We start from the raw sequence: 57,199 nt of genomic DNA on the forward strand, positions 1-57,199 counted from the left end.
AGGGCGTCCACCACATCGCCTTCGGCACCGCCGACGTCGACGCGGACTCCGAGGCCATCCGCGGCAAGGGCGTCCGCGTCCTCTACGACGAGCCCCGCATCGGCTCCATGGGGTCCCGGATCACCTTCCTGCACCCCAAGGACTGCCACGGCGTCCTCACCGAACTGGTCACCTCGAACCCCGACCACTGAATGGCCCCTTTCCCCGGCCGGTACAGTGGCCATGGCTCGGCCGGGGTTCGGTGCGGAGACGGGGTCGGGGCCTGTGACCCCTGCCCCGGTATCTGACACCATTCCCCGGGGGCGTCGTTCAGCGGGCGAGCGATGCTCAATTGGGAGTGAGCTTGCGACCAGGGGACGGATGGGACCGCGCTGTGCGGGGCTACGAAAGCCAGGAGAGCCATCAGGCCGAGGCCGACCATCTCTCGCGCTTCGAGGCCGAGATGGAGCGGCTGAAGAAGGAGCGCGGGAAGGCCGTCCAGCACGCCGAAGACCTGGGGTACCAGGTCGAGGTGCTGCGCGCCAAGCTCCATGAGGTACGCCGCAATCTCGCGTCCCGCCCCGCCTACGACGGTGCGGACATGGGCTACCAGGCGGAGCAACTGCTCCGCAATGCCCAGATCCAGGCCGACCAGATGCGCTCCGACGCCGAGCGCGAGCTGCGCGATGCCCGGGCGCAGACCCAGCGCATCCTCCAGGAGCACGCCGAGCACCAGGCGCGCCTCCAGGCGGAGCTGCACGCCGAGGCCGTCAACCGGCGCCAACGGCTGGACCAGGAACTCAACGAGCGCCGCCAGACGGTCGAGGCGCACGTCAACGAGAACGTCGCCTGGGCGGAACAGCTGCGGGCCCGCACCGAGTCCCAGGCCCGCCGGCTCATGGACGAGTCCCGCGCCGAGGCCGAACAGACCCTGAACGCCGCGCGCGCCGAGGCCGCCCGGCACGCCGCCGAGGCCACCCGCCGGCTCGCCGCCGAGGCCGAGGCCACCCGCGCCGAGGCCGAGGCGACGCTGCTGCGCGCCCGCAAGGAGGCCGAGCGGCTGCTGGCCGCCGCCTCCGCGCAGGCCCAGGAGGCCACCGAGCACGCTGAGCGGCTGCGTACGAGCACCAGCGCCGAGGCCGAGCAGACCCGGCAGCAGACCCTCGACCTGGGTCGGGTCGCCGAGTCCCGGGTCCAGGAGGCCGACAACGCGCTGCGCACCGCGCGCGCCGAGGCCGAGAAGGTGCTGGCGGAGGCCAAGGAGAGCGCCGCCCGGCAGCTCGCATCGGCGGAGTCCGTCAACGAGCAGCGCACCCGCACCGCCAAGGAGCAGGTCGCCCGGTTGGTCGGCGAGGCGTCCAAGGAGGCCGAGGTCCTCAAGGCGGAGGCCGAGCAGGCCCTCGCCGATGCCCGCGCGGAGGCGGAGCGGCTGCGTACCGAGGCCGGCGCGCAGGCCCGTACGGCCGCCGCCGAGGAGATGGCGGCGCAGCTCGCGAAGGCGGCCCGCACCGCCGAGGAGGTGCTGGACAGGGCCTCACAGGACGCGCAGGCCACCACCCGCGCCGCGTCCGAGGAGGCCGAGCGCATCCGCCGCGAGGCCGAGGCGGAGGCCGAGCGGCTGCGTGCCCAGGCCGCGGCCACGGCCGACGAGCTCAAGGGCGCCGCGAAGGACGACACCGAGGAGTACCGGGCCCGTACGGTCGAACTCCAGGAGGAGGCCCGGCGGCTGCGCGGCGAGGCCGAGCAGTTGCGCGCGGAGGCCGTCGCCGAGGGCGAGCGCATCCGCGGCGAGGCCCGCCGCGAGGCGGTCCAGCAGATCGAGGAGGCGGCCCGCACCGCCGAGGCGCTGCTGGGCAAGGCCAAGGCGGACGCGGACGAACTGCGCGGCGGGGCCGCCGCCGAGAGCGAGCGGGTCCGCGCGGAGGCCGTGGAGCGGGCCGGCACGCTGCGCAAGCAGGCCGAGGAGACCCTGGAGCGGACCCGCGCGGAGGCCGAACGGCTGCGCGCGGAGGCCGAGGAGCGGGCCGAGGCCGTACGCGCCGAGGCGGAGGCCGCGGCCCTGGCCCGGCGCGAGGAGACCGATCAGGCGCTCGCCGCGAAGCGTGCGGAGGCCGACGAGGAACTGGTCCGCCTGCACTCGGACGCGGAGAACCGGCTGACCACGGCCGAATCGACGCTGCGCGACGCCCGGGCGGCGGCGGAGAACATCCGCCGGGAGACGACGGAGGAGACCGAGCGGCTACGCGCCGAGTCGGCGGAGCGCATCCGCACCCTGCAGACGCAGTCGGAGGCGGAGGCCGAGCGGCTGCGCACCGAGGCGGCGCAGGACGCGGGCCGGGTCCGGGCGGAGGCCGAGCAGGTCGCGGTGCGGCTGCGCGGCGAGGCCGAGGCCGAGGCGGAACGGGTGCGCACCGAGGCGCAGGAGACCGCCGACCGGCTGCGCGCGGAGGCGAAGGCCGCCGCCGAGCGGGTCTCCGAGGAGGCCGCGGAAGCGCTGTCGGCCGCCGCGGAGGAAGCGGCCCGGCGTCGCCGGGAGGCGGAGGAGACCCTCACGTCGGCCCGTACGGACGCCGAGAACGAGCGGGCCCAGGCCCGCGAGCAGAGCGAGGAGTTGCTGGCGCAGGCCCGCAAGCGCTCGGAGGAGGCGCAGGCCGAGGCGGCCCGGCTCACCGAGGAGGCGGAGCGGCGCGCGTCGGAGCTGGTGGCGGCGGCGGAGGCCACCGCGCAGCAGGTCCGGGACGCCGTGGCCGGGCTGCACGAGCAGGCCGAGGAAGAGATCGCCGGGCTGCGCAGCGCGGCCGAGCACGCGGCGGAACGCACGAAGACGGAGTCGGAGGCCGAGGCCGACCGGATTCGCGCCGACGCGCACGCGGAGCGGGAGCGGGCCGCGGAGGACGCCGCCCGCGTCCGCAGCGAGGCCCGGGTGGAGACGGACGCGGCGAAGGCGCTGGCGGAACGCACGGTGGGCGAGGCGATCGCCGAGGCCGAGCAGTTGCGCGCCGACACCGCCGAGTACGCGCAGCGGGTGCGTACGGAAGCGACGGACGCGCTGGCCGCCTCCGAGCGGGACGCGGCCCGGACCCGGGCGGACGCCAGGGACGACGCGAACCGGATCCGCGGCGAGGCGGCGGAGTCCCTGGAGGCGTCCCGCGCCGAGGGCACCCGGATTCTCGCGGAGGCGACGGCCGAGGCCGAGCGGCTCACCGAGGAGACGCTCGCGGCCAACACGGCGACGGTGGCCGAGGCGACCGCCGAGGCGGAGCGGCTGCGCGCCGACGCGGAGGAGGCGGCCGAGCGGATCCGCGCCGAGGCGGCGGGCACGCTGGACGAGGCGCGGGTGGAGGCCGGCCGGCTGCGTACCGAGGCGGCGGAACAGGCGGACCGGCTGGTTACGGAGGCGATCTCCGAGGCGGAACGGCTCACGGAGGAGACCCGGGCGGCCAACGAGGCCGCGCTGGCCCAGGCGACGGCGAAGGCCGAGCGGCTCACCACGCAGGCGGCCGACACCCTGGCCGCCGCCGAACGGGACGCGGCGCGCGTCCTGGTGGACGCCCGCACCGAAGGCGACCGGCTGGTCGAGGAGACCCGCGCCGCCAACGAGGCCACGGTCGGCGAGGCCGCGGCCGAGGCCGAGCGGCTGCGTACGGACGCCGCGCGGACGTTGGAGGAGGCGCGCGCGGAGGGCGGCCGGGTCATCGGCGAAGCCACCGCGGAGGCCGAGCGGGTCACCGCCGCGGCGGCGGAGACGCTGGCGAGCGCCGAGCGCGAATCCGAACGGCTGTTGGACGAGGCCCGCGAGGAGGCGGGCAGGCGTCGCACCGAGGCCGCGGAGCAGGTGGACCGGCTCATCACCGAGGCGGCGGCGGAAGCCGACAAGCTCACCGAGCAGACCCGCAAGGACAACGAGCGCACGGTCGGCGAGGCCGCGGCCGAGGCCGAGCGGCTGCGTGCCGAGGCCACCGAGGCGCTGTCCTCGGCGCAGGAGCACGCGGCCCGTACCCGGTCGGAGGCCGAGCGCGTCAAGGCGCGGGCGGCGACCGAGGCGGAGCGGGTGCGCACCGAGGCCCGCGCGGAGTCGGAGCGGCTGCTCGACGAGGCCCGCGAGGAGGCGAACAAGCGTCGCACCGAGGCCGCGGAGCAGGTGGACCGGCTCATCACCGAGGCGGCGGCGGAAGCCGACAAGCTCACCGCCGACGCGGCGCAGCAGGCGTTGGCGGCGACGACGGCCGCCGAGGAGCAGGCCGACGCGATGGTCGACGCGGCCCGCAAGGAGGCGGCCCGTATCGCCTCCGAGGCGACCGTCGAGGGCAACTCGCTGGTGGAGAAGGCCCGTACGGACGCGGACGAGTTGCTCGTCGGTGCGCGTACGGATGCCGCCGCCATAAGGGAACGGGCGGAGGAGCTGCGTAGCCGCGTCGAGTCCGAGGTGGAGGAGCTGCACGAGCGGGCGCGCCGGGAGTCGGCCGAGCAGATGAAGTCGGCCGGTGAGCGCGTGGACAAGCTGGTGCGCGCGGCGACGGAGCAGAGCGTGGAGGCCGAGGCGAAGGCCAAGGCGATGCTGTCCGACGCGAGCAGCGAGGCGAGCAAGGTCCGTATCGCCGCCGTCCGCAAGGCGGAGGCGCTGCTCAAGGAGGCCGAGCAGAAGAAGGCCGACCTGGCGCGTCAGGCGGAGCAGGCGCTCGCGGAGGCGAAGGCCGAGGCGGAGCGGCTCGTCGACGAGGGCCGTCGTGAGCTGGAAGTCCTCGTGCGCAGGCGGGAGGACATTCAAGCGGAGATCTCCCGTGTCCAGGACGTTCTTGAGGCGTTGGAATCATTCGAGGCGCCTTCGGGCGGCGGAAAGCCGGCGGTCGGCGGTCAGGGCGCGGGGGGCGTGAAGGCCGGAGCGGCAGCGGGTGCCACTCGTTCGGGTGGTAAGTCGTCAGAGGGCTAGTCGGCGTGAAGGAATGTGTGCTCCTGATGAAGGTTCACCCGAAGGAGTGACAAGCATTCTGCCGCCTTGCCACTCAAAAGGGGTGTCATTGTCCAGATCAAACGTGGATTGACTCGATGACACGCCGCTTGGGCGCCTAGGATTCCCCTAACACCTCACGTAGCACCTCATCGGTCTCATTCGACAGGAACCCCATGAGCGACACTTCCTCCCCCTTCGGCTTCGAGCTCGTGCGGCGTGGTTACGACCGTGGTCAGGTGGACGACCGCATCACCAAGCTGGTCTCCGACCGCGACAGCGCCCTTGGACGTATCAACTCTCTGGAAAAGCGGATCGAGGAGCTGCACCTCGAAACGCAGAACGCCCAGGCCCAGGTGAGCGACGCCGAGCCGTCGTACGCGGGTCTCGGCGCCCGGGTCGAGAAGATCCTGCGCTTGGCCGAGGAGGAGGCGAAGGACCTGCGCGAGGAGGCCCGTCGCGCGGCCGAGCAGCACCGTGAGCTGGCCGAGTCGGCCGCCCAGCAGGTGCGCAACGACGCCGAGTCGTTCGCCGCGGACCGCAAGGCGAAGGCGGAGGACGAGGGCGTCCGCATCGTCGAGAAGGCCAAGGGCGACGCCTCGACCCTGCGTGCCGAGGCCCAGAAGGACGCGGCCTCCAAGCGCGAGGAGGCGGACGCGCTCTTCGAGGAGACCCGCGCCAAGGCCGCCCAGGCCGCCGCCGACTTCGAGACCAACCTGGCCAAGCGCCGCGAGCAGTCCGAGCGCGACCTGGCCTCCCGTCAGGCCAAGGCGGAGAAGCGGCTCGCGGAGATCGAGCACCGCGCGGAGCAGCTGCGCCTGGAGGCCGAGAAGCTGCGCACGGACGCCGAGCGCCGCGCCCGCCAGACGGTGGAGACCGCGCAGCGCCAGGCCGAGGACATCGTGGCCGACGCCAACGCCAAGGCCGACCGTATCCGCAGCGAGTCCGAGCGCGAGCTGGCGGCGCTCACCAACCGCCGTGACTCCATCAACGCCCAGCTGACCAACGTCCGCGAGATGCTGGCGACGCTGACCGGTGCCGCCGTCGCCGCCGCCGGTTCCCCGATCGACGACGAGCCGGTCACCCGCGGCGTCCCGGCGCAGCAGACCCGCTGAACCCCGGTCACGGCGTCCGGCGCGTACACCCCCGATATTCGCCGGCAGGACCGAGGCGCGGCACGTGCTCGACGAGGGCCCTGGGCCACCTTCCGAGGTGGCGTAGGGCCCTCGGGCGTTCTAGCGTGGCCGCATGATCGAGCTTGAGGGCCTCACCAAACGATTCGGCGCCAAGACCGCCGTGGACAACCTCAGCTTCCAGGTGAGACCGGGAGTGGTGACCGGCTTCCTCGGCCCCAACGGGGCCGGCAAGTCCACGACCATGCGCATGGTGCTCGACCTCGACAATCCGACCAGCGGCACGGTGAGGATCGACGGAAAGCGCTACCGGGACCTGCCGGAACCGCTGAAACACATCGGGGCGCTGCTGGACGCGAAGTCCATGCACGGTGGACGCAGCGCCTACAACAACCTCCTCTGCCTTGCGCAGTCGAACCGCATCCCCGAGCGCCGGGTGTCGGAGGTGCTCGATCTCGTCGGGCTGACGCCGGTGGCGAAGAAGAAGTCGAAAGGATTTTCGCTCGGCATGGGGCAGCGGCTGGGAATCGCCTCCGCCCTGCTCGGCGATCCGGAGATCTTGATGTTCGACGAGCCCGTCAATGGTCTGGACCCAGAGGGAATTCACTGGATCCGCAATCTGATGAAGAGGCTGGCGTCGGAAGGTCGGACGATCTTCGTTTCCTCGCACTTGATGAGTGAAATGGCCCTGACGGCAGACCATTTGATCGTGATCGGGCAGGGCAGACTGCTCGCCGACCTGTCGATGGCCGATTTCATCCACCAGAACTCGCGCAGCTACGTGCGCCTGCGCTCGCCGCAGCAGGAACGACTCAAAGACGTCCTGCACGAGGCCGGCATCAACGCCGCCAGCGTTCCCGCCACCGGCACGCTGGAGATCGACGGCGTGGGGCCGGAGCGGCTCGGCGAACTGGCCGCCCAGCACCAGATCGTGCTGCACGAACTCAGCCCGCAGCGGGCGTCATTGGAAGAGGCGTTCATGCGCATGACGGCGGAATCCGTTGAATACCACGCCCACGCCCCGGACTCCCCCGGCGCGGCGCCCGCTCCCGACATGGCGAGCGACAACCCCGCGCGACCGGCCGAGGTCCCCGCGTGGGGTGCCGGTTTCGACGCGACCAGCAAAGGCGGTGAGTGACCGTGGCCCTCACCGCAGTCCTCTCGTCCGAGTGGACGAAGATCCGTACGGTCGCCTCCACCACCTGGAGCCTCGCGACCGCCCTGGTGGTCACCGTCGGCATCAGCGCCGGGCTGTGCGCGGTCATCAACGCCACCTTCGACAACATGCCGCCCGAAGAGCGGCTGACCTTCGACCCGACGCTCGCCAGCTTCTCCGGGATGCAGCTCGGACAACTGGCCATGATCGTCTTCGGTGTCCTGGTGATCGGCACGGAGTACAGCTCGGGCATGATCCGCACCTCGCTGGCCGCCGTGCCGCGCCGGGCCGACTTCCTCCTCGGCAAGCTCGTGGTCGCGACCGGGCTGGCCCTGGTCGTGGGGCTGGCCACCAGCTTCCTGTCCTTCTTCCTCGGACAGGCGATCCTGGGCGGGCGGAGCATCGGCATCGGCGAGCCGAACGTGCTGCGTGCCGTGATCGGGGCCGGGCTCTACCTGGCCGTGCTCGCGCTGTGCTCGATGGGCGTGGCCACGATGCTCCGCAGCTCGGCGCTCTCGATCTGCCTCTTGATCGCGTTCTTCCTGATCTTCTCGAACATCCTCGGATTCGTCGACGCGACCCGGAAGGTGGCCCAGTACCTCCCGGACCGGGCCGGCTCGGTGGTCATGCGGGTCGTTCCCGACGCGATGGGCCGCGATCCGGCGCCCTACGGCCCCTGGGGCGGCTTCGGGATCATGGTGCTGTGGGCGCTGGCCGCCGTACTCGGTGGCTACCTGGTGCTGAAGAAGAGGGACGCCTGACGGAGAGCGGACCCGTTCCTCCGGTGTACGGGAAAAGCCGGGGTCGGGATCAGGGGGAGATCAGGGATCCGGGACGGGACGGAACCGTAGGCCACTCGATATCCTCTTAACCCTTACAGGGGCGAAAGCCGCCCCGGGCCCGCCGGCCTGTCGAGGGGCAGAACCATGATCGAGGCAGTCGGCCTGACCAAGCGCTTCGGCGCCAAGACCGCCGTCGACCAGCTGTCCTTCCAGGTCAGGCCAGGTCACGTCACCGGATTCCTCGGACCCAACGGGTCGGGGAAGTCCACCACCATGCGCATGATCCTCGGGCTGGACCGGCCCACCGCCGGTCATGTGACGATCAACGGGCACCCCTTCCGGGAGCTCCCGAACGCGCAGCGGCACGTCGGCGCCCTGCTCGACGCGAAGGCCATGCACGGCGGCCGTCGGGCGCGCACCCACCTGCTGTCCATCGCCCAGCTCTCCGGCATCCCGGAGAAGCGGGTGGACGAGGTCCTGGCGGTCGTCGGCCTCCAGGACGCCGCCCGCCAACGCACGAAGGGCTTCTCCCTCGGCATGGGCCAGCGGCTCGGCATCGCCACCGCCCTGCTCGGCGACCCCCGGGTGCTGCTGTTCGACGAACCCGTCAACGGTCTCGACCCCGAGGGCATCCTCTGGGTCCGCAACCTGATGCGGCAGCTCGCCGCCGAGGGCCGCACCGTCTTCGTCTCCTCGCACCTCATGAGCGAGATGGCCCTGACCGCCGACCACCTGATCGTGATCGGACGGGGCCGGTTGCTCGCCGACATGAGCACCCAGGAGTTCATCACGCACAATTCGGCCGGATTCGCTCGGGTACGCGTGGCCGACAACGACCCCGATGGCCGGGACGCGTTCGCCGAGACCCTCCGCGGGGACGGCGCCCGCGTCCTCCAAGAGCCGGACGGCGCGCTGCGGGTGACGGGCCTGGAGCTGCCCCGGATCTCCGACCTGGCGCACGCGGGCGGCCTGCGCCTGTGGGAGCTGTCCCCGCACCGGGCCTCGCTGGAGGAGGCGTACATGCGGATGACCCGGTCCTCCGTCGAGTACACCTCCACCGAGGACCCGCGGGCGCAGCTGTGGGAGCCGGACCCGCTGGCCCTCCCGGACTGGGAGGAGGGCCCGGAGGCCCCCGAAGTCCCCCGTACGGGCTTCTTCGCACCCCCGCCGCCCGGCGAGGGCGGCGGGGCGTTCCTGATGCCCGGCGAGCCCGGCGAGCTCGCCGCCTCCGCCCGGAACAACCCGGAGGCCACCCGATGACCGGCGCGCACACCGACCGCCGTACCGAGCCCCCGGCCGAGCCCCGGACCGGCCCGCCGAGCCCGCCCTACAGCTCTCCCCTGGAGAGCCGGCGCCCCCACCTGGGACACGCGCTGGCCTCCGAGTGGACCAAACTCGTCTCGGTCCGCTCCACCCTGTGGACGCTCGGCTCGCTCGTGGTGGTGGTCGTCGGCATCGGCATGGTCTTCATCGCGCAGACCTCCTCGGGCGACTACGCGAACATCCCCTTCACCACGCCGGCCCTGATCGGCATGTTCGTCGGGCAGCTCGCGGTGATGGTGCTCGGGGTGCTCACGATCACCTCCGAGCACGGCACGGGCCTGGTCCGCACCACCTTCACCGCCGCGCCCGACCGGCACCGCGTCCTCACCGCCAAGTACCTGGTCTTCGGCCTGACCGCCTTCCTCGCCACCGCCGGTTCCGTCTTCGTGGTCGGCACGGCGGCGGCCATCGCCCACAACGGCCCCGCCGCGGGCAGCCACACGGCGGGCGAATGGGCGGGCGCGCTCGCGGGGAGTTTCTACGTCACCCTCCTCGGGGTGCTCGCGCTGGCCGTCGGCGCCCTGGTGCGGCACTCTGCGGGGGCGATCGCCGTCATGATCGGCGTCGTGACGCTGCCGCCGGTGGCGGGGGCGATGCTCAGCATCTGGGAGGCGTCGGCGCCGCTGGGGCGGGTGGTGCTCCGGCACAACGCGCCGGTCGCCCTGATGCAGTTGTTCGGGATGCCGTCGGGCACCACGAGCCCGTCCGGTTCCCCCGAGGCGATGCCGGCCGATCTGACGCAGATGGCGCTGATGCTGCTGGTGACGGGCGCCGCGATGGCGGCCTCCTACGTGGTGGTCGGCCGCCGCGACGTATGACGCGACACGGGCCCCCGACGCGGCCGGCAGACCTTCCCGGTCACAGCACTAGTACTTCGGCGCGTTCCTGGACCGCTGCACCCGTGAGGTGCGGCGGTCCTTCGCGTTCCAGCACGCCTTGTGCCAGTGCCGGCGGTCGTCCACGCCGCCGTACTCTGGCCAGGCCACCAGGTGCGGTGTGCCGGAGGGGATCTCCTGGTCGCAGCCGGGGCAGCGGTAGCGCTTGCCCGCCGCGCTCGCGCCCGCCACGTGGCGGACCTTCCACTCCTCGCCGAGGTACTCCTCGGTCTGTTCGAGGCCGAACCGGTCCAACCCGCCGGAACCGGACCCGGACCACGACCCGGACCCCGTACCCGAACGGTCGGCTGGATTCCCGCCGCCCCTGGGGCGGTTGTGGCGCGGTGACACGTATACCTCACGGATGGGCGGACGGCAGTGACTTTCTCCCAGACTACGCGCAGCGAGCCCGGGTACCCGCAGGGTGTTCGGAGAGCGGGCTCGCTCATGAATGCCGGCCTGACAATCCCAATAACTTTGCCGTCGGGCCGTGCCCTTGGCACGTGTCGGGCGTTGTTGCCATCAGACGTTGATGTCATGAACGTCGGAGAGCCGGTCCACCTGGGGAGGCCGCGTCAGCCGCGAGGAGGCCAAGCGCGATGCGCGTAGGAGCGTTTGTAGTGGGGGCCCAGTTCCCGGGCCAGGGGCCGGGGGAGGCACTGCACCGGGCGGTGCGGACCGCCGAGGTCGCCGAGGAGTCCGGGCTGGACGCGGTCTGGCTCGCCGAGCACCACTTCGTGCCGTACGGGGTCTGCCCCTCCGCGGTCACCCTGGCGGCCCTGCTGCTGGGGCGGACCGAGCGGCTGCGCGTGGGCACGGCGGTGAGCGTACTGCCGAACACGCACCCGGTGGCGCTGGGGGAACAGGCGGCCCTGCTGCACCTGACCTCGGGCGGCCGTTTCATGCTCGGGGTGGGCCGGGGCGGCCCATGGGTCGACCTGGAGGTGTTCGGCGGGGGCCTGGACGGGTACGAGACCGGTTTCCCGGAAGCCCTGGACCTGCTGCGGCGCTGGCTGACCGAGGCCCGGGTGGGCGCGGCCGGCGACCGGTACGGCTTCCGCGAGGTGGCCGTCGTACCGCGTCCCGCGGAGGCGCTGGACGGTGACGGGAAGGGGCCGGAAGTGATCGTCGCCTGTACCTCTCCGGCGTCCGTACGGCTGGCCGCGGAGCGCGGTCTGCCGATGCTGCTCGGCATGCACTGCGGGGACGAGGACAAGGCGGACATGGTCGCGCTGTGGCGGCGCACCGCCCTGGCCGCGGGGCACGCGCCGGACGCGGCGCACGTGTCGGCGGGGGTCTGCCAACTCGCGGACCGCACGGCGGACGCCCGGGAAACCCTGGTGAAGGCGATGCCGGGCTGGCTGCGCCAAGGCCTGGACGCCCATGTGACGGTGGACGGCCGACAGCGCGCGATGCGGGACCCGGTGGCGTACACGGAGCTGCTCTGTGAGCTCCACCCCGTGGGAACCCCGCGGTTCGCGGCGGACCGCATCGCGGCCACCGCCGAACGCACGGGGATCACGCGCTTCGCCCTGCTGACGGAGGGCTCCGGCGACCTCGCCGCGACGGAGGAGAACGTACGGCGCATCGGCGCCGAGGTCCTGCCCCGCCTCGGCTGAGAGCCGGACTGCCGCTCCGGTACCGGTCGTACCTCCCGCGACACGGAGCGGCAGCGGGCGGCTCTTCGAGCAGGACCTGCTCGGGAGCTAACAGTCCCGCAGCTCCGGCGACTGGTTGAGCAGCTGGCCTCGTATCGAGGTGAACTTGGCAAGCCGGTCGTCCACCACGGGGTCCAGCGGGAACACCGCTACACGGTGGCAGTTCTGGAACGCCAGGCGCACCCCGAAGTGCCGCTGCAGGGCACCACGTATCGCGTCACTCGCGAGCGCGCGCAGCAGTTGCCCGCGCGCCTGCTCGTCCGGCGGCGGCGTCTGGTTGTCGGCGAATTCTCCGCCTTCAACCTCCAGCTGGGCCACCAGCGAGCTGACCATCTCCCATGCGTAAGGCAGGGAGGTCCGGACGCAGTCGACGAAAGCGGCTTCGTCGACCTCGCCTCGCTCGGCCTGTTCGAGTAGGGCCGGTGAGACGTCGAGCGACATGGGTTCTCCTCTCGTGACCCCGGCGGTTTGGGTGTCCGGAGTCCTACGGGCAGGGAAGGCGGCCGCGACGCAGCGTGCACGTTCGACAACCACCCGCTCACCACGGTAGGCGCCCCCGGGTTGGCGCACCAGGAGAATGCGCATACAACGCGCCATCGACGAAGGGGGCTTTCACGGGCGAATCGCGTGGAGGCCCATCGGTCGAGTAGCGTTGCCGACCATGCGTCTCGTCATTGCCCGCTGCTCCGTCGACTACGCGGGCCGGCTCACCGCCCATCTGCCCTCCGCACCCCGTCTGATCCTCGTGAAGGCCGACGGCAGTGTCTCCATCCACGCGGACGACCGGGCGTACAAACCGCTCAACTGGATGTCTCCTCCGTGCACCCTCAAGGAGGGGACCGGCGCCGAGGAGGGCGTCTGGACCGTCGTCAACAAGGCGGGCGAGAAGCTCATCATCACCATGGAGGAAGTGCTGCACGACTCCTCCCACGAGCTGGGCGTCGACCCGGGCCTGATCAAGGACGGCGTGGAAGCACACCTCCAGGAGCTGCTCGCCGACCGCATCGACACGCTGGGCGACGGCTACACGCTGATCCGCCGCGAGTACATGACGGCGATCGGCCCGGTCGACATCCTGTGCCGTGACGGCTCGGGTGCGACCGTGGCCGTGGAGATCAAGCGGCGCGGTGAGATCGACGGCGTCGAGCAGCTCACCCGGTACCTGGAGCTCCTCAACCGCGACCCGCACCTGGCGCCGGTCCGGGGGGTCTTCGCCGCCCAGGAGATCAAGCCGCAGGCCCGTGTCCTGGCGACGGACCGCGGCATGGACTGCGTGGTGCTGGACTACAACGCCATGCGCGGCATCGAGGACGACAAGCTCCGCCTGTTCTGAGCAGAGGGCCGGCGCCGGCGCCGCGACGTCACTGCGCGGCCGACGGGGCCGCCTCGGAGGCGGACTGGGAGGTGCCCGATCCGGGCGGGGGGTCCGGCGACGGGCTCACCGGCGGCAGGGACGAGCCGGTCGGACTCGGCGGGTCGGTGTGGACGGGGGGCGTCGACGTCGGCGCCTTGGTGCCCGGCTGCGCCGGCGGCGTGGGCTTGTGCGAGGGGGTCCGGCCGTCCGGCCTGGAGCCGGGGGCCCGGGTGGTCCCGGGGACGGGTTGCGCCGCCGGTTCGCCCGGCCCGGGCGTCGCCGCGTCCGACGGGGTCGCCGACGGGGCGGTGGTGCCCGGCTCCGGCGCGACGGCCGGGTCACCCGCGCCGGAATCGGTGCCCAGGTCGGTGTCCGGCGACGACGACACCGCCGGGTCCTTCGGCGGTGTCGTGTCCGAGCCGGAGACCGTCAGGCCCACCACGGTCCCGATCACGGCCACCGCCAGGGCGCCGGCCGCGGCGAGGAACGCCGTCCTGCGCCGCGAGTCCGGATCCCCCGCCGGGGCGCGCCCCGACGCGAGGGGCGCACCGGGCACCGGCTCCTGCTTGGGTGCGGGCGGGAAGGCGTCCTCGAACACCTGGGAGAGGGTCGACGGAGTCGTCGGCGCCTCGGGCCGCCGGACCGCCGGCACCATTTGGGTCACGGCCTCGGAGGCGACGGGGGCCGCGGAGGGCGGCGTCACCGGCCGGGCCAGGGGCGGGGTCACCGGGGAAACCACCGGGCGGGCGAGCGGGCGGGTCACGGCCGAAGCCGACGCCGGTCCGGCCGGCGCGGACGCGGCCGAAGCCGAAGCGCGCAGGGCAGACGCGGGCGGGCCGGCCGCGGCCGACGCCGACGTGGAGGACGCGGCCGAGGCGGGCGTGGCCGGGGCCTCCAGCCGCAGGGGCGGCGACACCTGGGCCGCCGCCGCCTCCCGGTCGGTGACCAGCGCCAGCGCCCGCCGTCCCGCGACGGTCCCCCGCTTGTCCGCGAGCGCGCCCCGCAGCCCGATCGACGCCTCCAGCTCGGCCCGCGCCCGCTCCAACCGCCCCTCGCACAGCGCGAGCACGCCGAGCTCGTGGTGGAAGTACGCCTGCTCCGCGACCTCCCCGGCCTTGCGGGCGGCCTCCGCGCCCGAACGCAGCGCCCGCTCCCACGCCTCCCAGTGCAGGGAGGCCGCCAGGGCCGGGGCCGCCGTGCGGGCGAGCATGACGGCGGCCACCACGTCGGCGCCCGCCAGCGCCGCCAACACCGCGTCCGCCTCGGTCGCGACCCGCTCGGGGGTCACCGAGGCGTGCCCGGTCCACCAGGCGTAGTGCCGGGCGGCGGTACGGGCCTCCTCGGCCTCGGTGTCCCCGTACCCGGCCTCCTCCAACTGCCGGGCGACCCCGTGGGCCAGCCGGTAGCGCGGGCCGACGGGGGTGAGCAGGCCGCAGTCCAGCAGCTCCGCGACCGCCGCGTCGGCGTGGGTGTCCCCCACCAGTGCCGGCAGGTGCGCGTGGTGCGGCATCTCCCCGCCGAGCGCGCAGGCGATCCGCAGGGCGGCCCGCGCCGACTCGCTCACCCGGGAGGCCAGCAGCTCCGCCGGCGCCGCGCCCTCGGCGAGCGTCGGCAGCGGTACGTGCGCGGCCTCGCGCGGCCGGCCCTCGAAGACGCCGGGCTCGTCCTCGTCGTCCGGCTCGTCACGGTGGTTCAACTCGTCGCGCCGGCGCAGCAGCGCGGCCGCCTGTACGAAGCGCAGGGGCAGCCCCTCGGAGGCGAACCGCAGGTCTGCCGCCCAGGCCGTCTCCTCCTCCGTCAGGGGACGCCCGGTGAGAGCCTCCAAGAGCGCGACGCACTCGGCCCGGCCGAGGCCCCCGAGGAAGATCTCCTCCAAGTGGGAGTGGTCGGAAGGGGCTTTGACGTCGGGGGTGGCGGCGAGCAGGTAGGCGCACTCGGGTGTGGCCCGCAGGAGTTCGTCGAGGGCGGCTCCGCCGAGCTCCAGGTCGTCGATGAGGACGATCGCGCCGATGTCCCGTACCCGGGCGAGGAGTTCGGTCCGGTCGGGCCGTTCGACGGCGCTCTCGTACACGGCGGTGTGCAGCGCGTGCAGCAGTTCCAGCGGCTGCTGTTGGCCGTATCCGCTCAGTCGGACGACTCCGTCGGGGGCGAGGTCGGAGCACGCGGCGGCAACCGAGTCGAGCAGCGCGGAACGGCCCGATCCGGCCGGTCCGGTCAGTCGTACCGAGCGGCCGCGGCCCAGCAGCCGTTGGAGGCGCTCCCGTTCCTCCTCGCGCTGGAGCAGCGGGCGGGAGGGGATGGTGGAGCCGGGCAGTGCGGGGGGCCGGCCGGCGGCCTCCCGGGAGGCGCGGGCGGCCGGGCCCCGCTTGGCGGGCCGGGGCGTCCCGGTGCCGGGACGCAGGGGTTCTATCTCGCTGCCGTCGACGGGGTTGACGGTGAGGGTGAAGTCGCCCGCGGTCAGTGTGACGACGCGTGCGACACCTCCGGTGGACGCGGCGCCGGCGGCGGGCCCCGCCGATGTGGTGGTTCCGGTTCCGGAATCGCCCGCGCCGCGTCCCGCGTCCGCTCCGGGCTGCCCCTGAGTACGGTCCATGACCAAGTCCCCCGATCGCGCCGCGTGCCGCGCCGCTGCCGCCGTCGTACCGCCCGGCCTTCGCACGCACACACCGCTGTCGCTACTGGTCCGGTTTCCGCCCGGAGCCTAAACCGTGGCCGGGCGCGCGGGAACCGTCAGAGGGCCTTCACCACCGGAACGTTACGTTTCCGCAGGAAAGAAGCGCCCCTCGTATCACACCCGCGGGAGGGATTCCGCTTCCAGTCCGCCCTCGATGGCGAGGATCCGGTGCAGCCGGGTCGCGACGAGCAGCCGCTGCATCTGCGCGGGCACTCCGCGCAGGACGAGGCGGCGCCCGGTGCGGCCCGCGCGCCGGTGCGCTCCCATGATCACACCGAGGCCGGTCGCGTCCCATGAGTCGAGCCCGGTGAGGTCCAGCACGAGGTCGCCGTGGCCACGATCGAGGGCGGTGTGCAGGGCCGTACGGGCGTCCGCCGCGCTGCGCACGTCGAGGCGGCCCCCGACAACGAGTTCGGCGTGGTCGCCCCTGATGTGCATGTGTGCTCCCGCAGTCCCGCGTACGTGCCGCGTACGTATGGTCCGACTGGTCCGTGGTCGGCCACTCTCACTGGAACTGACTGCCCCGGGGGCGGGGAAGTTGCCGACTGTGAGCGAACCGATACTCTCATTCACACCAACGGGTGAAGGCGTTCGAACGATGGCCGTCAGTGCTTGTAGAAACCCTGTCCGCTCTTGCGGCCGAAGTCGCCCGCGTCCACCATGCGGCGCATCAGCTCCGGCGGCGCGAACTTCTCGTCCTGCGACTCGGTGTAGATGTTGCTGGTCGCGTGCAGCAGGATGTCGACCCCCGTGAGGTCTGCGGTGGCCAGCGGCCCCATCGCGTGCCCGAAGCCCAGCTTGCAGGCGATGTCGATGTCCTCGGCGGTGGCGACGCCCGATTCGTAGAGCTTGGCGGCCTCGACGACCAGTGCGGAGATCAGACGGGTCGTCACGAAGCCGGCCACGTCGCGGTTGACGACGATGCAGGTCTTGCCCACGGACTCGGCGAACGCCCGGGTCGTGGCGAGGGTCTCGTCGCTGGTCTTGTAGCCGCGTACCAGTTCGCACAGCTGCATCATCGGGACGGGCGAGAAGAAGTGCGCGCCGACGACCCGCTCCGGGCGCTCCGTCACCGCGGCGATCTTGGTGATCGGGATGGCGGAGGTGTTGGACGCGAGGATCGCGTCGTCCCGCACGAGCTTGTCGAGCGCGCGGAAGATCTCGTGCTTGACCTCGAGCTTCTCGAAGACGGCCTCGACGACGATGTCCGCGTCCGCTACCGCGTCGAGGTCGGTGGTCGTGGTGATCCGGGCGAGCGCCGCCTCGGCGTCCTCGGCCGTCAGCTTGCCCTTGGAGACGAACTTGTCGTAAGAGGCCTTGATCCCGTCCGTGCCGCGGGTCAGCGCGGCATCGGTGACATCGCGCAAGACGACGTCCCACCCCGCCTGAGCGGAGACCTGAGCGATCCCGGAACCCATGAGTCCGGCACCGATGACGGCGAGCTTCCCAGCCACTGCACACCCCTCGTTCTCGCTACGGCCCAGTCTCGTAGCCTCTCCGGCGGAGACTAGCGTCCGTGAGGGACGGTGTGACCGCGAAGTAACACGCGTCACGTCTCAGCTGACGGACATCACACCGGTACGGCCCAGCGGCGGTTGGAGGCCGCGCAGTTGACCCGTGCGCACCTTTGTCCGGGTACGCGCCTTCCTCCCCGGGCCGCACCGCCGTCCTTGTCATTAGGCTGGAACCATGGTGAACCTCACGCGCATCTACACCCGCACCGGCGACAAGGGCACGACCGCCCTCGGCGACATGAGCCGTACGCACAAGACGGACCTGCGGATCTCCGCGTACGCCGACGCCAACGAGGCCAACGCGGCCATCGGGACGGCGATCGCGCTGGGCGCCCTGCCCGAGGACGTGGTGAAGGTCCTGGTCCGGGTGCAGAACGACCTGTTCGACGTCGGGGCGGACCTGAGCACCCCGGTCGTAGAGAACCCGCAGTACCCTCCGCTGCGCGTCGAGCAGTTCTACATCGACAAGCTGGAGGCGGACTGCGACCGCTTCAACGAGGAGTTGGAGAAGCTGCGCAGCTTCATCCTCCCCGGCGGCACCCCCGGCGCGGCGCTCCTGCACCAGGCGTGCACGGTGGTCCGGCGCGCCGAGCGTTCGACGTGGGCGGCGCTGGAGGAACACGGCGAGGTGATGAACCCGCTGACCGCCACCTACCTGAACCGGCTCTCGGACCTGCTCTTCATCCTGGCCCGCACCGCCAACAAGGAGGTCGGGGACGTGCTCTGGGTGCCGGGCGGCGAACGCTAGGGGGTGCACCGCCGCCGCTGGTTCGGGGCGCCGCGCGCGGGCGCGGCGGGCTTCCCGCTGTATTGGCGCGTGAGTCGGGTCCCCGGTGGGCCACTTGAGAGGAGGTCTGGACCTCTTGACGGTTGGTCCAGACCTTTCTACGCTCACCGGAACTGTGGTGAGCGTGCCATGACAAAAGATCCCCCGGCAGGCTCACGGGCGGCGCAGGTCCCACCCCCATGTCGAAGTCGGCCCCGCGACTTCGACGGACCTACGGAGGACGACCTTGAGCACAGCACCCCCACCCCGCACCCGTCTCTTCAGAAGGCTCGCCGCTACGGTGGCCGCCTTCGCCCTGCCGGCGGCGGGACTCGTCGCCCTCGCCGGCCCCGCCCAGGCCGCCGGCTCCGCGACCGCGACGTACACGAAGGTCTCCGACTGGGGCTCCGGCTTCGAGGGCAAGTGGACGGTGAAGAACACCGGCACCACCACCTTGACCGGCTGGACCGTGGAGTGGGACTTCCCCTCCGGCACGACGGTCACCTCCGCCTGGGACGCCGACGTCACCGGCTCCGGCACCCACTGGACCGGCAAGAACAAGGGCTACAACGGCACCCTCTCCCCCGGCGCGACCATCAGCTTCGGGTTCAACGGCGCCGGCGCCGGCGCGCCCGCCGGCTGCAAGATCAACGGCACCTCCTGCGACGGCGGCACGACCCCCACCGACGCCCCGCCCTCGGCACCCGGCACCCCCACCGCGAGCGGGGTCACCGACACCTCCGTGACCCTCGGCTGGAGCGCGGCCACCGACGACAAGGGCGTCAAGAACTACGACGTCTTCCGTGACGGGGCCAAGGTGGCGACCGTCACCGGTACCGGCTACACCGACTCCGGCCTGACCAAGGCAACCTCCTACGGCTACACCGTCACGGCCCGTGACACCGCCGACCAGACCGGCCCCTCCTCCGGCGCCCTCTCCGTCACCACGACCGGCGGCGGCACCACGCCCCCGCCCACCGGCAGCAAGGTCAAGCTCGGCTACTTCACCGACTGGGGCATCTACCAGCGCAACTACCAGGTGAAGAACCTCGTCACCTCCGGTACCGCCGCGAAGATCACGCACATCAACTACGCCTTCGGCAACGTCACCGGCGGCAAGTGCGCGATCGGTGACGCCTACGCCGACTACCAGAAGACGTACGACGCCGCGTCGAGCGTCGACGGCACCGCCGACACCTGGGACCAGCCCGTCGCCGGCAACATCAACCAGCTGCGCGAGCTCAAGAAGAAGTACCCCGGCATCAAGGTGCTGTGGTCCTTCGGCGGCTGGACCTGGTCCGGCGGCTTCGGCCAGGCCGCGGCCAACCCGGCCGCCTTCGCCGACTCCTGCTACAGCCTGGTCGAGGACCCCCGCTGGGCGGACGTCTTCGACGGCATCGACATCGACTGGGAGTACCCGAACGCCTGCGGTCTGTCCTGCGACACCAGCGGCGCCGCCTCCCTCAAGAACCTGCTGGCCGCGCTCCGCGCAAAGTTCGGAGGCAGCAACCTGATCACCGCCGCGATCTCCGCCGACGGCTCCAACGGCGGCAAGCTCGACCTCGCCGACTACGCGGGCGCGGCCCAGTACGTCGACTTCTACAACGTGATGACCTACGACTTCTTCGGCGCCTGGGACGCCAAGGGCCCGACGGCCCCGCACTCCCCGCTCACCTCCTACGCGGGCATCCCGATCGCCGGCTTCAACTCCGAGGCCGCGATCACCAAGCTCAAGGGCAAGGGCATCGCCGGCTCCAAGCTGAACCTGGGCATCGGCTTCTACGGGCGCGGCTGGACCGGCGTCACCCAGGACGCCCCCGGCGGCGCCGCCACCGGCCCCGCCCCCGGTACGTACGAGCAGGGCATCGAGGACTACAAGGTGCTCAAGAGCAGCTGCCCGGTGACCGGCACGATCGCCGGCACCGCCTACGCGAGGTGCGGCAGCAACTGGTGGAGCTACGACACCCCCGCCACCATCGTCGGCAAGATGACCTGGGCCAAGCAGCAGGGCCTCAGGGGCGCCTTCTTCTGGGAGTTCAGCGGCGACACCGCGAACGGTGAACTCGCGAACGCCATCCACACCGGTCTCCAGTAGCCCCCACGCACGGGGCCGGTGAAAGACGAAGCCGGGGAGAAGGGTCCGCCCCCTTCTCCCCGGCTTCTCCTTCTTGACGCACCCCTCGCACGGCTCGGCCCCGGGGGCCTCCCCGACGTCGCGCCGCTGCGCCGGACTCCGTCCGGCGAGGGCGATCCAGCTCCGTCGGCCCCTCAGGCCACGTTCACCCTCTGCCCGGGAGGCGCCGCCTCCAGCCAGGCGAGGAATCCGGTCAGCGCGTCGTCGCTCATGGCCAGCTCCAGGCGCGTCCCCCGGTGGGAACAGCCGAGCACGACGGCGTCGGAGAGCAGCGCCAGCTCCTCCTCGCCCTCGGGGGCGCGACGGGCCAGCACCTCGATGGAGGCTCGCTCCAGGAGACGGCGGGGTCGAGGCGAGTAGCTGAACACCCGGAACCATTCGATCCGGTCACCGCTGTAGCGGGCGACCCCGTACACCCAGCCCTTGCCGGAGACGTCGGGCTCCTCGGCCACGCCCCAGCGCAGGCTGCAGTCGAAGGTCCCGCCGGACCGCTGGATGAGTCTGCGGCGCAGCCCGAAGACAAACAGCCCGATCACCACCAGGGCTACGACCAGGCCGCTCACAAGCAGAGCGAGGAGCATCTTCACCGACCTCCTCGCTCATCGAATACAGCACACGAAAAACTGATCCGCATCGCCTCAGCCGCGACCCGCTCCGGAGAAGTCCGGATCGGGCCGCGGCTGAGGACGCACACTGTTCGGTAAGGGGCTCAGTGCCCCGTCACCGCGCGCAGCCGGACATCGGCGCGACGCTCGGCGGCCGCATCGGCCTCCGCCTTCGCGCGCTCCAGTGCCCGCTCCGCCCGCTGGACGTCAATCTCGTCCGCGAGCTCGGCGATCTCGGCCAGCAGGGACAGCTTGTTGTCCGCGAACGAGATGAAACCGCCGTGCACCGCGACGACGACAGTGTTGCCGTCGCTGGTGCGGATGGTCACCGGGCCCGATTCCAGCACACCGAGAAGCGGCTGGTGACCGGGCATGACGCCGATGTCGCCCGACGTGGTGCGCGCGACAACAAGGGTGGCCTCGCCGGACCAGACATTGCGGTCCGCCGCGACCAGCTCGACGTGCAGCTCAGCAGCCAAGGTGGCTCCTCGGGTCACCACCCGGCGGTTCGGCCGGGTGTTGGGTCAAATTCTAATGGGCGTGGGGAGAGGGACGGGACACACCCGCCCCTCTCCTGGGGGCACCTCCCGGCGGTAGCCGGGGGACATTCAGCGCTGCTCACCAGGGAGCGGGGCTTCAGGAGACGCCCAGCTCCTTGGCGTTGGCCTTGAGGTCCTCGATGCCACCGCACATGAAGAACGCCTGCTCGGGGAAGTGGTCGTAGTCACCGTCGCAGATCGCGTTGAACGCGGTGATCGACTCGTCGAGCGGAACGTCCGAACCGTCCACGCCGGTGAACTGCTTGGCGACGTGGGTGTTCTGCGACAGGAAGCGCTCGACGCGACGGGCACGGTGGACAACGAGCTTGTCCTCCTCGCCCAGCTCGTCGATACCGAGGATCGCGATGATGTCCTGGAGGTCCTTGTACTTCTGCAGGATCCCCTTGACACGCATGGCGCACGCGTAGTGGTCCGCCGCGATGTACCGCGGGTCGAGGATGCGGGACGTCGAGTCCAGCGGGTCCACGGCCGGGTAGATGCCCTTCTCGGAGATCGGACGGGAGAGAACCGTCGTCGCGTCGAGGTGGGCGAAGGTGGTGGCCGGCGCCGGGTCGGTCAGGTCGTCCGCGGGGACGTAGATCGCCTGCATCGAGGTGATCGAGTGACCGCGGGTCGAGGTGATGCGCTCCTGCAGCAGACCCATCTCGTCGGCCAGGTTCGGCTGGTAACCCACCGCGGACGGCATACGGCCGAGCAGCGTGGAGACCTCGGAACCGGCCTGGGTGTAACGGAAGATGTTGTCGATGAAGAAGAGCACGTCCTGCTTCTGCACATCGCGGAAGTACTCCGCCATGGTCAGACCGGCGAGCGCGACACGAAGACGGGTGCCCGGGGGCTCGTCCATCTGGCCGAAGACGAGCGCCGTCTTGTCGATGACGCCCGAGTCGCCCATCTCCTCGATGAGGTCGTTGCCCTCACGGGTACGCTCACCGACGCCCGCGAAGACCGACACACCGTCGTGGTTGTTGGCGACGCGGTAGATCATTTCCTGGATCAGAACGGTCTTGCCGACACCGGCACCACCGAACAGACCGATCTTTCCACCCTTGACGTACGGGGTGAGGAGGTCGATGACCTTGACGCCGGTCTCGAACATCTCGGTCTTCGACTCGAGCTCGTCGAACCGGGGGGCCTTGCGGTGGATCGGCCAGCGCTCGGTCACCTCGGAGTTGGCCTCCGGGTAGTTGAGCACCTCACCGAGGGTGTTGAACACCTTGCCCTTGGTGAAGTCACCGACGGGGACGGTGATGCCCTCGCCCGTGTCGGTCACCGCGGCCTGGCGGACCAGACCGTCGGTGGGCTGCATGGAGATGGTGCGGACCAGGCCGTCACCCAGGTGCTGGGCGACTTCCAGGGTCAGCGTCTTGAGCTTGCCGTTCTCGGCCGGGTCGGCGACCTGGACCTTGAGGGCGTTGTAGATCTCGGGCATGGCGTCGACGGGGAACTCCACGTCGACGACCGGGCCGATGACCCGGGCGACGCGGCCCGTGGCGGCGGCCGTCTCAACAGTGGTCGTCATTACTTGTCACTCCCCGCGGTCGCGTCAGCCATGGCGCTCGCGCCACCGACGATCTCGCTGATTTCCTGGGTGATTTCGGCCTGGCGGGCCGCGTTGGCAAGCCGGGAGAGGCTCTTGATGAGATCCCCGGCGTTGTCGGTTGCCGACTTCATCGCGCGGCGGCGGGCGGCGTGCTCGGAAGCGGCCGACTGCAGCAGCGCGTTGTAGATGCGGCTCTCGACGTAGCGCGGCAGGAGGGCGTCGAGGACGTCCTCCGCCGACGGCTCGAACTCGAACAGCGGAAGGATCTCGCCCTTCGCGCGCTCTTCGTCCTGAGCCCCAGCGGAGGTCTCCGCGAGGCTGAGCGGCAGCATCCGGCCGTCCACGGCGTTCTGCGTCATCATCGACACGAATTCCGTGTAGACGATGTGCAGCTCGTCCACGCCGCCCTCGGCCGTCTCCGTCTGGATGGCCTCGATCAGCGGTGCGGCGACGCGCTTGGCGTCCGCGTAAGCCGGGCTGTCGGTGAAGCCGGTCCACGAGTCCGCGATCTTGCGCTCGCGGAAGCCGTAGTAGGCGACACCCTTGCGGCCGACGATGTAGGCATCGACGTCCTTGCCCTCAGCGCGCAACCGCTCGGTGAGCCGGTCCGCCTGCTTGATGGCGTTCGAGGAGTAGCCGCCGGCCAGACCGCGGTCGCTCGTGATGAGCAGGACCGCGGCGCGGGTCGGCGCCTCGACCTCGGTGGTCAGGGCGTGCTTGGTGTTCGAACCGGTCGCCACCGCGGTCACCGCACGGGTGAGCTCGGTCGCGTACGGCATCGATGCCGCCACCTTGCGCTGCGCCTTGACGATGCGCGAGGCGGCGATCATCTCCATCGCCTTGGTGATCTTCTTGGTCGCCGTGACGGCACGGATGCGACGCTTGTAGACCCGGAGCTGCGCTCCCATGAGTCAGGTCCCTTCCGTCGTCACTTGGAGACGTTGACGGCCGGAGCGTCCTCGCCCAGGAGCTTGCCGTCAGACGTCTCGAACTGCTGCTTGAAGGCAGCGATGGCGTCCGCGATCGACGTCAGGGTGTCGTCGGACATCTTGCCGCCCTCGGCGATCGAGGTGAGGAGGTCCTTGCGCTCACGGCGCAGGTGCTCCAGCAGCTCGGACTCGAAGCGACGGATGTCGTTGACCGGGACGTCGTCCATCTTGCCGGTGGTGCCGGCCCAGACGGAGACGACCTGCTCCTCGACGGGCATCGGCTGGTACTGGCCCTGCTTGAGCAGCTCGACCATGCGCTTGCCGCGCTCCAGCGAAGCCTTCGACGCGGCGTCCAGGTCGGAACCGAAGGCGGCGAACGCCTCCAGCTCGCGGTACTGGGCCAGGTCCACGCGCAGACGGCCGGAAACCTGCTTCATGGCCTTGTGCTGCGCGGAACCACCGACGCGGGAGACCGAGATACCGACGTTCAGCGCCGGGCGCTGGCCCGCGTTGAACAGGTCGGACTCCAGGAAGCACTGACCGTCGGTGATGGAGATGACGTTGGTCGGGATGAACGCCGACACGTCGTTCGCCTTGGTCTCGACGATCGGCAGACCGGTCATCGAACCGGCACCCATCTCGTCGGAGAGCTTCGCGCAGCGCTCCAGCAGACGCGAGTGCAGGTAGAAGACGTCACCCGGGTAGGCCTCACGGCCCGGCGGGCGGCGCAGCAGCAGCGAGACGGCGCGGTAGGCGTCGGCCTGCTTCGACAGGTCGTCGAAGATGATCAGGACGTGCTTGCCGGCGTACATCCAGTGCTGACCGATGGCGGAACCGGTGTACGGCGCCAGGTACTTGAAGCCGGCCGGGTCGGACGCCGGGGCGGCGACGATCGTCGTGTACTCGAGCGCGCCGGCCTCTTCCAGGGCGCCGCGAACGGACGCGATGGTCGAGCCCTTCTGGCCGATTGCGACGTAGATGCAGCGGACCTGCTTGTTCACGTCGCCCGAGCGCCAGTTGTCGCGCTGGTTGATGATCGTGTCGACGGCAAGAGCGGTCTTGCCGGTCTGACGGTCACCGATGATCAGCTGACGCTGGCCACGGCCGATCGGCACCATCGCGTCGACGGCCTTGTAGCCGGTCTGCATGGGCTCGTGCACCGACTTACGGACCATGACGCCCGGGGCCTGCAGCTCAAGGGCGCGGCGGCCCTCGGTCGCGATCTCGCCGAGGCCGTCGATCGGGTTGCCGAGCGGGTCGACAACGCGGCCGAGGTAGCCCTCGCCGACACCTACGGAGAGAACCTCACCGGTGCGCTGCACCGGCTGGCCCTCCTCGATACCGCTGAATTCGCCGAGGACGATCGCACCGATCTCGCGCTCCTCGAGGTTGAGGGCGAGACCGAGGGTGCCGTCCTCGAACTTCAGCAGCTCGTTCGCCATGGCGGAGGGCAGACCCTCCACCTTCGCGATGCCGTCGCCGGCAACGCTGACCGTTCCGACCTCCTCGCGCGAGGCCGCGTCCGGCTGGTACGACTGGACAAAGTTCTCCAGTGCGTCCCGGATCTCCTCCGGCCGGATCGTGAGCTCCGCCATCTGGGTTCCCTGCTCTCCTTGTTGGGCCTGAAGCTTCATAGGGGTCTGGGGGCGACCCCCAGGAATCTTCTGCAAGTTCTGCACGGCCCAACCGGGCCGCTAGGAATGCGTTGTTCTATTGGTGGCCGGTCAGCCGGCCATGCGGCGGGACGCCTCTGCGAGGCGGTCCGCGATGGTGCCGTCGATGACCTCGTCGCCGACCCGCACCGAGATCCCGCCGAGGACCGTGGGGTCCACGTCGAGGTTCAGATGCATCTGGCGGCCGTACAGCTTGGCCAGCACCGCGCCGAGACGCTGCTTCTGCACGTCGCTGAGCGGAACCGCGCTGGTCACGGTGGCGACCATGCGGTCACGGCGCTCGGCGGCGAGCTTGGAGAGGGACTCGAGTCCCGCTTCCAGGCTACGTCCACGCGGCCGCGTGACGAGACGGATGACCAGTCGCTCCGTGGCGGCGTTCACCTTGCCGCCGAGCAGGCTGCGCAGCAGCTCGCTCTTGGCGGAGGCGGTCGCCGCACGGTCGGTCAGCGCGGAGCGCAGCTCGGTGCTCGAGGACACGATCCGGCCGAACCGGAACACCTCGTCCTCGACGTTGTCGAGCGCACCCGCGCGCTGGGCCGCCGTGAGGTCGGCGGTGGCCGCCAGTTCCTCCAGCGAGTCGACCAGGTCACGCGACTGCGACCAGCGGGACCGGGCCATGCCGGACACCAGGTCGAGGGTTTCCCCGCTCACCTGGCCGCCCAGCAGGCGGCCCACCAGCTCGGCCTTGGCCTCGCCGGCCTGCGACGGGTCCGTGAGGACCCGACGCAGCGAGACCTCACGGTCGAGCAGCGCGGTGACGGAGGCCAGCTCGTCGGCGAGCTTCGCCGCGTCGACGGACGTGTTGTCCGTCAACGCGTCGAGACGCTCACGCGCGGAGGCCAGCGCCTCGCGGCTCGCTCCGTTCATCGGGCGGCCTCGGCCTTCTCCTCAAGCTCGCTGAGGAAACGGTCGATGGTGCGGCTCTGCCGGGCGTGGTCCTCAAGGGACTCGCCGACGAGCTTTCCGGCCAGGTCGGTGGCGAGCTTGCCCACGTCCTGGCGGAGCGCCTGCGAAGCGGCCTTGCGGTCGGCCGCGATCTGGGCGTGGCCGGCAGCGATGATCTCCTCACGCTGCCGCTGGCCCTCTGCGCGCAGTTCTTCCTTGAGCGCAGTGCCCTGCTCCAGCGCTTCCTGGCGCAGGCGCGCGGCCTCGTGCCGGGCTTCGGCGAGCTGGGCCTTGTACTGCTCCAGCACGCTCTGGGCCTCGGTCTGAGCGGCCTCAGCCTTCTCGATACCGCCCTCGATGGCCTCGCGACGCTCGTCCAGAACCTTGTTGATGTTCGGGAGGAGCTTCTTCGCGAGGAAGCCGAAGACGATGACGAAGGCGATCAGACCGATGACGAGCTCGGGGATCGGCGGGACGAGAGGGTTTTCCTTCTCGGCCGCGAGAACCAGGAGGTTCACATCAGTGCCTTTCGTCTAATCGGACTAGTGGTCGCGGTTCGTCAGCTGTAGACGAACGGCATGACCAGACCGATGAGGGCGAGCGCCTCGCAGAAGGCGAAGCCGAGGATCTGGTTGGCGCGGATCAGACCGGCAGCTTCGGGCTGACGGGCGAGAGCCTGCGTGCCGTTACCGAAGATGATGCCGACGCCGACGCCGGGGCCGATGGCCGCGAGACCGTAACCAACGGAGCTGAGGGAGCCGGTGACGGCGGCAAGGGTCTGGGACATGCCAGTTCTTCCTTCTCTTTCACGGACCGGTGGGGGTTGGCCACCGGACGAAATGGGGGCTGAGCGGGGCGGGCCTGGCTCAGTGGTGCTCGGCGAGCGCGCCCTGGATGAAGCTGCAGGCCAGGAGGACGAAGACGTACGCCTGGACAGCCTGGATGAAGAGCTCGAAGGCGGTCATCACGATCACCATGACGAACGAGACGCCCGCGTAGGCGATGCCGATCCCGTTCAGCAGGTACCAACTGGCGATGGTGAACAGCAGCAGCAGGGTGTGACCCGCGAACATGTTCGCGAACAGTCGGACCGCGTGGGTGAAGGGGCGGACCAGGACGTTCGAGAAGAACTCGATGACCATGACCAGCGGCAGAACGCCGCCCAGGCTCTTGTCGTAGCCCGTCAGGTTCTTGAGGCCGCCGACGAAGCCGTGACGCTTGAACGTCACCGACATCCAGATGAAGTAGACGATCGCCGCAAGGACTGCCGGGAACGCGATGATCGAGGTCACCGGGAACTGGGCCAGCGGAATGATCGACCAGAGGTTCAGGATCCAGACGAAGAAGAACGTCGCGACCATGAAGGGGACGTACTTCTCGCCCTCCTTCTTTCCGAGCGTCTCGTAGACGATGCCGCGGCGCACGAAGTCGTAGCCGGATTCGGCGACCATCTGGAGCTTGCCCGGGACGACCTTCGGCTTGCGGAAGGCGGCCCAGAAGAACCCGACGATGACGACGGTGCCCAGGAGCGCCAGCAGCATCGGCTTGTTGAAGTACAGGTTGCTGTCGGCGTCGCCCCACAGCGGCTCGAAGAGGAACGAGTGCAGGCCCGGGCCGGGGAAGCCACATCCGTCGAAGATGTGACAGTCGGTCTCGAAGGCGAGCACCTGCGTCGGGTCAGGACTCACCGCGGGCTCCTTCAGCGTGGCGCATGGGTACGGCAACCTCGTTGTGTCGGCGCGGCGCGAAGCCGCGGTTCGGCACTGGACTGGTGTAACGGATGTGGGGGCGGCGGTCAGGCATCGCGCCTCGCGATGGAACAGGCGTCAGCTCGGATGCCCGCGCCCGCAGTGCCGCAGTTTGAACCGGACGATAGCAGCATCTCGAACGCACACTTATCCCGGCCCTACCCCTCACGGCTTCGACCCCGGACTTCCGGGCTTGTCGCCCTTCGTGGACTCGGGTTCGACGTAAAGAATCTTGGCCTTCATGTGGGCCCGCGTCTGCGCGCCGATCCACACGAGGGTGGTGGCGACGAGCGTGATCGCGAATGCCCGGGGGTGGAACAACGTCGTGTTCTTGAACACGGCGAGAAAGACGAAGAGCAACAGGATCTGGGCCGCGTAAAGCATGAGGCCCATCGCCTGGAACAGGTGCGGCAGAGATTTCGCCGTGCGTTGGAGAACCAGGAATCCAAGGCCCATGAAGACAATCACCAGCAGCGTCGCCACGACGGCACCGATCGCGCCCTTGCCGCCCACGACCGCACCGCTGATCGCGACGGCTACAGCGCCGGCGACAGCCGTGGGTACGGCGGTTTGCAGGAGGGATCGGACGTCATCTGACCGCATGGCGGTTTGCTCCGCGTGGTGGTGGGGGCACGGACTCGTACGGGACTCGTACGGGGACGAGCGTAAGCCCGGTCCGAGGCAGCGCCTCGGGCCAATGGACCGTCGCACTACGGTCCTTCGGCTCTGTCGCCGGGTTTAGTGAACGGTATCACAAAGTATTTGATGAGAGCTTTACCCGGGGAGTGTGCTGACTGTCACACATGAGGGTTACCGCGCCCGTGTGTGCAGGACACGGGGGCACCTTGTCTGGTAAAGGGCGTTCATGTCGGACATGCTCTCGGGGCGTCAGCGAGCCGATCCGGCCTTACGCCGGTCGGGGAAGCGCGAACGGGGGCCAATGGCGGTCGCCCCGTTGACGCCCGAGACACCAGCCGCGATCGGCCGGGCCGGCTCGGGTTCCGTGCCCGAGGCATCCAGGGCCGCCGCCTCCGCCGCCCGTTCCGCGTGCCGGTAGCGCGGCGGGACCAACGCCTCCGCCCACCGCGGGGCGCGCGGGGTGAACCGCGGCAGGAGCAGCAGGACGAGACCCAGGGCGCTCAGCCCCGCGATGCCGAGCACGATCCACATCGAGGTCGAGTGCACCGAGTAGGCCACCGCCCCGAAGGCGATCAGGCCCGACCAGAAGTACATGATCAGTACGGCACGGCTGTGGGAATGCCCGAGTTCCAGCAGCCGGTGGTGCAGGTGCCCGCGGTCGGCCGCGAAGGGCGACCGGCCGTTCCAGGTGCGCCGGACGATGGCCAGGATCAGGTCCGCCATCGGGATCGCGATGATCGTCAGCGGCAGCACCAGCGGGATGAAGACCGGCAGCATCGCGTGCGTCGCGTTGCGCTCACCGCCCGCGAAGAGCTTCAACGTGTCCGGGTCCACCTGCCCGGTGATGGAGATCGCGCCGGCGGCCAACACCAGGCCGATCAGCATCGATCCCGAGTCCCCCATGAAGATCCGGGCGGGGTGCATGTTGTGCGGCAGGAAGCCCAGGCACATGCCCATCAGGATGGCGGCGAACAGCGTCGCCGGCGCCGCCGACTCGATCCCGTAGCCGAACCAGATCCGGTACGCGTACAGGAAGAACGCGGTGGCGGCGATGCAGACCGTGCCGGCCGCCAGGCCGTCGAGGCCGTCCACGAAGTTCACCGCGTTGATCGTGAGCACCACGAGGGCCACCGTCAGCAGGTTGCCCTGCCACGGGGTGACCGAGACCGTACCGATGAAGGGCACCGGAATCCACAGGATCGTCAGACCCTGGATGACCATCACACCGGCGGCGATCATCTGGGCGCCCAGCTTGATCAGGGCGTCGATCTCGAACTTGTCGTCCAGCACGCCGATCAGCCAGATCAGCGCGGCGCCGGACAGCAGCGCCCGGGGTTCGTTCGAGCCGGTGAACACCCCGTTGAGGTTGCGCAGGTGGTCGGCCACGAGCAGTCCCGCGCACAGTCCGCCGAACATCGCGATCCCGCCGAGCCGAGGGGTCGGCTCGCGGTGCACGTCACGGGCCCGGATCTCCGGCATGGCCCCGACCGCGATCGCGAACTTCCGCACGGGCCCGGTCAGCAGGTAGGTCACCGCGACCGTGACGCAAAGCGTCAGCAGATATTCACGCACTGGCAGCCCCAGATGTATCGCCGGCCATCTCAGCCCCACACATTAGCCGCGATGTCACCGCTACCGAGGACGCGCGGGGTGCCTACCCCGGTTGCGGTACGCCCCGCTCGTCCGTGTTACGCCCCATAAGGAGGAAATCCACCGGCCAGCTCGGCGACCTCCGTGCGGGTCCGAGCGGCTTGCCCGCGCAGCGCCGCCCCGCACAGCGCGGCGATGCGGGCCATCTCCGTCTCCCCCATGCCCTGGGTGGTCACGGCCGCGGTGCCCAGGCGGATCCCGCGCTGATCGCCGTAGGGCAGGGCGCAGGTGTCCAGCACGATGCCGGCCGCGGCGAGCCGGCCCCGGGCGGTCGGACCGTCGATGCCGAGCGGGGCGGGGTCGGCGCAGATGAGGTGGGTGTCGGTGCCGCCGGTCGTCACGGCGAGACCCGCGGCCTCCAGGGCCTCGGCCAAAACTCGGGCGTTGGCGACGACCCGGTGGGCGTACGTGGTGAACGCGGGACCGGCCGCCTCACCGAAGGCCACGGCCTTCGCGGCGATCGTGTGCATCTGGGCGCCGCCCTGCGTGAAGGGGAACACCGCCCGGTCGACGCGCTCGGCCAGTTCGGCGGTGCACAGGACCATCCCGCCGCGCGGGCCGCGCAGCACCTTGTGGGTGGTCGCGCAGACGATGTCCGCGTACGGGACGGGGCTGGGGGCCGCCCCGCCGGCGACGAGCCCGATCGGATGCGCCGCGTCGGCGATCAGGTAGGCCCCCACCTCGTCGGCGATCTCCCGGAACACGGAGTACTCGGGGTGGCGGGGGTAGCAGATCGAGCCGCAGACGATGGCCTTGGGCCGGTGCGCGCGGGCGAGTTCCTGCACCTGCTCGTAGTCGATCAGGCCGGTCTCGGCATCGACGCCGTACCCGACGAAGGAGAACCAGCGGCCGGAGAAGTTGGCGGGAGAGCCGTGCGTGAGGTGTCCGCCGTACGGGAGGCCCATCGCGAGCACCGTGTCGCCGGGGCGCAGCAGCGCGGCGTACGCGGCCAGCACGGCGGAGGAGCCGGAGTGCGGTTGGACGTTGGCGTGTTCGGCGCCGAACAGCGCCATGGCCCGCTCCACTGCGATGCGTTCGGCGAGGTCCGCGTACTCGCAGCCGCCGTGGTGGCGGGCGCCGGGGTAGCCCTCGGCGTACTTGTTGGCGAGCGCGGAGCCGAGCGCGCCGAGCACGGCGGGCGAGCAGAAGTTCTCGGCGGCGATCAGCTGCAGGGAGCCCGCCTGCCGTTGGGCCTCCCCCGCGAGCACGTCGGCCATCCTCGGATCCTGCTGCCGCAGCAGGTCCGTGGGCGGGGTGATGACGCTCATGGCGCGGCTCCCAGTGCTGTCCCGGATACGGCCACTGTAGGCCCGCCCCCACGATCCCGCCCCCGGACGCCGCCGCCGGCCGCGCCGGGCCGTCAGCGGGAAGCCGTGACGCCCGTCAGGGCGGTGACCACCGGGTCCAGCGCCTGGTTGATTTCGTCGCCGATCGAGCGGAAGAAGGTGATCGGCGCCCCGTACGGGTCGTACACCTCGTCCGCGTCGGCGGACGGCGCCAGCAGCCATCCGCGCAGCGCCGCGGCCGCCCGTACGAGGGCCCGCGCGCGCTCGGCCATGCCGTCGTCCAGCGGCGGCAGCGTGGCGGGGTCTATCGCCCGCACCAGTCGCGTGAACTCCTTCAACGTGAACGTCCGCAGCCCCGCCGAGTGGCCCATGGAGATGACCTGCGCCCGGTGGTCCCGGGTCGCCGTCAGCACCAGGTCGGCCCGGATGACGTGTTCGTCCAACAGCTCCCGCCCGGTGAAGCCGGAGGCGTCCGCGCCGAAGTCCGCCAGCACGGCGGCCGCGTTGGCCTCCATCGGGGCCCCCTCGTGGCCCCACGTGCCGGCGCTCTCCACGATGAGTTCGCCGGCGACGAGACCCCCCAGCCGGTGGCTGAGGGCGTGCCGCGTCAGCCGCTCGGTGATGGGCGAGCGGCACACGTTCCCGGTGCTGACGTGGAGGATGCGGAAGCAGTCCCCCCCTGCCTCCGCCGGAAGACGCCCCGTTGCTATGCCACGCCCCTGAGGGCTCACGGGGCCACCTCGAGGTCGGGTACGACCTCCCGCAGCTGCTCGGCGGTCAGCGCCCCCGCGCGCAGCAGGACGGGAACCTTCCCCGTCACGTCGACGATCGAGGACGGCTGGATGCCCGGGGTGGGGCCGCCGTCCAGGTACACCGACACCGCGTCGCCCAGCATCGCGCGGGCCGCGTCGCAGTCCTCCGGCGCCGGGTGCCCGGTCAGGTTCGCCGAGGACACGGCCATCGGGCCGACCTCGGTCAGCAGCTCGATCGCCACGGGGTGCAGCGGCATGCGCACGGCCACGGTCCCGCGGGTCTCTCCCAGGTCCCAGGCCAGCGACGGCTGGTGCTTGGCGACGATCGTCAGCGCGCCCGGCCAGAACGCGTCGACCAGCTCCCACGCCTGCTCGGAGAAGTCGGTGACCAGGCCGTGCAGCGTGTTCGGGGAGCCGATGAGGACAGGGGTGGGCATGTTGCGACCGCGCCCCTTGGCGGCGAGCAGGTCACCGACCGCCTCAGCGCTGAAGGCGTCCGCGCCGATCCCGTACAGGGTGTCGGTGGGCAGCACGACGAGTTCGCCGCGGCGCACTGCGGATGCGGCCTCCCGCAGGCCCGTCTTGCGGTCCGTGGCGTCGTTGCAGTCGTATCGCCGGGCCATCAGCGGGCCTCCTCATGCAGCGGGGTGGTGACGTTGTCCGGGAATGGGGTCGCGCGGATCACGGCAAGGCCTTGCGGGCGGTCGCGAAGCGCGGGCGTTTGTTGAGGTCGGGGTGGTCGGCCGCGTCGGCCCAGCCCCGCTCCTCGGCGAAGATCCACGGCACCTGGCCGCCCTGGGTGTCGGCGTGCTCGATGACGACGATGCCGCCGGGCCGCAGCAGCCGGTGCGCGGTGCGTTCGATGCCCCTGATGGTGTCGAGGCCGTCCTCGCCGGAGAACAGCGCCATCTCGGGGTCGTGGTCGCGGGCCTCGGGCGCGACGTACTCCCACTCGGTCAGCGGGATGTACGGCGGGTTGGAGATGACGAGGTCCACCTGGCCGTCCAGCTCGGGCAGCGCGCTGAGCGCGTCGCCCTGGTGCACGGTGACCCGGGAGCCCTCGGCGTTCTTGCGGGTCCACCGCAGGGCTTCCTCGGACAGCTCGACCGCGTGGACGCGCGAGCGCGGCACCTCCTGCGCCATGGCCAGCGCGATGGCACCGGAGCCCGTGCAGAGGTCGACGATCAGCGGCTCGACCACGTCCATGGCCCGGACGGCGTGTATCGCCCAGTCCACCACCGATTCGGTCTCGGGCCGGGGCACGAAGACCCCGGGCCCGACCTGGAGCTCCAGGTACCGGAAGAAGGCGCGCCCGGTGATGTGCTGGAGCGGCTCGCGCGCCTCGCGGCGGGCGACGGCCTCCCAGTAGCGGGCGTCGAAGTCCGCGTCCTTGACGTGGTGCAGTTCCCCCCGCTTGACGCCGTGCACGAAGGCCGCGAGCTCCTCCGCGTCGAAGCGCGGTGAGGGCACGCCGGCGGCGGCCAGCCGCTGGGTGGCCTGGGCCACCTCGGCAAGCAGCAAGTTCACGCTGGTCCTCCGGGCTGCTGTCGTACGGGGGTGGAGCGGGGGTCAGGCAGGCGCCACGGTCAGGCGGTCGCGGTCAGTGCGCGGCCGCGAGCTTGGCGGCGGAGTCGGTGTCGACGCACGCCTGGATGACCGCGTCGAGGTCTCCGTCGAGCACCTGGTCCAAGTTGTACGCCTTGAAGCCGGTCCGGTGGTCCGAGATCCGGTTTTCCGGGTAGTTGTACGTGCGGATCTTCTCGGACCGGTCCACGGAACGCACCTGGCTGCGGCGCACGTCGGAGGCTTCCTGCTCGGCGGCTTCCTGGGCCGCGGCCAGCAGCCTGGACCGCAGGATGCGCATCGCCTGCTCCTTGTTCTGGAGCTGGCTCTTCTCGTTCTGGCAGGAGGCGACCACACCGGTGGGGATGTGCGTGATGCGCACGGCCGAGTCGGTGGTGTTGACGGACTGGCCGCCGGGGCCGGAGGAGCGGTACACGTCGATGCGCAGGTCGTTCATGTTGATCTCGACCTCGACCTCCTCGGCCTCCGGGGTGACGAGCACGCCCGCGGCGGAGGTGTGGATGCGGCCCTGCGACTCGGTGGCCGGAACCCGCTGGACGCGGTGTACGCCGCCCTCGTACTTCAGGCGCGCCCAGACGCCCTGGCCGGGCTCGGTGGCGCCGTTGCCGCCCTTGGTGCGGACGGAGACCTGGACGTCCTTGTAGCCGCCGAGCTCGGACTCGGTGGCGTCGATGATCTCGGTCTTCCAGCCCACGCGCTCGGCGTAGCGCAGGTACATGCGCAGCAGGTCACCGGCGAAGAGGGCGGACTCGTCGCCGCCCGCGCCCGCCTTGACCTCCAGGAGCACGTCCTTGTCGTCGCTGGGGTCGCGCGGCACGAGCAGCAGGCGGAGCTTCTCCGTGAGCTCTTCGCGCTGGGCGGCCAGTTCCTTGACCTCGGCGGCGAAGTCGGGGTCGATGGCCGCGTACTCCTTGGCCGTCTCGATGTCCTCGGCGGTCTGCTTCCAGGCGCGGAAGGTCGCGACGATCGGGGTCAGCTCGGCGTATCGCTTGTTGAGCTTGCGCGCGTTGGCCTGATCCGAGTGGACCGAAGGGTCGGCGAGCTTCTTCTCAAGGTCGGCGTGCTCGCCGACCAGTTCCTCGACCGCCTCGAACATCGGGGGCTCCTGTGGTGAAAGTGAAGAAATGGCTGCGGGACGAGAAAGGCGCCGGGCCCGGCTGCCCGCGTGTGACGCGGTGCAGCCGGGTTCCGGCGCCGGAGGCTCGCTACTTCGAGCCGGCAGCCTTGCCGAAGCGGGCCTCGAAGCGGGCCACGCGACCACCGGTGTCGAGGATCTTCTGCTTGCCCGTGTAGAACGGGTGGCACTCGGAGCAGACCTCGGCACGGATGGTGCCCTCGGTCAGGGTGCTACGGGTGGTGAACGACGCGCCACAGGTGCAGCTGACCTGGGTCTCGACGTACTCGGGGTGAACATCGCGCTTCAAGGTGTCTCCTAGATTCGGGAGGGCGCCGGGTCGCAGGGGCCGAATTGCGCGCTGCGTGAACCGGGGCCGACAGACCAGTCTGCCAGGACCGGGCCGCCTGTCAAAATTCTGAGGACACCCTCCACAACGGGGAGGGGCCGGCATCTATTCCACCCGGTCTGCGAACCCCCGTGACCAGGTGTTCGCGCTGTCAGGGCTGCTGGACGATGCCGCCCGCGGTGCCCTTGTCGCCCATGGAGTCCGCCGTCGCCTCGGCCGGGATCGGCTGGTCCGCGAGCAGGGCGTCCCAGACCATCTTGGACTCCTTGGCGAGCGGGGCGACGCGGTCGTGGTCGAGGGCGTCGGCGGTCACCGGCATGGTGATCATCTGGAGGTTCTGGGCGTCGATGCCGCGCAGGCTCTGGGCGAAGCCCAGGAGCGACTTCACGTCGCCGAGCTGCTTGTCGGTAGTGAGCGCCTTGGTGCCGGTGTCGGCGAGGTCGAGCAGCCGCTTGGGGTTGTCGAAGACGCCGATGCCCTTGACCTGCTTGATCAGGGCCTTCATGAAGGCTTGCTGGAGCTGTATTCGACCGAGGTCGCTGCCGTCGCCGACGCTCTTGCGGGTGCGGACGAGGCCGAGGGCCTGTTCGCCGTTGAGCTTGTTGGGGCCGGCGGGCAGGTCGAGGTGGCTGGAGGCGTCCTTGATCGGCTTGGTGGTGGTCACCTGGACGCCGCCGAGGTTGTCGATGATCTTCTTGAAGCCCGTGAAGTCGACCTCGATGTAGTGGTCCATGCGGATCCCCGACATCTTCTCGACGGTCTTGACCGCGCAGGCGGCCCCGCCGATGGTGAACGACTCGTTGAACTGCGAGCGCGTGCTGCCCCGGTCCGTCTTCCCGTCCGCCGTCTGGCAGGCGGGTCGGTTGACCATGGTGTCGCGCGGGATGGATACGACGCTCGCCTTGTGGTGACCGTCGTAGAGGTGGACGATCATCGCCGTGTCGGAGCGGGCGGACCCGCCGTCGTCCCGGCCGTACTCGCTGTTCGCCCCGCCGCGGGAGTCCGAGCCGAGGACGAGGATGTCCATCGAGCCGTTGTCGATGTTCTGGGGACGGTCCTTGCCGAGCGCCGCGTCGATGTCGACGGTCTTCAGGTTCCCGTTGAACTTGAAGTAGAAGTAGCCCGCACCCGCGCCACCAAGCAACACCACGCCGGCGGCCGTCCACGCGACGACGGTGAGGCCCTTACGGCGCTTCGGCGCTTTCCTGCGGCGCCGGCTGCCCGCGGCGCGGCGGCCGCGGCCCCTCGTGTCCTCGCTCATGCTCTCCTCGGTCCCCGGCCCGCTCCCGCGACCCGTTCGGCCTGTCTGCGACCCCCGCTGTTCTCTGACACAGACGGAGGAACGCCTTCCAGGGTTCCACGATCCCGGGTGGGGGTCGTACCGGGCCGGCCGGTCGCCGGAAACGGCTCTGACCGGCTGTGACACCGCGCCTACCGTCCGTACCGGAACCCGGACGAAATCGGTGCTGTGGGGCCCCGCCGACCGGGCGCCGGTGTGGCGAAGGTCGCAGTGGGAACGAGCCGCGGTACGAACGAAAAGGGACCGCCCCCCCCTCGCGGCTGTGAGGGGGGCGGTCCCGTCGGACGGTCCGGCTACGGCGACGGTCAGTCGTCGTTCTTGCCCGCCGGGGTCGTCTTGGCGATCTGCATCAGGAACTCGGCGTTCGACTTCGTCTGCTTCATCTTGTCGAGCAGCAGCTCGATCGCCTGCTGCGAGTCGAGCGCGTGCAGCACCCGGCGCAGCTTCCAGACGATGGCGAGCTCCTCCGCGTTGAGAAGGATCTCCTCCTTGCGGGTGCCCGACGGGTCGACGTCGACGGCCGGGAAGATGCGCTTGTCGGCGAGCTTGCGGTCGAGCTTGAGCTCCATGTTGCCGGTGCCCTTGAACTCCTCGAAGATCACCTCGTCCATGCGCGAGCCGGTGTCGACCAGCGCGGTGGCCAGGATGGTCAGCGAGCCGCCGTCCTCGATGTTGCGCGCGGCACCGAAGAAGCGCTTCGGCGGGTACAGCGCGGTCGAGTCGACACCACCGGACAGGATGCGGCCGGAGGCGGGGGCGGCGAGGTTGTACGCGCGGCCCAGGCGGGTGATGGAGTCCAGCAGGACGACCACGTCGTGACCCAGCTCGACGAGACGCTTGGCGCGCTCGATGGCCAGCTCGGCGACGGTGGTGTGGTCCTCGGCCGGACGGTCGAAGGTCGAGGAGATGACCTCGCCCTTGACCGACCGCTGCATGTCGGTGACCTCTTCCGGACGCTCGTCGACCAGGACGACCATCAGGTGGCACTCGGGGTTGTTGGTGGTGATCGCGTTGGCGATCGCCTGCATGATCATGGTCTTGCCGGTCTTCGGCGGGGCCACGATCAGACCGCGCTGGCCCTTTCCGATCGGCGACACGAGGTCGATGATGCGGGTGGTCAGCACCCCCGGGTCGGTCTCCAGACGGAGCCGGTCCTGCGGGTACAGCGGGGTCAGCTTCTGGAACTCCGGGCGGCCGCGGCCCGATTCGGGCGCCATGCCGTTCACCGAGTCCAGGCGCACGAGGGCGTTGAACTTCTCGCGGCGCTCGCCGTCCTTGGGCTGGCGCACGGCCCCGGTGGTGTGGTCGCCCTTGCGCAGCCCGGCCTTGCGGACCTGGGCGAGGGAGACGTACACGTCGTTCGGGCCGGGCAGGTAGCCCGAGGTCCGGATGAACGCGTAGTTGTCGAGGATGTCGAGGATGCCCGCGACGGGGATCAGGACGTCGTCGTCGGCGACCTGCGGCTCGCTCGGCGCGAACTCGTCGCGGCCACGACGGCCACGGCGGTCGCGGTAGCGGCCACGACGGCCGCGCCGGCCGTCCTCGGAGTCGAAGTCGTCCTGCGGGCCGTTGTCCTGACGGTCCTGTCGACCCTGCTGGCCCTGGTTCTGGCCCTGACCGCGGCCGCCCTGCTGCTGACGGTCACCGCGCTCCTGACGGTCCTGACGGCTGCCGCCCTGACCACCTTGGCCCTGACCGCCCTGGACCTGACCGCCCTGCGCCTGGCCGCCCTGGCCAGGCTCGTCGGCCTTGGCACCGCGGTCGCGACGGTCGCGCCGACCGTCGCCGCGCTCGCCCCGGTCGCGGTCACGGCGGTCCCGGCGGCCGCGGCCCTCGCCGGCCTCCTGGAGCTGCGTCTGGCCTTGGCCCTGGCCCTGTGCGGAGACGGCGGTCGCGGCCTCCACCTTGAGGTCGGTCTGCGTCGCGGGCGCGGTCTCGGTCTTCTGCTCGACCTGGACGGCGACCGGGGCCGCGGACTCCGGGCTGCCGGTGGGCGCGGTGGCCCGACGGCGGCGGCGCTCGCCGACCGGGGCGTCGTCGCTGGCCGGCTGGCCGGGGATCTCGATCTGGGCCTGCGTGGCAGGCGCCTCGGCGGGCGCCTCGGCGGCGGCCTCACCCGTACGGGCCTTGCTGGTGGCGCGGCGCTTCGGCTTGGCCTCGGCGGTGTCCGCGACGGAGGCGGCGGCCTTGGGGGCGCTTCCGCCCGCCTGCGCCTCCTTGATGACCTCGATCAGCTGGCTCTTGCGCATCCGCGCGGTGCCCCTGATACCGAGGCCCGACGCGACCTGCTGGAGCTCGGCGAGGACCATGCCGTCAAGGCCGGTGCCGGAGCGGCGGCGCTTGGGGGCGGCGCCCGCGGCGGGGGCACTGGTGTCGACGTTGGTGTCGGCAGCGCCCATCAGATCGGTGGTGTCGCTCACGAAGGGTCCTTCCCTGGAGCGGACGTCGGCCTGTCTGGCTCGGCGACCGGTTGTGCTGTCCGGCGACAGTCTGTGACCCGATGGGTCATAAACTGCAGCCGGGGCGGTGGTCCGCCGGTAGAGATACGGCGGAAAAGAAAACGTGCGTGCTGGTTACGGCGAGAAGCCCCCGAGCTGGAAGCGTGGGAATGTCACGCCGATTCCGGAGCGTGCTCGAAACTGCCGGCAACGATCAGAGCAGTCGGGGAGGCTCCCGGAAGAAAGGTGGTCCCGAATGGGGACACTGAGCACCGAGCCATGGCGGCTTCGGATGCGCACTCGAGATTAACACTACCGGATCCAACAGACATTCCCCCTCTCAATCACCGGCAATCACGCCCTTCCGCGCGGTCGGCCTGCCCAGCCGCCGCACCGGCCCCCTGGCCGGCCGGGCCCCCGGGGCCTAGCCGCCCTGGGTGCCCAGCGGAAGAACGCTCGCGCCCGGGACGTCGAGGGCCAGCCGGTTGGCCGCCCACCCCTCGCGCGCGAGCCGCGCGACCTTGTCGGCCGCACCGTTGTCGACCAGCGCCAGGACCGTGGGGCCCGCGCCGGAGATGACCGCGGGGATGCCGTCCGCCCGCAGTCGGGCCACGAGAGCCACGCTCTCGGGCATCGCCGGGGACCTGTACTCCTGGTGGAGCCGGTCCTCGGTGGCGGGCAGCAGCAACTCGGGACGCCTGGTCAAGGCTTCGACGAGCAGGGCCGCGCGACCCGCGTTGACGGCCGCGTCCACATGCGGGACGGTGCGCGGCAGCAGGCCGCGGGCCGTCTCGGTGAGGACCGGCTTGGAAGGCACGAAGACCACCGGAACGATGGAATCGGCGGGGTCCATCCGGATCGCCTTGGCGCTGCCGCCGTCCATCCAGGCGAGGGTGAAACCGCCGAGCAGGCAGGCGGCGACGTTGTCGGGGTGGCCCTCGATCTCGGTGGCGAGTTCCAGCAGGGCCGCGTCGTCGAGCTTGGCCTCCGCGCCTATGGTCACGGCGCGGGCGGCGACGATGCCGGCGCAGATCGCGGCGGAGGACGAGCCGAGTCCGCGCCCGTGCGGGATGCGGTTGGCGCAGACGACCTCCAGGCCGCGCGGCTGCCCGCCCAGCAGGTCGAAGGCGGTGCGCATGGAGCGTACGAGGAGGTGGCTCTCGTCGCGCGGGAGGTTGTCGGCGCCCTCACCGGCGATGTCGATGTTCAGGCCGGAGTCGGCGACACGGACGACCACGTCGTCGTAGAGCCCCAGGGCCAGGCCGAGGGCATCGAAGCCGGGGCCGAGGTTGGCACTGCTGGCGGGGACGCGCACTCGTACGGCGGCGGCGCGGAACGCTGGACCTGCCATCGGTCGATGACACTCCTTGTGACTGTGCGAGATCTGGTGCTTGGCGGGATCTTCGCTGCGAATGTACTGGAGAACGCACGACACCCGAAGGCCCTTGGGGCAGCACCGCGTCATATGCGCGGTGGCGGATGTAAGTACAGCCTATCGAAGGAAGGTTCTCTCGCGACATAGGGCGCACAGGAGGCGCACGATGCGTGTCGCGTTCTTCCGTCCGAGTTGCCGGATTCCGGGACCTCCCGGAATCCGGCGACGCGGCCCGGGCCCGCGCGGGGCGGCCCCGCGCGGGGCGGCCCCGGGCGGCCGACCCGACCGGGCCAAACCCGGCCTGGTCAGACCAGGCCGAGCCGGACGGCCGCGGCCTCGGCGTCCACCGGAACGGTGACCGGCTGCGGGGCTCCGGCGACCGCCCAGTCGGGGTCCTTGAGACCGTTGCCGGTGACCGTACACACGATCTTCTGGCCGGGGTCGACCAGTCCGGCCTCGGCGGCCTTGAGCAGACCGGCCACCGACGCGGCGGAGGCAGGCTCCACGAAGACGCCCTCCTGCGCGGCCAACAGGCGGTAGGCGGCCAGAATCTGGCGGTCCGTCACCTCATCGATGAAGCCGCCGGACTCGTCGCGCGCGGCGAGGGCGTACTCCCAGGAGGCCGGGTTGCCGATGCGGATCGCCGTCGCGATGGTGTGCGGCTCCTTGACGATCTCGCCGCGCACGATCGGCGCGGAACCGGAAGCCTGGAAACCCCACACACGGGGCGTACGGGAGGCCAGGCCGTCGGCCTTGTACTCCTTGAAGCCCTTCCAGTACGCGGTGATGTTGCCCGCGTTGCCGACCGGCAGGACATGGATGTCGGGGGCGTCGCCCAGCGCGTCGACGATCTCGAACGCGGCCGTCTTCTGACCCTCGATACGGACCGGATTGACGGAATTGACCAGCGCCACCGGGTAGTTGTCGGACAGCGCGCGGGCCAGGGCCAGGCAGTCGTCGAAGTTGCCGTCCACCTGGAGGATCTTGGCGCCGTGCACCAGGGCCTGACCCATCTTGCCGAGCGCGATCTTGCCGCGGGGCACGAGGACGGCCGAGACCATCCCGGCACGCACCGCGTACGCGGCGGCGGAGGCCGAGGTGTTGCCGGTGGAGGCGCAGATGACCGCCTTGGCCCCCTCCTCCTTGGCCTTGGTGATGGCCATCGTCATGCCGCGGTCCTTGAAGGACCCGGTGGGGTTGGCGCCCTCGACCTTCAGGTGCACCTCACAGCCCGTGCGCTCGGAGAGCACCTGGGCCGGGACGAGGGGAGTGCCACCTTCGCGGAGCGTGACCACGGGCGTCGCGTCCGTCACCGGCAGGCGGTCCCGGTACTCCTCGATGATGCCGCGCCACTGGTGGGTGCGATTGCTGCTCATGGGTCCTTACTCCCCTTCAACACGCATGATGCTGGCCACACCGCGCACGGTGTCCAGCTTCCGCAGCGCCTCGACGGTCCCGGAGAGGGCGGCGTCGGGGGCCCGGTGAGTGACGACGACGAGGGAGGCCTCGCCGTCCTTTCCCTGCTGGCGGACGGTGTCGATCGACACCCCGTGCTCCGCGAAGGTCGTCGCGACCTGGGCGAGGACGCCCGGCTTGTCCGCCACATCGAGGCTGATGTGGTAGCGCGTGACGACGTCCCCCATGGGGCTGACCGGCAGCTGGGTGTACGCCGACTCGCCGGGCCCCGTTGCCTCGGCGAGCTTGTTGCGGCAGACGGCGACGAGGTCGCCGAGGACCGCGGAGGCGGTCGGCGAGCCGCCCGCGCCCGGGCCGTAGAACATGAGCCGCCCGGCGGCCTCCGCCTCGACGAAGACGGCGTTGTACGCCTCGCGGACCGACGCCAGCGGGTGGCTGAGCGGGATCATCGCCGGGTGCACGCGGGCGGTCACCGACCGGCCGTCCGCGGCCCGCTCCAGGATCGCGAGGAGCTTGATGGTGCAGCCCATGCGCTTGGCGGAGGCGAAGTCGGCGGCGCTGACCTCGGTCATGCCCTCGCGGTAGACGTCGTCGAGGCGGACCCGGGTGTGGAAGGCGATGCCGGCCAGGATCGCGGCCTTGGCGGCGGCGTCGTACCCCTCGACATCGGCGGTGGGGTCGGCCTCGGCGTACCCGAGGGCGGTGGCCTCGTCGAGCGCCTCCTGATAGCCGGCGCCCGTCGAGTCCATCTTGTCGAGGATGAAGTTGGTCGTGCCGTTGACGATGCCCATGACCCGGTTGATCTTGTCGCCCGCGAGGGACTCGCGCATCGGGCGGACCAGCGGGATCGCGCCGGCGACGGCGGCCTCGTAGTAGAGGTCGAGCCCGGCCTCGTCGGCCGCCGCGTGCAGTGCGGCGCCGTCCTGGGCGAGCAGCGCCTTGTTCGCGGAGACGACGGAGATGCCGTGCCGGAAAGCGGTGGTGATCAGGCCGCGGGCCGGCTCGATGCCGCCGATGACCTCGATCGCGATGTCGATGTCGCCGCGTTTGAGGAGGGCGGTCGCATCGGTGGTGACCAGCGCCGGGTCGATGCCCTCGCGCACCTTGGAGGGGCGGCGCACGGCGACGCCGGCGAGTTCGACGGGCGCGCCGATCCTGGCCGTCAGGTCTTCGGCGTGCGTCGTCATGATGCGCGCCACCTCTGAGCCGACCACACCACAGCCCAGCAGCGCCACCTTCAGCGGACGCGTACGCATCATTCGACCTACGCCTTTCGATCTTTCATCGCCACCCGGCACACGGTTTTGCGTGCCAGGTCTGACCAGTCTCACGCAATGGACAGTAGTTTCCATCCTCGGTCCATTGAGTGAGACGTCCATTTTGGGGGTCCTGGGGCCTACCCCAGAAATACCGGCATCATCCGAGGTCCAGACGCAGGAGATCTTCCTCCGTCTCGCGCCGGACGATCACGCGCGCCTGTCCGTCGCGCACGGCGACGACGGGCGGCCGGAGCGCGTGGTTGTAGTTGCTGGCCATGGAGCGGCAGTACGCGCCGGTGGCCGGGACGGCGAGGAGGTCGCCGGGGGCCAGGTCCGCCGGCAGGAAGGCGTCCTTGACCACGATGTCGCCGCTCTCGCAGTGCTTGCCGACGACGCGCACCAGCATCGGCTCGGCGTCGGAGACGCGGGAGACGAGCGTGACCGCGTACTCGGCGTCGTAGAGGGCGGTGCGGATGTTGTCCGACATGCCGCCGTCGACGCTGACGTACGTCCGCAGCCCCTCCAGCGGCTTGATGGTGCCGACCTCGTAGAGGGTGAAGGCGGTCGGGCCGACGATCGCCCGGCCGGGCTCGACCGAGATCCGGGGGGCCCGCAGACCCGCCGCCTCGCACTCGCGCGCCACGATCTCGTACAGGGCCTTGGCGATCTCGTGCGGCTCGCGGGGGTCGTCGGCGGAGGTGTAGGCGATGCCGAGGCCGCCGCCGAGGTCGATCTCGGGCAGTTCCACGCCGTGCTCGTCGCGGACGGCGGCGAGCAGCCGCACGACGCGCTTGGCGGACACCTCGAAACCGGCCATGTCGAAGATCTGCGAACCGATGTGGGAGTGGACGCCGAGCAGCTCCAGCGAGTCGTGGCCCAGCGCCCTGCGGACGGCCTCGGCGGCGGACCCGTCGGCCACCGCGATCCCGAACTTCTGGTCCTCGTGCGCCGTGGCGATGAACTCGTGGGTGTGCGCTTCGACGCCGACGGTGACGCGGATCTGCACGGGCTGGCGTACGCCCAGGCCGGCGGCGATGTGCGCGACGCGGGCGATCTCCTGGAAGGAATCGAGCACGATGCGACCCACACCGGTCTCGACGGCGCGGGTGATCTCGGCGACGGACTTGTTGTTGCCGTGGAACGCGATCCGCTCGGCGGGCATCCCGGCGGCGAGCGCGGTGGCCAGCTCGCCCCCGGAGCACACGTCGAGGTTGAGTCCTTCTTCCCGCAGCCACTTCACGACGGCCTTGGAGAGGAACGCCTTGCCCGCGTAGAAGACGTCGGCGTCGGCCCCGAAGGCGTGCGCCCAGGCCCGGCAGCGCTCGCGGAAGTCCTCTTCGTCCATGAAGTACGCGGGCGTCCCGAACTCTTCCGCCAACGTGGTCACCTCGATCCCGCCGACGGTCACGACGCCGTCCGCGTTGCGGGTGACGGTGCGCGACCACACCTTCTCGTCGAGGACGTTGAGGTCGGCGGGCGGCGGCGCGTAGTGGCCCTCGGGCAGGACATCGGCGTGGCGGGGCCCGGCGGGGTGCGCGGAACGGCTCATCGGAATCTCTCTTCGCGGGTCACAGGCGTTCGGGGGCGGCGATGCCGAGCTGGGACAGGCCGCCGGCCAGCACCGTCCCGGCGGCTTCGGCGAGGGCCAGCCGGGCGCGGTGGGCGGCCGAGGGTTTCTCGTCTCCCTTGGGGAGCACGTCGTACTGGAAGTCGAGCAGCGCGTCGGCCAGCCGGACGAGCTGCCGGGCGAGGCGCTCGGGCGCGCGGTGGTGCGCGGCGGCTTCGAGGGCGAGGGGGTGGTCGGCGAGGGCGCGCAGGAGCGCGTCGGCGGCGGGGGTGTGTTCCGTATCCCCCGGCTCGGGGCGGAAACCGAGGTGGGCGGCGTTGCGCAGCAGGGCTCGGGCTCGGGCTCGGGCGTACCGCACACGGAAGAACTCGCTCGACTCGTCCTGGACGAGGAGCCGACCGGAGAAGGAGGGGGTCTCGTGCGGCGGGACGGCGAGCATGGCCCACCGGGCGGCGTCGGCGCCGTAGCCGGCGAAGACGTCCCCTTCCTTCTTGGGCACGGGCGCGATCCGCAGTCCGCCGGTGTCGGGGTCACCGCCGAGCCGCAGAACGGCTCGGCGCACGACATCGGCGCGCGTCTCGGCGTCCGTGACCGTGACCGTGACCGTGACGGCCTGCGGGAAGCACCCGTACCGGTGGCCGCGCTCGCGCACGTCCCGTACCAGCACTTCGGCGGAGGGCCGTCCCATGACGAAGTTCAGGAACCCGGAGCCGGTGACCTCGACCCGGTCGATCCCGGGCGCCCCGGCGAGCCAGCGGGCGAGCACGCGCGCGACGTCCCCGGGGGGCCATCCGGCGCTCTTGGCGAGGGGGAAGGCGACGGCGGTGGCGTACTCCCCCACCCCGCCGGGCCGCGTCCGGTCCACGACCACCCGCTGCGGCAGCTCCGCCCCGGCGGGCAGTTCCCCGTCCTCGACGGCGCCACGCACGGCGTGCGCGACGGTACGGGAGAGGTCGGCGGGGGTCACGGGACCCAGCCTAGGGGAGAACCCCGGACGTCATGCCGAGGGTTTCGCCATGTGAACAGGGCATGAGCAGCGCGGCCGGCGTCACCCTCTCCCGGTCCCGGCGGGAGCCCCTTCCCGCTCGCGCCGGTCCCGCCGCTCGACCAGCCGCCGTACGACCCGGACCAGCTCGGCCGGCTCGAAGGGTTTGGCGAGGAACGCGTCGACCCCGGCGGTGATCCCCGCCTCCATCTCGTGCTGCGTGCAGGCACTGACCATGGCGAGCGGCACGTGTCGCGTCCGCGGATCGGCCCGCAGCCGCGCGGCGGTCCCGAACCCGTCCAGCCGGGGCATGACCACATCAAGGGTGATGACGTCGGGACACACGTGATGGACGACGTCCAGACACTCGGCACCATCGTTCGCGGTCACGACCTCGAAGCCCTCCAGCTCGAGATTGACCTTGATCAGCTGCCGGATGACCTTGTTGTCGTCGACAACAAGCACCCGGCGCGAGGCGCCTGGCACAACTCGAGAGTAGGTCCGCCTAAGCCTCCGCGTCCGGGTTTTCCCCACTTCCACCCCCTCCGGGCGACCCACCCCTCCCCACCCCCGCAAACCGTTTCTGATCACCCCCCGCGAGCTGGTAGTGTTCAACCCGTCGCCGCAACGCGAACGACACGCCCCCGTAGCTCAGGGGATAGAGCAACGGCCTCCGGAGCCGTGTGCGCAGGTTCGAATCCTGCCGGGGGCACTTCTGCCGGACCAGCATGAAACACCTGCTGACCTGCACAAGTGCCAAGCATGAAGACCTGGACCCAGTCCCACTGAGTCCAGGTCTTTGTCGTTGTTGCGCACCGGTCGCGATAGACCTGCGATAGACCCTCCCATCACTGCGCGAGCAAGGCCAAGCAGTTGCACTCGCTGATCGTCACTGGGACGACGGGTCGGTTCCCTGCTGGGACGAGGGGTCCGTTCCCTGCTGGGACGAGGGGTCCGTTCCCTGCTGGGACGACGGGTCGTGACCCTGCTGAGACGAGGGGTCGGTTCCCTGCTGGGACGAGGGGTCGTGACCCTGCTGAGACGAGGGGTCGGTTCCCTGCTGGGACGACGGGTCGTGACCCTGCTGGGACGACGGGTCGGTTCCCTGCTGGGACGACCGGTCGTGACCCTGCTGGGACGACCGGTCGTGACCCTGCTGGGACGACCGGTCGTGACCCTGCTGGGACGACCGGTCGTGACCCTGCTGAGACGACCGGTCGTGACCCTGCTGGGAGGTCCTATTCATGTCGGATGTCCTGTTGGTGTCGCTGCTCTTCAGGGAGTCACACTTGGCGTACCACCATTCGAGGCTACGCTGTTGCTCCGCACTCGACGGCTTAAATGAGTGGGCAACACTTGCTAGGAACTTGCACTGTTCTGCGAGGGTGTCACGGCTGAGAATGCCTTGGAGAACACAGTCCCAAGACTTATAGGTACAGTCTCGCTGAATGGCAAGCACAGGCTGGCTTTGACTGGTCACGTCACCCTTGGTAATTCCACTGGAGGTTGCTGCAGCCAACGGAGTGGTGACAACAGCCATAAATGGAACGAGGGGAAAAACAAGGGAGATCATTGTCGATCTCTTCATTTGCGCTGTCTCCTTCCGGCCCATGGCTCCCGCCAGCGTCGATCTAAACCGGTCGGGAACTGGCCTCAACCCCCTCCCTATTTTACCATCCTTGGCAAGCACAGGCTCCCTCAACGACGGCAGGAAGTAAGCGACATTCTCTCAACACACCCGTGTAGAGGCAGAAATCGCGCTACGGCCTCTATCCGTGCATTGACACACTGCGGCAGCCCAGCACTTATAACCCCGTTTCGCCATGCTCCCACATGGAAATCGGCGACAATCTACTCCATTCTCTCAGTTGACCGCTCGCCCCCCTCGTTAGACTCGACCCGTAGGTGCGGGCTAGTTGTCGTACTGTCAGATTCCCTCTAGCCGGCAAGTTCCCTTTCGATTTTGGCGTTCATCAGGTCTTTCTGGCCATATATGCAGCCTTCATAGACCCGGTGAATCACCTCAGGCGAGTTTCCAACCCGCCGCGCCACCTCAGCCACAGGAACTCCTGCGTTCAGCCATGTGGTGATGCAGGTGTGCCTGAGGTCGTACGGGCGTCCCCCAAGGGCGGAGGCTTGGAGATCCAGCGGAAGCGCGTACTCACGGGCGTCACGCCATACCCGCCAGTACGTACTGCTGCCCACCAGACCGCCCCGTTCGTTCGTGAAGAGCCGTCCATCCTTGGCCGTGCCGAACTCCTCCAGGTGGGCGCGGAGCATGTCCACGAGCGGCGGAGGAATCGGGACCGGCCGATCCTCCTTGGCCTCCCTGGATTTCAGACCACGCCTGTCGTGACGCTCGCCGCTGTCCGTCCACTGCTTGCCCGACACGGGGTGCGTGTCGTGGAGGGTGAGCTCGCCCCAGCCCTTCTCGGGGAGGTAGCAGTCCGTCTTTCGCAGCCCCACCGCCTCGCTCGGGCGGAGGGCCGCGAAGTACATCACCGCGTAGAACGCCACCAGACGACGCCCCTTCTTGCGGTCCCACGTCCCGACGTACGAAACCGCGGCGAGCAATTGAGCGGCTTGCGTCTTGTTCACAAGAACGCGCGGGTCGACACGATCCGATGAAGAGACCTTCACCTTCTTGAGCGCGGCAAGAGGGTTCTCGACCAGGAGCTTGCGCTCGATCGCGTATTCCACGGCGGTGTTCAAGGCGCGGCGCCTGCGGCGGGAAGTCTCCCCCGCCGCAGGCGTCCCGTCCAGCTTGAACAAAAGCCGGTACTGGACGTCTCGCAGAATCTTCGGATCTTCCAACGCGGAAACAAGCAGCGACTTCTTCGAAAGCCACTGATGGGCATCTTCGAGTTCGGCCGGCGGCTCCAACTCGGCGTTTGCCGGGACAACGGCCCAGCGAAGAGCGAGGCGCAGCTCCTCCACCTGGGGCATCTGCTTGTCCTGCTCCACCATGGCCAGGGTCACTGCGGCGAGACCATCCGCGATGCCCTCGCGCGTCTTGGCAGCAGCCGTGGGCCAGCGCATGGCCATGTACTCACGGCAGAACGTGAACCAGGAAAGCTCCTCCCGAGCATCCGCGGGCTCTGCGGCCTGCGTGGCGGCGCGGACTTCGGACTCAGGCAGGCCGTCTTTAATGCGGAACGCCTCGCCGCGCTTCATGGCCAACCACAATTCGGACCGGCGGCTCCCCGCAAGCGCCACGGTGGCAAACGTCTTACTGCTGACTTTGCCTCCGACGATCCAACGGAGCTGATACGGGCGGGTCTTGCTCTGCGCCTTGGTCACATTCCACAGGCGGACATCGAGGGAAAACCCTTCCGGGTCCAAGCCATTGTTCTGCTCGGACCCGGAATCGGCGTCGTTCGTCACGCTGATTCCTCCCGCATCTCCAGCCAACGGACCAGCTCGGAACGGCGAATACGCACGGAACCATTCGGGAGCTTGATGGCCTTGGGGCCCTTCTTGCACTGCCGCCAGCGATAGAACGTGGCTCGTGGAACACCGATCTCTTCGACCACCTGCGGGATGGTCAGCATTTCGTCGCGGGGCTTGGCCACGGCGAGACTCCTTCGGGAAGGTGTGGATTGGGGAGCAAGAACCCCGGGACCGCTGACACAACTGACAGAACCTCGGCGAGAACGCGTTGACCTGCGGATTCTGGGTTGAGGGCGGCTCTGACAGAACTCGCGGAAACTCCGACAGAACCTCCGGCAGCGGGTTCCGTCACAGCCGACCGGTGGGGTTCTGTCGGAGTTTCCGGAGGTTCTGTCACGGTGGCCGTAGGGACCGTTTACGCAGGTCAACGGGCCAGATCGGGGGTTCTGTCAGTTGTGGCAGTCCGGTGGGGGTTGTGTCAGGCACCGCGAGCGAGGCGCGGGTGCGCGTCGTACTTCGGGGAGGGCGGCCGGCCGCCGCGTCCGGTGCGCGGGGGCAAGGGCTGCTGGCGGATCCAGCCGTGTTCTTCCAACAGGGCCAGGGCCGGATCGAGGTCGGTCATGGCGGGGAAATCGCCGCGGGAGAGCTGGCGGAACAGGTCCCGCTTGGTGAAGCCGGTCAGCCGGGCCTCCCGAAGGTGTACGAGCACCTGGCGGGCGGCTTCCTGGGCGGGTGCTGCGCCCATGGCATCGAACACGTGCTGGGCGTGGGCAGTGAAGTAGTCCCCGAGGCGGGTGGCGTCGGCCAGGGTGGTGGCCTCGATGGGGCGGGTCCACCCGCTGTCGGTGTGGGTAGCCAGGTGGAGCAGCCCTGCGATGCGGGCAACGGCCCCGTCCCTCTTGCTGGCCCATTTGACGATGTCCGCGAGTGAACCGCCCTTCCCGATACGGGATTCGGTGACCTTTTGGTAGGCCAGCATGACCGCGTCGGCCTCGGGGGTGAGGGTGAGTACCGCCGGGTCGGTCCAGCCGTTCAGTGCCATGGCCAGACCGCCGAGCTGGCGGGTGTAGGTGTCGGCCACGTCGTCGGGGATGAGTTCCGGGGTGAGGTTGCGGCGGCCGACCAGCGATTCGGGCTGCGCGTACAGGAACCGGGCCAGCAGTCCGCGGCCGTCGGCCCCTTTGATCTGCCCGATGGATTCGAGGACTTCGGGCTGGACGGCGAGGCCCATCGTGACGGCGGGGTGTTCGACGTGCTGGGCTTCGCGGCCCTGCCGGTTGACGCGAACCATGTCCCCTGCATGGCCCTTGAGGAAGATCTCCATGTTGGGTGCTCCGCTGTAGCGGCCCGAGATGATTTCGAAGATTCCGCCCTCTGGGGAGAGGACGGAGATCCGGCCTTCCTGCTCGGTGAGGAGGGTGGCCAGGTTCTCCGGTGTCACGTCGTCCGCGACGAGCTGGGGCTTGCAGGGGACCTTGATTTCCTCTGCGGCCTGGGCGAGGGCGACGGCCTCGGCGGTGAGCTGGTCGCGCATCCCTGCCTCGGCGCTGGCGGCCTTGGCCGCTGCTTTATCGGCTGCGGCCTTGGCCAGGCGGGCGGTGGTCTCGGCCTCGGCGCGGGCCGGGCCGGAGAGTTCCACGAGGGCCTTCTCCACTGCCATGAGCGGCTCGGTCATCAGGGCGAACACGGCGCTCTTGCGGTTGCCGGGGTCCAAGGCCACGGCGGTGTAGAGGTTGACCGGCTCGCGCCACCGGCCGCGGACGCAGACGGTGGCCCGGCCGCCGGCGGCCGTGGCGATCACTGCCAGGGCCAGGCATCCGGCGAGGTCGGCGGGGGTCTGGGTCTCCTCGGCGACGGCGGCGACCATGGCGGACAACCACGGCGGGAGCGTCTCCACGGGGAAGGTGGGGAGATCCCGGCGGCCGGTGAGCGGGACCGGCTCGTCCCAGACCGGGCCGGTCACCTCCTCGGCGGCGAGGGCGTCGAACCCGGCCCAGAGGTCGGCGTCAGTGGGCTGTGCGGTCATGCTGCGGTCCTGCCTTCCTGCGGGCCACTGCGAAGGACTGAAAGGACGGCCTGGCGGCCGACGACCTTCGGCGCACTACTGCCGTCCCGGGCTTGGTGCCGTCCGGCGGAGCTGGGGTTGTCGGTGGTCATGCCGCGTCTCCCCTGGTGTTGCGGGCGCTGCGGTGGATGCCGTCGCGAATGCTGGCCGCGACCCGGGAAGGCGCGAGCCCCTCCGGCGCGGCGGCGGTGAGCGCGTCGGTGACTTCCGTCTCCGTGAGGGTCCCGGCGGCGATGAGGCGGCCGAGGGCGTACGCCGCGTTGTACAGAGTCGTGTTCTGGGCGCCGGAGGCAGCAGCCGCGACCTTGGCGACCTCGCCGTTGAGCGCGGCGGTCGCGTACCGGTCTGCCTTGCCGATGCGGGCACGGAGCACGGCCACGGGAACGGGGGCGGGCGCGGGAGGCGTGATGAGCAGGTCACAGAGCCACGTGGGGAGGGGGGCCGGGGGCGCGTCGTGAATGATCTCGTACGAGCCAGTGCCCACGGTGCTGCCGGCCGCGACCACGTACCCGCCCCAGGCTCGCGTGTCGACCTTCCACCCCAACCGCCCTGCGCTCCCACGTAGCTGCTTTTCGGCGGGGGTCGTGAAGTACAGGTGTTGTCCGCCACGGCGGGTGCGCACGGTGTACGTCTCGGTCGGCAGCCGCTCGCCGGCGCGCTCGCAGATCATGGCGAACACGTCCAGGCCATCGGTGGCCCCCGCCCATTCCGGGGGCGGGGTGCCGTCGTCTTCCTTGGGGATGTCGAGGTCCACGACCAGGAGTCCGGCGGGGCCGGTGGCGATGCCAACGTTGTACGGGGCCGCCTGCCAGCAGGCGGTGATCTGTTCGGGGGCGAGGGTGGCGCGCTGTTCGGGGGTGCGGTGGCCGTCCGTGCAGCGGCCGGTGCGGGGGCAGTTGCGTTCGGGGTGTCCGGCGGGCCGCTTGTCCCCGGGGCGGAGCGGGAAGACGGGCCAGCCGCGCTCTGCGGCGGCCAGGGCGGCGTGCAGCAGCGCCGGGGTGGGAGTTGGTGTCATGCTGGGGGTCTCCTGTTTCTGCGAAGGGACTGGGGAACCGGGGCGGTCGTGGTCTTGTGGTGAGAGGCGACCGCCCCGGGCGTATGTCAGGTGGCGTTGAGAGTGAAGAAGCGCCGGCCCTCGGCGTCGTGCTGGGTGAGGTAGCCCCAGTGGGCGAGGGCTTTGAGGTCGCCGCGGGCGGTTGCCCGCTTGGGGCCCCATCCGGCGCCCCGGTAGAGGTGGTGGGCGCGCAGGGTCGTCCACTCGCCGGAAGCGGAGCGGATCGTGTCGAGAAGGCGTATCCGGCGGATGTTCAGGGGCGGCGGGAACGTGGCGGTGGTCATGGCGGTGGGTCTCCTGTTTCTGCGGAGGGACTGGGGAACCGGGGCGGTCGCGGTCTTGTGGTGAGAGGCGACCGCCCCGGGCGTATCTAGAGGTCGGTGAGCGCGGTGGTGGGGATCTCGTAGACCTCGAACACGTCGGCCACGTTCGACCAGTGGCCCGGGGCGTAGTGGACGTAGGCGACGTGCAGCGGGATTCCGTCGCGGCTGGTGAAGGCGTAGACGTTTACCGCGTCCACGGTTTTGGGGCTCTTGCGGGCCTTGCGGATGCCGGATAGCGCCGCGTACAGGCTGATCGGTTCGGGCCGGTAGTTGGCACCGTCGACTTGGGTGTGGAGCGTGACGGGACGGGCGTTGGTGGTGGTCATGGCTGGGTGGTCCTCTCGGTTTAGAAGGGGGGCTGGTTGTGGATGCAGTTCGGGTCGGTGCACCACGGGTCGTGCGCCACGTGCGGGCGGCGCGTCCAGGCCGGGCGCTTGGGCAGCCAGACGAAGACCAGCGGCAGGAACGGGGCGCAGTGGCAGTCGTCGTAGCCGGGTTCTTCCTGGCCGTAGACGCCGCACTCCAGCTCCCCTTGGCCGCCGCAGGTGGCGCAGTTCGGGTCGGGCAGGCGATGAAGGGCCAGGATGGGGCGCGGGCCGACCTGACGCCCATCGCGCCGTGTGGTGACCCAGCCGCCCCAGTAGCGGACCTCCAGGCGCCTACGGGCCAACAGTTTTAGGATCATGCGGCGTTGTCCTCCTTGGTGATGTCGATCGCGGGCAGTTCGGGCAGCCCGGCCCGGGTGAGTTGGGCCGGGTCGAAGCCGGGCAGTGCGGCTCGGGCGGTGAGCGCGGCAGCGAGGGCCTGGGCGTAGTGGGCCCCCTCACGGGCGACTTCGATCTGTGCTCCGGCGCGCAGGGCTTCGACGCGTTCGATGTGGGCGTGGTCTTCGCGGTGGCGTTCGTGGGCGACTGCTTCGCGGCGGTCGGTGCGCCAGTAGCGGGCGGCGAGTCCGTAGGCGATGGCGGTGGCCAGAGCCCACAGCAGCAGTGGGAGGGAGAGGCCATCGGCGTATCCGGCGACTCCGGCGAGGGCCAGTCCGCCGGAGGCCGTGAACGCGGTACCGGCGATGACGCTGCCCCCGGAGCGGTTGCCGGAGGAGAAGGCGCCGGCGGTCGCGGCGCCGGCGGCGAGGACGACCATGAGGGCCGCGTTCCCGACGCTGTGTTCGGCGCCGTTGGCGTTCCAGATGCGGCCCAGGATGAGCACGGTCGTGGTGGCCAGTGCGGGGGCTGCCTTGGGGGCGAGGTCGATGGCCCAGTGCCGGTAGGTGAGCGGTTCGTTCATCCGTGGCTCCCGAGGTCGGAGACGGCGCTGATGACGGCGGTGGTGAGTTGGTTGATGGGGCCGGAAGCGCCGGTGGAGGCGAGGAAGAAGCCGAACATGATGGCGACGAACGCGGAGCCGTAGCCGAGGGTCTTGGATCGGAGCAGGAAGAACAGGACCAGCCCGAACAGGGCGACGAGCGAGACGGTGATGGCCACGGGGTGACTCCTTCACTGGTGGGGTTAGCGGGTGCCTTCGCGGTGGAGGCGCATGGCGACGTTGAACAGGTGGCGCCCGACGCGGATGCGCTTGCGGTCGCCGTGGCAGCGGCGGCAGGTCTTGCCGGGCTTGAGGCGTCCGCGGCGGTCCTTCTTGAGGGCGTAGCCGAAGCCCTTGCACTTGCGGCAGTTGCCGAACGGGCTGGACGCACACAGCCCGGCGTAACAGAGCGTGAAGAGCAAGGTCAGCAGGCTAGCGGTGAGCATGAGGGTCACAGGGGGCCTCCCAGGGCGGTTTCGGGGTGTGCGAGGGGGAGCCCGCTAGGTACTAGCGGGCTGATCAGGCATTGTTTGGGGTGCTAGCGGGGGTGCTAGACCTAGCGGGGTCTCCCGCTAGGTCTAGCGGCGGGTGGCGACTAGCCCGCGTCCCGCTTTCCGTCACGCTCCGCAATTGCTGCGGTGACCTTGACGCGTTCGAAGCCGCGCCGGTTGGCGCCCTTGCCGTCCTCGGTCTTGCCCCACACCTGGCCCGTGGGGATGCCGTAGGGCTTGAGTGCGGCGGTGAGTTGTTCCGCCTCCCAGCCGCCGTACACGTCCGGCCGCAGCTCCGCCAGACGCGCGACGGCGACCTCGTTCCAGACCTTCGGCTCTTCCACCGGCACGACCGCGAGCAGGTCGCGCAGCAGGTCGTAGCTCGCGGTCTTCTCCGTCTCGGGCGCCTGTCCGGCCGCGTGGCCGGTCAGGGTGCCGGCGTCTTCGTGGAGCTTGCGGGCGCGGGAGGCGATGACCTCGGCGGCGACCGCGTCCACGTAGACACTCCGCACGATGCGGGCATCCGAGCCCTCACCGACGAAGTAGTGGATGCCCTTGTCTCCCCAGGCGAACATCGTGGCCCGCACGCCCCGCTTGTAGGAGCCGGTACCGAGGACCATGTCGTTCTCGATCTGGCCCATGACCTTCATGCAGAACCGGGTGCTCGCGTTGGCGCTGATGCCGGTCGGCAGGGACTTGGAGTCCGGGCGCTGGGTGGCCAGCAGCAGCGTGATGCCGGTGGCCGGCCCCCGCTTGACCAGGTCGGTGCAGATCTCTTCAAACTCCCCGCCGTACTTGGGGTGCTCGAACCACACCTGGCACTCGTCCACGCCGATCACGATCGGGTGCAAGCCCAGCTTCGGCTTGCCGGCCAGCTCGGATGTCACCTTGGACTCCGGGCAGATGTCGCGGGGCAGGGAGCGGATCATCTTCGCCCGGCGCCGCAGCTCGTCCCGCAGCGCCCGCAGGTCCTGAATCGCGTACTCGATGTCCTCCTCATCCTCACCGGCACGGTGGCGGTGCGAGCACTTCTCCCCTACCGGGTCGAGGTCGCCGGTGCCCTTGAGGTCGTAGGTGTGCAGCTCAGCGCGCGGGTCGAGAGCGGCGATGAGCAGGAGCAGGCGCAGCAGGAACGTCTTGCCCATGCGCGGGATGGCTCCGACGATCCCCGCGATGTACATGAGGGACAGGCTGACCCAGCGTCCGCGCTGGTCGGTGCCGAACGCGGTGGGCTTGAACAGGTCCACGCTGCCGGACTTGGCCAGCGGCCATACCGGCTGCTTGGCCTTGGACATGTCCTGGTCTCCCACCCACAGCACCAGCCGTCCGGTGTGCTCGTCCGGTACCGCCTCGGGCCACACACAACCCAGCGGCCGGCGCAGGCCGGAGGCGAGGCGGTCGCGGCGGTCCATCACGTCCGAGACGGTCACGCCGTAGGGCAGGTCCCCTTCCGCGCGCCAGCCGGGGCCGTCGCGGGTGATCGGGGCGGTGAACACGAAACCTTCCCGGCCCTTGGCCACAGCCTGGTTGATCTGCGAGATCGACAGTGCGGCCAGCGCGCGGAGCACGATGTCACTGGTGAGCTTCTGTGCCTTGGGCAGCTCCACCGCCCGGTTGATGACGGGCGCGTCGGGCGACTCCCCTGCATATCCGAGCGCCATGAGTACGGCGCCGAACGAGAGGGTCATCACCCAGGCCGGGGCCAGCACGTACAGGGCAAGCGCGGAGCCCAGGCCGATGAACGACGCAAGCACCAGAACCAGGGTCCGCAGGCGCACGCGTCCGTCACGCTGCCGGGAAAGCTTGAGGTAGGTGGCAGCGTCCTCCTTCTGCACCATGGCCAGGCGGACCGGCTCGCCCTCCTTGTCGGCCACCCACCGCAGGGTTCCGCCGACGAACTTCGCCGCACCGCGGGGAGACTGCATCGCCAGTCGGGCGGCGTAGGCCGGAGAGCGGAAGGCGTGGTACCCGACCATGTGGCCGTAGTGGCGGGCCACCCATCCGGCAGCCGTCTTGAGTTCGGCGGTCGACCGCAGCCACTCCGGTACGACCTGGCGGCGCCTGGCTCCGGCCAGGCGGCCCAGGTATCCGGGGCCCTTCTGCTCCGGCCCGTCGACCCGCGCTCGGGCGCCCGGGTCAACCGGCTCCCTGACGGGCTCCCCGGCGGCCGACTCGCGGGCCAAGCGGGCCTTGTCGAGGTCGACTACTTCGGCGTCATCGGCGGCCAGGTCGACTTCGAGGCGGTTGAACAGTTCGCTTTCGTCGTCGTGGTTCACTGCTGGTTCCTTCCGGAAACGGGAGATGCGGTAAGGGGTCCGGACGGCACTTAGCCGGTGGGCGTCCGGACCCCGCAGGGGGAGTGCTGCCCGCGGTTTCAGGCAGCGATCTGGGGTGCGTCGGCGCAGGCCACGCACATGCCGAGCGAGGTAGGGATGCGATATCCGGCATCCCGCCGGCACTCGGGGCACACCCGCTGGGCGGCGTTCGCCTTGGCGAGCGCGGCCCACTTCGCGGGAGTCATCGGCCGCACGGGCTTCGCGCGGTCGAGGCGGTAGAGGTAGGCGACACGAATCGGGCTCTTGCCCGTGCGCCAGTAGCGCCGCGAGTACCAGAGGACCTGT

General features: G+C 70.5%; 53 protein-coding genes and 1 tRNA gene (2 of these 54 only partly in view). 12 read left to right on the top strand and 42 right to left on the bottom strand.

Features of this window, described 5'->3' with window-relative positions:
* The 7 genes from mce to ABZ934_RS06795 form a co-directional block, all read left to right on the top strand.
* Nucleotides 1-191 carry the end of a methylmalonyl-CoA epimerase gene (gene mce / locus ABZ934_RS06765; protein WP_361309318.1) on the top strand. It extends 238 nt beyond the left edge of the window, so only the last 191 of its 429 coding nucleotides appear in the window; its start codon lies beyond the left edge, outside the window; the stop codon is at nt 189-191.
* A 182-nt stretch (nt 192-373) separates the two neighbouring features.
* The gene (gene scy / locus ABZ934_RS06770) at nt 374-4,909 is read left to right on the top strand and encodes a polarized growth protein Scy (RefSeq protein ID WP_361309321.1); all 4,536 of its coding nucleotides are present in this window, start codon (nt 374-376) and stop codon (nt 4,907-4,909) included.
* Nucleotides 4,910-5,103: 194 nt separating this feature from the next.
* Nucleotides 5,104-6,042, top strand: coding sequence for a cellulose-binding protein (locus ABZ934_RS06775; protein WP_136215138.1), 939 nt, complete (start codon nt 5,104-5,106; stop codon nt 6,040-6,042).
* A gap of 133 nt (nt 6,043-6,175) precedes the next feature.
* Nucleotides 6,176-7,198: an ABC transporter ATP-binding protein gene (locus ABZ934_RS06780; protein WP_361309324.1), complete on the top strand. Its 1,023-nt coding sequence runs from the start codon at nt 6,176-6,178 to the stop codon at nt 7,196-7,198.
* On the top strand, nt 7,195-7,977 hold the full coding sequence (locus ABZ934_RS06785) for an ABC transporter permease (protein ID WP_361309327.1): 783 nt from the start codon (nt 7,195-7,197) through the stop codon (nt 7,975-7,977). The genes ABZ934_RS06780 and ABZ934_RS06785 overlap by 4 nt, the downstream gene beginning before the upstream one ends.
* Nucleotides 7,978-8,142: 165 nt before the next feature.
* Entirely contained in the window at nt 8,143-9,258 is a 1,116-nt protein-coding gene (locus ABZ934_RS06790; protein WP_361309330.1) for an ABC transporter ATP-binding protein, read from the top strand.
* Nucleotides 9,255-10,139 carry an ABC transporter permease gene (locus ABZ934_RS06795; RefSeq protein ID WP_361309333.1) on the top strand — a complete coding sequence of 295 codons (885 nt, stop codon included), beginning with the start codon at nt 9,255-9,257 and terminating at the stop codon, nt 10,137-10,139. Before ABZ934_RS06790 ends, ABZ934_RS06795 begins: the two co-directional genes overlap by 4 nt.
* 48 nt (nt 10,140-10,187) lie before the next feature.
* Here the strand turns inward: ABZ934_RS06795 and ABZ934_RS06800 are convergent, their stop codons facing one another.
* Nucleotides 10,188-10,547, bottom strand: a complete 360-nt coding sequence (locus tag ABZ934_RS06800; RefSeq protein ID WP_361309336.1) for an ATP/GTP-binding protein — start codon at nt 10,545-10,547, stop codon at nt 10,188-10,190.
* A 248-nt stretch (nt 10,548-10,795) separates the two neighbouring features.
* Between ABZ934_RS06800 and ABZ934_RS06805 the strand changes: the two genes are divergently transcribed.
* Nucleotides 10,796-11,815: an LLM class flavin-dependent oxidoreductase gene (locus tag ABZ934_RS06805; RefSeq protein ID WP_361309339.1), complete on the top strand. Its 1,020-nt coding sequence runs from the start codon at nt 10,796-10,798 to the stop codon at nt 11,813-11,815.
* Between the two features lie 87 nt (nt 11,816-11,902).
* Here ABZ934_RS06805 and ABZ934_RS06810 read toward each other — a convergent pair whose 3' ends face one another.
* Nucleotides 11,903-12,295 carry an SCO5389 family protein gene (locus ABZ934_RS06810; RefSeq protein WP_361309342.1) on the bottom strand — a complete coding sequence of 131 codons (393 nt, stop codon included), beginning with the start codon at nt 12,293-12,295 and terminating at the stop codon, nt 11,903-11,905.
* A 220-nt stretch (nt 12,296-12,515) separates the two neighbouring features.
* On the opposite strand from ABZ934_RS06810, the gene nucS reads away from it, so the two are divergent.
* A complete protein-coding gene (gene nucS, locus ABZ934_RS06815; RefSeq protein ID WP_361309344.1) occupies nt 12,516-13,187 on the top strand; it encodes an endonuclease NucS in 672 nt (223 codons plus the stop codon).
* A 28-nt stretch (nt 13,188-13,215) separates the two neighbouring features.
* Here the strand turns inward: nucS and ABZ934_RS06820 are convergent, their stop codons facing one another.
* The 3 genes from ABZ934_RS06820 to ABZ934_RS06830 all read right to left on the bottom strand — a co-directional run bounded on the left by ABZ934_RS06820 (nt 13,216) and on the right by ABZ934_RS06830 (nt 17,336).
* Entirely contained in the window at nt 13,216-15,801 is a 2,586-nt protein-coding gene (locus ABZ934_RS06820) for an ATP-binding protein (protein ID WP_361309347.1), read from the bottom strand.
* A gap of 195 nt (nt 15,802-15,996) precedes the next feature.
* On the bottom strand, nt 15,997-16,320 hold the full coding sequence (locus ABZ934_RS06825; RefSeq protein ID WP_361309350.1) for an STAS domain-containing protein: 324 nt from the start codon (nt 16,318-16,320) through the stop codon (nt 15,997-15,999).
* Between the two features lie 167 nt (nt 16,321-16,487).
* Nucleotides 16,488-17,336, bottom strand: coding sequence for a 3-hydroxyacyl-CoA dehydrogenase family protein (locus ABZ934_RS06830; RefSeq protein ID WP_190183449.1), 849 nt, complete (start codon nt 17,334-17,336; stop codon nt 16,488-16,490).
* Between the two features lie 235 nt (nt 17,337-17,571).
* Between ABZ934_RS06830 and ABZ934_RS06835 the strand changes: the two genes are divergently transcribed.
* Both ABZ934_RS06835 and ABZ934_RS06840 read left to right on the top strand, forming a co-directional pair.
* On the top strand, nt 17,572-18,144 hold the full coding sequence (locus ABZ934_RS06835; protein ID WP_361309354.1) for a cob(I)yrinic acid a,c-diamide adenosyltransferase: 573 nt from the start codon (nt 17,572-17,574) through the stop codon (nt 18,142-18,144).
* Nucleotides 18,145-18,463: 319 nt separating this feature from the next.
* Complete coding sequence (locus ABZ934_RS06840) at nt 18,464-20,257, top strand: glycosyl hydrolase family 18 protein (protein WP_361310274.1); 1,794 nt, start codon at nt 18,464-18,466, stop codon at nt 20,255-20,257.
* Nucleotides 20,258-20,430: 173 nt separating this feature from the next.
* Here ABZ934_RS06840 and ABZ934_RS06845 read toward each other — a convergent pair whose 3' ends face one another.
* From ABZ934_RS06845 to ABZ934_RS06965, 25 genes are all read right to left on the bottom strand, one after another.
* Nucleotides 20,431-20,877, bottom strand: coding sequence for a DUF2550 domain-containing protein (locus ABZ934_RS06845; RefSeq protein WP_361309357.1), 447 nt, complete (start codon nt 20,875-20,877; stop codon nt 20,431-20,433).
* A gap of 128 nt (nt 20,878-21,005) precedes the next feature.
* Nucleotides 21,006-21,380 carry a F0F1 ATP synthase subunit epsilon gene (locus tag ABZ934_RS06850; RefSeq protein ID WP_190183442.1) on the bottom strand — a complete coding sequence of 125 codons (375 nt, stop codon included), beginning with the start codon at nt 21,378-21,380 and terminating at the stop codon, nt 21,006-21,008.
* A gap of 157 nt (nt 21,381-21,537) precedes the next feature.
* Entirely contained in the window at nt 21,538-22,980 is a 1,443-nt protein-coding gene (gene atpD / locus ABZ934_RS06855; protein WP_361309360.1) for a F0F1 ATP synthase subunit beta, read from the bottom strand.
* Complete coding sequence (locus ABZ934_RS06860; RefSeq protein ID WP_361309363.1) at nt 22,980-23,909, bottom strand: F0F1 ATP synthase subunit gamma; 930 nt, start codon at nt 23,907-23,909, stop codon at nt 22,980-22,982. The genes atpD and ABZ934_RS06860 overlap by 1 nt, the downstream gene beginning before the upstream one ends.
* Nucleotides 23,910-23,929: 20 nt before the next feature.
* The gene (gene atpA, locus ABZ934_RS06865) at nt 23,930-25,525 is read right to left on the bottom strand and encodes a F0F1 ATP synthase subunit alpha (protein ID WP_190183439.1); all 1,596 of its coding nucleotides are present in this window, start codon (nt 25,523-25,525) and stop codon (nt 23,930-23,932) included.
* A gap of 129 nt (nt 25,526-25,654) precedes the next feature.
* Nucleotides 25,655-26,470 carry a F0F1 ATP synthase subunit delta gene (locus ABZ934_RS06870; protein ID WP_361309365.1) on the bottom strand — a complete coding sequence of 272 codons (816 nt, stop codon included), beginning with the start codon at nt 26,468-26,470 and terminating at the stop codon, nt 25,655-25,657.
* The gene (locus ABZ934_RS06875) at nt 26,467-27,006 is read right to left on the bottom strand and encodes a F0F1 ATP synthase subunit B (RefSeq protein WP_361309368.1); all 540 of its coding nucleotides are present in this window, start codon (nt 27,004-27,006) and stop codon (nt 26,467-26,469) included. The genes ABZ934_RS06870 and ABZ934_RS06875 overlap by 4 nt, the downstream gene beginning before the upstream one ends.
* Nucleotides 27,007-27,047: 41 nt before the next feature.
* Nucleotides 27,048-27,275: an ATP synthase F0 subunit C gene (gene atpE / locus ABZ934_RS06880; protein ID WP_030386954.1), complete on the bottom strand. Its 228-nt coding sequence runs from the start codon at nt 27,273-27,275 to the stop codon at nt 27,048-27,050.
* Between the two features lie 79 nt (nt 27,276-27,354).
* Nucleotides 27,355-28,176, bottom strand: coding sequence for a F0F1 ATP synthase subunit A (gene atpB / locus ABZ934_RS06885; RefSeq protein ID WP_361309371.1), 822 nt, complete (start codon nt 28,174-28,176; stop codon nt 27,355-27,357).
* 225 nt (nt 28,177-28,401) lie between these two features.
* On the bottom strand, nt 28,402-28,839 hold the full coding sequence (locus ABZ934_RS06890) for a hypothetical protein (protein ID WP_361309373.1): 438 nt from the start codon (nt 28,837-28,839) through the stop codon (nt 28,402-28,404).
* Between the two features lie 285 nt (nt 28,840-29,124).
* A complete protein-coding gene (locus ABZ934_RS06895) occupies nt 29,125-30,459 on the bottom strand; it encodes an MraY family glycosyltransferase (RefSeq protein ID WP_361310276.1) in 1,335 nt (444 codons plus the stop codon).
* Between the two features lie 104 nt (nt 30,460-30,563).
* Nucleotides 30,564-31,793, bottom strand: coding sequence for a serine hydroxymethyltransferase (gene glyA / locus ABZ934_RS06900; protein WP_361309375.1), 1,230 nt, complete (start codon nt 31,791-31,793; stop codon nt 30,564-30,566).
* Between the two features lie 92 nt (nt 31,794-31,885).
* A complete protein-coding gene (locus ABZ934_RS06905; protein WP_361309377.1) occupies nt 31,886-32,542 on the bottom strand; it encodes a protein-tyrosine-phosphatase in 657 nt (218 codons plus the stop codon).
* A complete protein-coding gene (locus tag ABZ934_RS06910) occupies nt 32,539-33,186 on the bottom strand; it encodes an L-threonylcarbamoyladenylate synthase (protein ID WP_361309379.1) in 648 nt (215 codons plus the stop codon). Before ABZ934_RS06910 ends, ABZ934_RS06905 begins: the two co-directional genes overlap by 4 nt.
* Before the next feature lie 58 nt (nt 33,187-33,244).
* Nucleotides 33,245-34,090, bottom strand: a complete 846-nt coding sequence (gene prmC / locus ABZ934_RS06915; RefSeq protein ID WP_361309382.1) for a peptide chain release factor N(5)-glutamine methyltransferase — start codon at nt 34,088-34,090, stop codon at nt 33,245-33,247.
* Nucleotides 34,091-34,163: 73 nt separating this feature from the next.
* Nucleotides 34,164-35,243, bottom strand: coding sequence for a peptide chain release factor 1 (gene prfA / locus ABZ934_RS06920; RefSeq protein ID WP_361309385.1), 1,080 nt, complete (start codon nt 35,241-35,243; stop codon nt 34,164-34,166).
* A 109-nt stretch (nt 35,244-35,352) separates the two neighbouring features.
* Nucleotides 35,353-35,571, bottom strand: a complete 219-nt coding sequence (rpmE, locus tag ABZ934_RS06925) for a 50S ribosomal protein L31 (protein WP_030153765.1) — start codon at nt 35,569-35,571, stop codon at nt 35,353-35,355.
* Nucleotides 35,572-35,761: 190 nt separating this feature from the next.
* Entirely contained in the window at nt 35,762-36,871 is a 1,110-nt protein-coding gene (locus ABZ934_RS06930) for an LCP family protein (RefSeq protein ID WP_361309388.1), read from the bottom strand.
* Between the two features lie 344 nt (nt 36,872-37,215).
* Nucleotides 37,216-39,330: a transcription termination factor Rho gene (gene rho / locus ABZ934_RS06935; RefSeq protein ID WP_361309391.1), complete on the bottom strand. Its 2,115-nt coding sequence runs from the start codon at nt 39,328-39,330 to the stop codon at nt 37,216-37,218.
* A gap of 442 nt (nt 39,331-39,772) precedes the next feature.
* Nucleotides 39,773-40,699, bottom strand: a complete 927-nt coding sequence (gene thrB / locus ABZ934_RS06940) for a homoserine kinase (RefSeq protein ID WP_361309393.1) — start codon at nt 40,697-40,699, stop codon at nt 39,773-39,775.
* A gap of 329 nt (nt 40,700-41,028) precedes the next feature.
* The gene (thrC, locus tag ABZ934_RS06945; RefSeq protein WP_361309396.1) at nt 41,029-42,099 is read right to left on the bottom strand and encodes a threonine synthase; all 1,071 of its coding nucleotides are present in this window, start codon (nt 42,097-42,099) and stop codon (nt 41,029-41,031) included.
* A 6-nt stretch (nt 42,100-42,105) separates the two neighbouring features.
* Entirely contained in the window at nt 42,106-43,398 is a 1,293-nt protein-coding gene (locus tag ABZ934_RS06950) for a homoserine dehydrogenase (protein WP_361309399.1), read from the bottom strand.
* Nucleotides 43,399-43,555: 157 nt separating this feature from the next.
* The gene (gene lysA / locus ABZ934_RS06955; RefSeq protein WP_361309401.1) at nt 43,556-44,947 is read right to left on the bottom strand and encodes a diaminopimelate decarboxylase; all 1,392 of its coding nucleotides are present in this window, start codon (nt 44,945-44,947) and stop codon (nt 43,556-43,558) included.
* 19 nt (nt 44,948-44,966) lie between these two features.
* Entirely contained in the window at nt 44,967-45,932 is a 966-nt protein-coding gene (gene nrtL / locus ABZ934_RS06960; RefSeq protein ID WP_361309404.1) for an ArgS-related anticodon-binding protein NrtL, read from the bottom strand.
* An 81-nt stretch (nt 45,933-46,013) separates the two neighbouring features.
* Nucleotides 46,014-46,508: a response regulator gene (locus tag ABZ934_RS06965; protein WP_361309407.1), complete on the bottom strand. Its 495-nt coding sequence runs from the start codon at nt 46,506-46,508 to the stop codon at nt 46,014-46,016.
* Nucleotides 46,509-46,590: 82 nt separating this feature from the next.
* On the opposite strand from ABZ934_RS06965, the gene ABZ934_RS06970 reads away from it, so the two are divergent.
* Nucleotides 46,591-46,662 (top strand) — tRNA-Arg (locus tag ABZ934_RS06970).
* 1,226 nt (nt 46,663-47,888) lie between these two features.
* Here ABZ934_RS06970 and ABZ934_RS06975 read toward each other — a convergent pair.
* From ABZ934_RS06975 to ABZ934_RS07030, 12 genes are all read right to left on the bottom strand, one after another.
* A complete protein-coding gene (locus tag ABZ934_RS06975; RefSeq protein ID WP_361309409.1) occupies nt 47,889-49,334 on the bottom strand; it encodes a tyrosine-type recombinase/integrase in 1,446 nt (481 codons plus the stop codon).
* A complete protein-coding gene (locus tag ABZ934_RS06980) occupies nt 49,331-49,768 on the bottom strand; it encodes a helix-turn-helix domain-containing protein (RefSeq protein WP_361309411.1) in 438 nt (145 codons plus the stop codon). The genes ABZ934_RS06975 and ABZ934_RS06980 overlap by 4 nt, the downstream gene beginning before the upstream one ends.
* Before the next feature lie 50 nt (nt 49,769-49,818).
* Complete coding sequence (locus ABZ934_RS06985; protein ID WP_361309413.1) at nt 49,819-51,366, bottom strand: YfjI family protein; 1,548 nt, start codon at nt 51,364-51,366, stop codon at nt 49,819-49,821.
* A 127-nt stretch (nt 51,367-51,493) separates the two neighbouring features.
* Nucleotides 51,494-52,420, bottom strand: coding sequence for a bifunctional DNA primase/polymerase (locus tag ABZ934_RS06990; protein ID WP_361309416.1), 927 nt, complete (start codon nt 52,418-52,420; stop codon nt 51,494-51,496).
* A gap of 86 nt (nt 52,421-52,506) precedes the next feature.
* Nucleotides 52,507-52,743 (bottom strand): hypothetical protein, encoded by a 237-nt coding sequence (locus ABZ934_RS06995; protein WP_361309419.1) that lies wholly within the window; start codon nt 52,741-52,743, stop codon nt 52,507-52,509.
* An 86-nt stretch (nt 52,744-52,829) separates the two neighbouring features.
* Nucleotides 52,830-53,108, bottom strand: coding sequence for a hypothetical protein (locus ABZ934_RS07000; RefSeq protein ID WP_361309421.1), 279 nt, complete (start codon nt 53,106-53,108; stop codon nt 52,830-52,832).
* A 20-nt stretch (nt 53,109-53,128) separates the two neighbouring features.
* Entirely contained in the window at nt 53,129-53,467 is a 339-nt protein-coding gene (locus ABZ934_RS07005; protein WP_361309423.1) for a hypothetical protein, read from the bottom strand.
* On the bottom strand, nt 53,464-54,069 hold the full coding sequence (locus ABZ934_RS07010; protein WP_361309425.1) for a hypothetical protein: 606 nt from the start codon (nt 54,067-54,069) through the stop codon (nt 53,464-53,466). The genes ABZ934_RS07005 and ABZ934_RS07010 overlap by 4 nt, the downstream gene beginning before the upstream one ends.
* On the bottom strand, nt 54,066-54,266 hold the full coding sequence (locus ABZ934_RS07015; protein WP_361309427.1) for a hypothetical protein: 201 nt from the start codon (nt 54,264-54,266) through the stop codon (nt 54,066-54,068). Before ABZ934_RS07015 ends, ABZ934_RS07010 begins: the two co-directional genes overlap by 4 nt.
* A 24-nt stretch (nt 54,267-54,290) precedes the next feature.
* Nucleotides 54,291-54,533 (bottom strand): hypothetical protein, encoded by a 243-nt coding sequence (locus ABZ934_RS07020; RefSeq protein ID WP_361310279.1) that lies wholly within the window; start codon nt 54,531-54,533, stop codon nt 54,291-54,293.
* A gap of 149 nt (nt 54,534-54,682) precedes the next feature.
* Nucleotides 54,683-56,854: a cell division protein FtsK gene (locus ABZ934_RS07025; protein WP_361309429.1), complete on the bottom strand. Its 2,172-nt coding sequence runs from the start codon at nt 56,852-56,854 to the stop codon at nt 54,683-54,685.
* A gap of 98 nt (nt 56,855-56,952) precedes the next feature.
* Nucleotides 56,953-57,199, bottom strand: partial view of an RRQRL motif-containing zinc-binding protein gene (locus ABZ934_RS07030; RefSeq protein WP_361310281.1) — the 3' portion only. It continues 140 nt past the right edge of the window; 247 of the gene's 387 nt are visible here — the last part of the coding sequence; its start codon lies off the right edge, out of view; its stop codon occupies nt 56,953-56,955.

It is taken from the genome of Streptomyces sp. NPDC046557, assembly GCF_040645975.1.
Classification (GTDB): domain Bacteria; phylum Actinomycetota; class Actinomycetes; order Streptomycetales; family Streptomycetaceae; genus Streptomyces.

Bases quoted from the DNA above. Each gene is read 5' to 3' on its own strand.
- ABZ934_RS06775 (WP_136215138.1), top strand. From the start codon at position 5,104: ATGAGCGACACTTCCTCCCCCTTCGGCTTCGAGCTCGTGCGGCGTGGT.
- ABZ934_RS06780 (WP_361309324.1), top strand. From the start codon at position 6,176: ATGATCGAGCTTGAGGGCCTCACCAAACGATTCGGCGCCAAGACCGCC.
- ABZ934_RS06790 (WP_361309330.1), top strand. From the start codon at position 8,143: ATGATCGAGGCAGTCGGCCTGACCAAGCGCTTCGGCGCCAAGACCGCC.
- ABZ934_RS06795 (WP_361309333.1), top strand. From the start codon at position 9,255: ATGACCGGCGCGCACACCGACCGCCGTACCGAGCCCCCGGCCGAGCCC.
- ABZ934_RS06805 (WP_361309339.1), top strand. From the start codon at position 10,796: ATGCGCGTAGGAGCGTTTGTAGTGGGGGCCCAGTTCCCGGGCCAGGGG.
- ABZ934_RS06810 (WP_361309342.1), bottom strand. From the start codon at position 12,295: ATGTCGCTCGACGTCTCACCGGCCCTACTCGAACAGGCCGAGCGAGGC.
- nucS (WP_361309344.1), top strand. From the start codon at position 12,516: ATGCGTCTCGTCATTGCCCGCTGCTCCGTCGACTACGCGGGCCGGCTC.
- ABZ934_RS06820 (WP_361309347.1), bottom strand. From the start codon at position 15,801: ATGGACCGTACTCAGGGGCAGCCCGGAGCGGACGCGGGACGCGGCGCG.
- ABZ934_RS06825 (WP_361309350.1), bottom strand. From the start codon at position 16,320: ATGCACATCAGGGGCGACCACGCCGAACTCGTTGTCGGGGGCCGCCTC.
- ABZ934_RS06835 (WP_361309354.1), top strand. From the start codon at position 17,572: ATGGTGAACCTCACGCGCATCTACACCCGCACCGGCGACAAGGGCACG.
- ABZ934_RS06845 (WP_361309357.1), bottom strand. From the start codon at position 20,877: ATGCTCCTCGCTCTGCTTGTGAGCGGCCTGGTCGTAGCCCTGGTGGTG.
- atpD (WP_361309360.1), bottom strand. From the start codon at position 22,980: ATGACGACCACTGTTGAGACGGCCGCCGCCACGGGCCGCGTCGCCCGG.
- ABZ934_RS06860 (WP_361309363.1), bottom strand. From the start codon at position 23,909: ATGGGAGCGCAGCTCCGGGTCTACAAGCGTCGCATCCGTGCCGTCACG.
- atpA (WP_190183439.1), bottom strand. From the start codon at position 25,525: ATGGCGGAGCTCACGATCCGGCCGGAGGAGATCCGGGACGCACTGGAG.
- ABZ934_RS06870 (WP_361309365.1), bottom strand. From the start codon at position 26,470: ATGAACGGAGCGAGCCGCGAGGCGCTGGCCTCCGCGCGTGAGCGTCTC.
- atpE (WP_030386954.1), bottom strand. From the start codon at position 27,275: ATGTCCCAGACCCTTGCCGCCGTCACCGGCTCCCTCAGCTCCGTTGGT.
- ABZ934_RS06890 (WP_361309373.1), bottom strand. From the start codon at position 28,839: ATGCGGTCAGATGACGTCCGATCCCTCCTGCAAACCGCCGTACCCACG.
- glyA (WP_361309375.1), bottom strand. From the start codon at position 31,793: ATGAGCGTCATCACCCCGCCCACGGACCTGCTGCGGCAGCAGGATCCG.
- ABZ934_RS06910 (WP_361309379.1), bottom strand. From the start codon at position 33,186: ATGGCCCGGCGATACGACTGCAACGACGCCACGGACCGCAAGACGGGC.
- prfA (WP_361309385.1), bottom strand. From the start codon at position 35,243: ATGTTCGAGGCGGTCGAGGAACTGGTCGGCGAGCACGCCGACCTTGAG.
- ABZ934_RS06930 (WP_361309388.1), bottom strand. From the start codon at position 36,871: ATGAGCGAGGACACGAGGGGCCGCGGCCGCCGCGCCGCGGGCAGCCGG.
- thrB (WP_361309393.1), bottom strand. From the start codon at position 40,699: ATGGCAGGTCCAGCGTTCCGCGCCGCCGCCGTACGAGTGCGCGTCCCC.
- thrC (WP_361309396.1), bottom strand. From the start codon at position 42,099: ATGAGCAGCAATCGCACCCACCAGTGGCGCGGCATCATCGAGGAGTAC.
- ABZ934_RS06950 (WP_361309399.1), bottom strand. From the start codon at position 43,398: ATGATGCGTACGCGTCCGCTGAAGGTGGCGCTGCTGGGCTGTGGTGTG.
- lysA (WP_361309401.1), bottom strand. From the start codon at position 44,947: ATGAGCCGTTCCGCGCACCCCGCCGGGCCCCGCCACGCCGATGTCCTG.
- ABZ934_RS06985 (WP_361309413.1), bottom strand. From the start codon at position 51,366: ATGACCGCACAGCCCACTGACGCCGACCTCTGGGCCGGGTTCGACGCC.
- ABZ934_RS06990 (WP_361309416.1), bottom strand. From the start codon at position 52,420: ATGACACCAACTCCCACCCCGGCGCTGCTGCACGCCGCCCTGGCCGCC.
- ABZ934_RS06995 (WP_361309419.1), bottom strand. From the start codon at position 52,743: ATGACCACCGCCACGTTCCCGCCGCCCCTGAACATCCGCCGGATACGC.
- ABZ934_RS07000 (WP_361309421.1), bottom strand. From the start codon at position 53,108: ATGACCACCACCAACGCCCGTCCCGTCACGCTCCACACCCAAGTCGAC.
- ABZ934_RS07005 (WP_361309423.1), bottom strand. From the start codon at position 53,467: ATGATCCTAAAACTGTTGGCCCGTAGGCGCCTGGAGGTCCGCTACTGG.
- ABZ934_RS07010 (WP_361309425.1), bottom strand. From the start codon at position 54,069: ATGAACGAACCGCTCACCTACCGGCACTGGGCCATCGACCTCGCCCCC.
- ABZ934_RS07020 (WP_361310279.1), bottom strand. From the start codon at position 54,533: ATGCTCACCGCTAGCCTGCTGACCTTGCTCTTCACGCTCTGTTACGCC.